This window comes from Corallococcus sp. AB038B (assembly GCF_003668955.1).
Classification (GTDB): domain Bacteria; phylum Myxococcota; class Myxococcia; order Myxococcales; family Myxococcaceae; genus Corallococcus; species Corallococcus exiguus.
Genome location: NZ_RAWO01000013.1, coordinates 1 through 57,671 on the forward strand (window position 1 = coordinate 1; position 57,671 = coordinate 57,671).

Sequence of the window (57,671 nt, forward strand, 5' to 3'; positions counted from 1 at the left end):
GCTTCCCGGTGACGTTGATGTCGCCGATGGCCTTCCTCAAGCGGCCCATGGCGTGGCTGGAGGCGGTGTCGCGCTTCGGGGGCACCATCAGCGGTGGGCCGAACTTCGCGTTCGACTTGTGCGTGCGAAAGAGCACGCCGGAGCAGCGACGGGCGTTGGACTTGAGCCGGTGGGAGGTGGCCTTCTGCGGCGCGGAGCCGATTCGGCCGGAGACGCTGGAGCGCTTCGTGGAGGCGTTCGGCCCCAGTGGCTTCCGACGAGAGGCCTTCTTCCCGTGCTACGGGCTGGCGGAAGGCACGCTCATCGTCTCCGGAGGCGAGAAGTCGGCGCCGCCGGTGTCGGTGACGATTTCAGGTGAGGGGCTGGAGCGGCACCGCGCGGAGGAAGTGGGCGCGGTGGAGCCCGGTGCGCGCACACTGGTGGGGTGTGGCCAGACGCTGGCGGAGCAGCGAATCGCCATCGTGGACCCGGAGACGCTGGAGCGGCGTGGGCCTGGGGAGGTGGGCGAAATCTGGGTGTCGGGGCCGAGCGTGGCCCAGGGGTACTGGGGCCGGGAGGACGCGACGCGCGAGACGTTCCAGGCGCGCATCGCTCGGGAGGACGGCGGACCGTACCTGCGCACGGGTGACTTGGGCTTCCTGCGGCCGGAGGGCGAGCTGTACGTCACGGGGCGGCGCAAGGACCTCATCATCCTGCGAGGGCGCAACCACTACCCGCAGGACCTGGAGGCGACGGTGGAGGGAGCGCACCCGGCGCTGAGGCCCGGGGGCGGCGCGGTGTTCTCGGTGGAGGTGGGGGGCGAGGAGCGCGCCGTCGTCGTGCAGGAAATCGACGTGCGGCGGCTGGGCGGACTGCGAGAGCAACTCGCGGCGGCGGACGCGGCGGTGGGCACCATCCGTCAGAGGCTGGCGGAGTCGCACGAGGTGCAGGCGCACGCGGTAGTGCTCATCGAGCCGGGCAGTCTGCCCAAGACGTCCAGCGGCAAGGTGCAGCGGCACGCGTGCCGAGCAGCCTTCCTCGCCGAGACGTTGCAGGAGGTGACGGCGTGGCGGGCGGAGCCGCCGGGTGGCGCGCGTTCGTCGTCCGAAGCTCCCCTCCCCGCTTCATCCGCATCCATTCCAGGCTTTGACGGGGCCGGATCCATCAAGGCGCCGGGCGTCGGTGCATCCGGACCGTTGGCGTTGGCTGGAGCCTCCGGTTCCGGAGCCTCTGCCGTCCCGGGCTCCGGTGTGGCTGGGGCCAACAGGCCTTTGGCTTCGTCCGGGCCGTCATCGAGTCATGAGGGCGGAGCCATCAGTCCGGTCGCTCCTGGCGCGGGTTCTGGCGCACACGAAGCGGCGCCCGGCTCCGAGGGCCTGCCCGCGAATGCGGACGAGGCAGCGCTGGTGGCATGGCTGCACGACGTCGTGGCCCGGCACATGCGCATGCGCCGTGAGGACATCGACGTCGATGCTCCGGTGACTCGCTACGGGCTGGACTCATTGGGCGCGATGGAGCTGGCGCACGAAATGGGTATCGGCACGATGCGCGTGACGGTGCCCATGGAGTGGTTGCTCCAGGGCCCGAGCATCACGGCCCTTGCACGGCAGTTGATCTCGGCCCGCACGGCGGCGCCCGCCCCTGCATCGAGCACGCTGCGTCGCCGCGAAGTAACAGGCGACCGGGCGGCGTCCTTCGCGCAGGCACGGCTGTGGTTCCTGGACCGGTACGCACCGGGCGACGTGACCTACAACCTTCCCGCCGCCGTGCGACTGGAAGGCGAGCTGGACGTGGCCACGCTGGAGAACAGCCTCCTCGTGCTCGCCGCGCGCCATGACGCGCTGAGGACTTCCTTCCGGGAACAGGACGGAAGGCCGCTGCAGGTCATCGCGAGCGTCGCATCCCTGCCGCTGGCCCGCGTGTCACTGGAGTCCCTGCCCGCGGACACCCGCGAGGCCGAAGCCTCCCGTTTCGCCCATGAGGAGGCCCGCCGCCCGTTCGTCCTGACGCAGGGACCGCTCGTGCGCGCCACGCTGCTGACACTGGATGCGCGGACTCATGTGCTGGTGCTCGTCATGCACCACGCCGTGTCGGACGGCACATCCATGGCCGTTCTGGTGCGCGAGATGTCCGCCGTCTACGCGGCGCTGCTCGAAGGCGGCCCGTCGCCGCTGCGCGCGCTGAAGGTGGCTTACTCTGACTACGCGGAATGGCAGCGGGATTCGCTGGACGGAGCCGCGCTCGCACCACACCTGGACTACTGGCGGCAGCAGCTCTCAGGCGCGCCCCGCTTGCTGGAGCTGGCGACAGACCGGCCGCGTCCCCCCGAGCGTGGAACGCAGGGCGCCCGGGTGCCGGTGGTGCTCGACTCACGGCTCGCCGAAGCAGTGCGCGCGTTGGCCATCAGCGAGGGCGTCACCCCGTTCATGGTCCTGCTCGCGGCCTTCCAGGCGGTGCTCGCGCGCCGCTCGGGACAGGGCGACGTCAGCGTGGGCACGGCCATCGCGGGCCGTGAACGCGCGGAGTTGCAGGGCCTGGTGGGCTTCTTCGTCAACACGCTGGTGATGCGCACGCGGCTGTCCGGCGCGCCCACCTTCCGTGAGCTGCTGGGCCGGGTGCGCGCGACGGCGATGGGTGCGTACGCGCACCAGGACGTGCCCTTCGAGAAGCTGGTGGAAGCGCTCCAGCCCACGCGCGAGCGCGGGCACACGCCCCTCTTCCAGGTGATGTTCATCCTCCAGGGCGCGCAGGTGGGCGCCCCCGTGCTGCCGGGCCTCCAGTCGCGCTTGCTCGACGTGCATTCGGGCACGGCGATGTTCGACCTGACGCTCTCGCTCTCCGAATCCGCGAGGGGCTTCGAGGGCTGGCTGGAGTACGCCACCGACCTCTTCGACGCGGACACCGTGGCCCGCATCGCTGGCCACCTGCGCGTGTTGCTGGAGGCCGCCGTCGCGGACCCTTCGCGCCAGGTGGATGCACTGCCGTGGCTCAGCGCCGACGAGTCAGAGCACCTGCTCGCGCTGTCGCGTGGACCCGACATCGAGTTCCCCTCGGATGCCACCCTCTCCTCGCGCTTCGCGGCGCAGGTGGCCCGCACGCCGGATGCCGTGGCGCTCGTCGCAGGGGACGGCCGGCTGACGTACCGGGAGCTGCGTGCTCGGGCCCGGGCCGTGGCGCACACGCTGAGGCAGCGTGGCGTGGGGCCGGAGTCGGTGGTGGGGCTGTGCGTGGACCGCTCGGTGGAACTGGCGGTGGGGATGCTCGGCATCCTGGAGGCGGGGGCGGCCTACCTGCCGTTGGATCCGGCGTACCCGGCGCAGCGGCTCGCGGCGATGTGGGAGGACTCGGGGGCGAAGATCCTCGTGGGGCCTCGTCGCCTGGAGGATGTCATCGGGGTGCCGGCCGAGCGCCGGCTCTTCCTCGATGACGTGGCCCCTTCGGTGGGAGCGGACTTCGTACGGTCCGCGGGTGACGCGCGGACGCTCGCGTACGTGCTCTACACGTCGGGTTCGACGGGGCGGCCCAAGGGCGTGGGCGTGCCGCACCGGACGGTGATGAACTTCTTCCGCGCGATGGATGCGCACGTCTCGCCGTGCCCCGGCACGTGGCTGGCGATGACGAGCATCTCCTTCGACATCTCCGTGCTGGAGCTGCTCTGGGCCTGGACGCGCGGCTTCCAGGTGGTGCTCGCGCCCACGGGCCTGGAGCCCGCGGCGTTCGCGGACCTGCTGGAGCGCCACGCCGTCACCCACTTCCAGTGCACGCCGTCGTACGCGCGTGCGCTCGTGGAAGAGCCCCGGGCGCTGCATGCGCTGGGCGGGCTGCGCCAGATGCTCGTGGGCGGCGAAGCGCTTCCGGGGAGCCTCGCCTCGAAGCTGCGGGAGCATGTCCCTGCCCTGCTCAACATGTACGGTCCCACCGAGACGACGGTGTGGTCGTCCATGCATCGCGTGGAGACGGACACGGCCGGCACGGTGTCGTTGGGACGACCGCTCGCGAACACCGGGCTGCACGTCCTGGATGACCTGCTGAGGCCGGTGCCGGTCGGTGTCCCCGGTGAGTTGTTCATCGGGGGTGAAGGCGTGGTGCGCGGCTACCTGGGCCGGCCAGACCTGACGGCCGAGCGCTTCGTGCCGGACGCGCTTCGCGAAGCGCCGGGCACGCGGATGTACCGCACGGGCGACCGGGTGCGCTGGCTCGCGGACGGGACGTTGGAGTTCCTGGGCCGCATCGACCACCAGGTGAAGCTGCGCGGCTTCCGCATCGAGCCGGGCGAAATCGAAGCCGCGCTCCGCACGCACCCCGAGGTCCGCGAGGCCGTGGTCGACGTGCGCGAACAGCGGCTCGTGGCCTACGTCGTCCCGGCCTTCGGGGATGCCGGCGTTCTGCGTGAGCACCTGCGCTCCCGTCTCCCTGCGTACATGGTGCCTTCGGCCTTCGTGGGTCTGGACGCCCTGCCCCTCACGCCCAACGGCAAGGTGGATCGCGGAGCCCTGCCCGCCCCCGCGGCCCCCGTCGCCACCGAGGACTCGGGCCCGCTGACGCCGCTCCAGGAGAACCTGGCCGCGCTGTTCCAGGACCTGCTGCACGTGGAGCGCGTGGGCGCGCACGATGACTTCTTCGCGCTCGGTGGGCATTCGCTGCTGGCCACCCAGCTCGTCACCCGAGTGAGCGCCCGCTTCGGCGTGGACCTGCCCGTGCGCGCGCTGTTCGACGCACCCACCGTGGCAAGGCTCGCGGAGCGCATCGAAGCGCTCCCCTCCCGATACCCCGCCGCCCCCATCCCCACGGTGTCCCGGGATGAAGCGCTGCCGCTGTCGTTCGCGCAGCAGCGCATGTGGTTCCTGGATCGGATGGAGCCCGGCCAGGCCCTCTACAACATCCCCCTGGCCCTGCGGCTCTCCGGCCCCCTGGACGTGGAGGTGCTGCGCCGCACGTTCGCGGAGATCGTCCGCCGGCACGAACCGCTGCGCACCACGTTCGAGGAACGTGAAGGCCAGCCGCTCCAGCGCATCCACGCGCCGCCCTCGGACTGGTCCCTGCCGGTGGAGTCCCTTCCCGAAGGCGCCGAGCGCGACGCCACCCTGCGACAGCGCATGCGGGAGGACGCGACCCGGCCGTTCAATCTGGGCACCGGCCCGTTGCTGCGCACGAGGCTGCTCCGGCTGTCCCCGGACGAACACGTACTGCTCCTGTGCATGCACCACATCGTCACGGATGGCTGGTCCATGGGCGTGCTCGTGCACGAAGTGGCCAGCCTCTACCCGGCGCTGGCAGCGGGACGTCCGTCGCCACTTCCGGTGTTGGAGGTGCAGGCCGCGGACTTCGCCGCATGGCAGCGCCAGCAGGACGACTCCGAGACGGCACAGGCCCGGCTGGACACGCTCAAGGAGTCCTTGAAGGACGTGCCCGTGCTCACCCTGCCCGCCGAGCAGGGACAGCCCGGGACCCGGTCGACGCGTGGGGACAGCCATGTCTTCACGCTGCCCGCGTCCCTGGTGCATTCGCTGGAACAGGTGGGCCGCGACCGCGACGCCACGCTGTTCATGGTGCTGATGGCCGGGTACCAGGCCGTGCTGTCGCGCTACTCCGGGCAGGACGACTTCGCCGTGGGCACGCCGGTGGCCCACCGGACCCGGCCGGAGTTGGAGCCCCTCATCGGCGTGTTCCTCAACACGCTGGTGCTGCGCGCCCAACTGGACGGAGCGCCCCGCTTCTCCGAACTGCTGGGCCGCGTGCGCGAGTCCTCCCTGGCCGCGTACGCGCACCAGGACGTGCCCTACGAGCGGCTCGTGGAGGCCGTGGCCCAGGCGCGCGGCGGTGATCGCACCTCGCTGTTCCAGGTGATGTTCGTTCTCCAGAACGCGCCGCTGTCCACGCCGGCCCTGCCCGGCGTCCGCGTGGAGCGGCTGCACACCTCGACGGAGACCGCGCGCTTCGATCTCCTGCTGTCGCTCACCGCGAACGACGGCGGCCTGGAGGGAACGCTCGAATACAGCCGGGACCTCTTCTCCGAGGACGCGGCGGCGCGGTTCGCCACCCACTTCCAGGTGCTGCTGGAGGCCGTGGCCCGCGATGCGGCGACGCCCGTAGATCTGCTACCGCTGATGGACGACGCGGAGCAGCGGCGGCTGCTGGTGGATTGGAATGCCACCGCGCGCGACTACCCGCTGGAGGGCACGCTGCACGGGCTGGTGGAGGCGCAGGTGGCGCGCACGCCGGACGCCATCGCGGCTGACTTCGAGGGCGCGCGGCTCACGTACCGCGAGCTGGACGGCCGGGCCAATCAGCTCGCACGTGCGCTGCGGGCGCGCGGCGTGGGACCAGAAGTGCGCGTGGGCATCTGCGCGGAGCGGTCGCTGGAGTTGGTGATCGCGCTGCTGGGTGTGCTCAAGGCGGGCGGCGCGTACGTGCCCATCGATCCGTCCTCGCCGGCGGACCGGCGGACGTACCTGGTGGAGGACTCCACGGTCGCGGTGTTGCTGACGCAGCAGCACCTGCGGCCGTTGCTGTCGGTGGGGAGCACGCCGGTGCTCTGCCTGGATTCGGACTGGCCCCAGGTGGCGACCTTGTCGCCGGAGCCCGTGGAGTCGGGCGTGGGCGCCGAGCACCTGGCGTACGTCATCTACACGTCGGGCAGCACGGGGCGTCCGAAGGGCGCGATGAACACCCACGCGGGCATCCGCAACCGGCTGCTCTGGGGGCAGGACGCCTACGGGTTGGAGCCCCGCGACGTCGTGTTGCAGAAGACGCCCTTCAGCTTCGATGTCTCGGTGTGGGAGTTCTTCTGGCCGCTGATGACGGGCGCGCGGCTGGTCGTGGCGAAGCCGGGTGGGCATCAGGACGCCGCATACCTGGTGGACCTGATGGCTCGCGAGGGCATCACGACGGCGCACTTCGTGCCGTCCATGCTCCAGGTGTTCCTGGAGGAGCCGGGGCTGGAGCGCTGCACGGCGCTTCGCCGGGTCGTGTGCAGCGGAGAAGCGCTGCCGCTGGAGCTGACGGACCGCTGCCTGGAGCGGCTGGGCGTCCCCCTCCACAACCTCTACGGCCCCACGGAGGCCGCGGTGGAAGTGACGGCCTGGACCTGCGAGCGCCATGACGGACGGCGCTCCGTGCCCATTGGCAGGCCGGTGGCGAACACGCGGATCCACGTCCTGGATGCATCGTTGCAGCCGGTGCCGGTGGGCATCGCGGGAGAGCTCCACATCGGCGGCGTGCAGGTGGGCCGGGGGTACCTGGGCCGTCCCGCGCTGACGGCGGAGCGGTTCATCCCGGATCCGTTCGGCCCTCCGGGAGCGAGGCTCTACCGGACGGGAGACCGGGCCCGCGTCCTCGCGGACGGCACCATCGAGTACCTGGGCCGCCTGGACTTCCAGGTGAAGCTGCGCGGGTTCCGCATCGAGCCCGGCGAAGTGGAGACGGCGCTGCGCCAGTGCGAAGGCGTGCGCGAAGCCGTGGTGGTGGTGCGCGAGGACGCGCCCGGCGACAAGCGCCTGGTGGCCTACGTGGTGGGCCAGGGCGTGACGGTGGAAGCCCTGCGCGAGGCGCTGAAGGCGAAGCTGCCGGAGTACATGGTGCCCACGGCCTTCGTGGCGCTGAACGCGCTGCCGCTGTCCCCCAACGGCAAGGTGGACCGCAAGGCCCTGCCTGTTCCGGACGCGCGTCCGGCAGCCCTGGCACCGTCGAAGCCCCAGCGGATGACGCCCTTCCAACAGCGGATCGCGGACCTGTTCCGAGACGTGCTGCGGGTGCCGAAGGTGGGCGTGCACGATGACTTCTTCGCCCTGGGTGGACACTCGCTGCTGGCCACGCGGCTGCTCTCCCGCGTGCGCTCCACGTTCCAGGTGGAGCTGCCCCTGCGCGGCCTCTTCGACGGGGCCACCGTCGCCGAGGTCACCGAACAGGTGGAGGCCCAGCTCCTCACGCGCACCGGCCTCCCACGCGTGCCGGCGATCCGCAAGGTGCCTCGCGACGGCGAACGGGTCCTGTCCTTCGCGCAGCAGCGGCTGTGGGTGATGGAACAGCTGCAACCCGGTGCCACTCCCTACGTGCTGCTGGGCGCCGTGCGGCTGGACGGCGCACTGGACGTGGAGGCCCTGCGCCGCGCGCTGGAACTCCTCGTCGATCGCCACGAAGCCCTGCGCACCACGCTCGCGCTGAAGGGCCGCGACCCTGTCCAGACCCTCCAGCCGACACCGGTCTGGGCGCTGCCCGTGACGGACCTGGGCGACCTGCCGGACCCCGAATCGGCGGTCCAGCAAGTGGCACGCGACGAGGCGGGCCGGCCCTTCGATCTGGGCACCGGGCCGATGCTGCGCACGCGCCTGCTGCGGCTGACGTCCACGCAGCACGTGCTGCTCCTGGGCATGCACCACGTCGTCGCCGACGGCTGGTCCCTGAGCGTGATGGTGCGAGAGGTGGCCACGGCCTACGCGGCCTTCGCTTCCGGTTCGGCCCCGGTGCTGCCGGAGCTGCCCGTGCAGTACGCCGACTTCGCCGCGTGGCAGCGCGGTTGGCTCCAGGGCGACGTGCTCGCGGACGAAGTGGCGTGGTGGAAGGAGCAGCTCGCGGGTGCGCCTCGGGTCCTGGAGTTGCCCACGGACAAGCCTCGGCCCACGACGCGTTCACCTCACGGCGCGCTGATGCCCGTGCACGTGCCTCGCGACCTGACGGACCGGTTCGCGGGGCTCGCCCGACGCGAAGGCGCCACGCCGTTCATGGCGCTGCTGGCCGCGTGGCAGGTGCTGCTGTCCCGCTACAGCCGGCAGGAGGATCTGCTCGTCGGCGCTCCCATCGCGGGCCGCACCCACGGTGACGTGGAGGGGCTGGTCGGCTTCTTCGTCAACACGCTGGTGCTGCGTGCACGCGTCCGTCCGGAGACGTCCTTCCGAGCGTTGCTGGGACAGGTGCGGGACACGACGCTCGCGGCCTACGAGCACCAGGACCTCCCGTTCGAGAAGCTGGTGGAGGAGCTCCAGGTGCCTCGCGACCTGGGCCGCACGCCGCTGGTGCAGGCGGTCTTCGCGCTCCAGAACGCTCCGGCCGAGGCGTTCAATGCGCCAGGGCTGAGGATGGAACCACTGGAGCTGGACGCGGGCACGGCGCACTTCGACCTGAGCCTGCTGCTCACGGAGACGCCGGACGGACTGCGCGGCTCCATCGAGTACAGCACCGACCTCTTCGAACGCGACACCGTGGCCCGGCTCGCCGGGCATCTGCTCGTGCTGCTGGAGGCCGCGGTCGCCGGGCCGGACGTGCCCCTCTCACGGCTGCCGTGGCTCACGCCGGAGGAGCGCCAGCAGGTGCTCGTCGCGTGGAACGACACCGCCCTGCCCTATCCCTCCGACAGCACGCTCGCGGAGCGCTTCGCGCTGCAGGCCTCGCTGCGCCCGGACGCCGTCGCGGTGGAGGACGGGGATGAACGGCTGACGTACGCGCAGTTGGATGCGCGGGCCAATCAGCTCGCGCATGTCTTGCGAGCCCAGGGCGTGGGACCGGATGTGCTGGTGGCGCTGTGCCTGGAGCGCTCCGTGGGCTTCGTCGTCACGGTGCTCGGCATCGTGAAGGCCGGCGGCGCGTACGTGCCGCTGGATGCGTCGTATCCCGCGCAGCGGCTGAGCTTCATGCTGGAGGATGCCCGGCCGCACCTGCTCGTCACCACGCGCGAGCTGCGTGGCCGGCTGCACCTGCCCGACGCGTCCCTGCCGTGCCTGTTCCTGGAGGAACTGGAGCTGGCCGATCAGCCCGTCACCGCGCCGGAGACGGGCGTGGGGCCGCGCAACCTGGCCTACGTCATCTTCACCTCGGGCAGCGGCGGACGGCCCAAGGGCGTGGGTGTCGAGCATCGCGGCCTGCTGCGCGTGCTGCACGCCGCGCCGTACATGCACTACGGGATGCGCGACACGGTGCTGCTCTTCGCGCCCGTGTCCTTCGACGGCTCCGTGCTGGAGCTGTGGATGCCGTTGATGCACGGCAGCCGGCTCGTCATCTTCCCGGGCCACGTGCCCGCGGGCGACATGGACACGCTGGCCCGGGTGGTGGAGCGCCACGGCGTCACCTTCATCCACATGCCCTCCGGCCTCTTCTCGCAGTTGGTGGAGCACCGGCCAGACATCCTCGGGCGGCTGCGGGAGCTGCACACAGGCGGCGACATCGTCTCCGCGCCGCACGTTCGCCGCGTGGTGGAGTCTCTGGGCATTCCGTTCACCAACGGCTACGGGCCCTCCGAGGGCTCCATTGTCGCCACCGCCTTCACGGTGGAGCGGCCGGAGCAGGTCGGCACGACGGTGTCCATTGGAGCACCGCTCGCCAACACGTCCGTGTACGTGCTGGACGCAAGCCTGAACCCGGTGCCCGTGGGCGTACCGGGCGAACTGTTCCTCGGCGGTGACGGCGTGGGCCGGGGCTACGTGTCGCGGCCGGACCTCACGGCGGAGCGCTTCGTGCCGGATGCCTACGGCGCGACACCGGGCGCACGGCTGTACCGCACGGGGGACATGGGCCGCTGGCGTCCGGACGGCACGCTGGAGTTCCTGGGCCGCATCGACACGCAGGTGAAGGTGCGCGGCTTCCGCATCGAGTTGGCGGAGGTGGAGGCCGCCCTGCGCGACCTGCCCGCGGTGCAGGACGCAGCGGTGGTGGTGCGCGAGGACGTGCACGGAGACAAGCGGCTCGTGGCCTACGCGATGCCTGGCCCGGGGCAGGTGCTGGACGCGTCCGCACTGCGAGCGGCGCTGCGGCAGAGGCTGCCGGAGTACATGGTGCCGTCGGTGTTCGTGATGCTGGACACCCTGCCCCTGAACCCCAGCGGCAAGGTGGACCGCAAGGCTCTGCCCGCGCCGGACGCCGCGTCCACCGGACGTCAGGGCCGCTTCGTGGAGCCCACACACCCGCTGGAGCAGCGCCTGGCGCCCGTCTTCGCCCGCGAGCTGAGCACGGACCGCGTGAGCGCGCAGGACCACTTCTTCGAGGACCTGGGCGCCACGTCGTTGACCGTGGTGCGGCTGGCCGCGCGCCTGCGCGAGGAGCTCCAGCGCGAGGTGCCCGTGGTGTGGCTGTTCGAACACCCCACGCTCGAAGGGTTCGTCCAGCGTCTGGAGCGTGAGTCCCAGCAGGGCCCGGGCACCGTACCGCAGCCCGTATCCCAGGCTCCCGGTCACCGTCCGCGCGAGGCGCCGAAGGCCGGCGAGTCCGGCTCCATCGCCATCATCGGCATGGCGGGCCGCTTCCCCGGCGCGATGACGGTGGCGGAGTTCTGGAGCAATCTGCGCGGAGGCGTGGAGTCCATCACGCGCTTCGCCCCGGAGGAACTGGAGCACCTGTCCGTCCTGCCAGAGGGGCTGGAGTTGTGGCACCAGCCAGCCTTCGTCCCGGCCGCGGGAGTCATCGACGGCGCGGACCGGTTCGACCACGCGTTCTTCGACATGTCGATGCGCGAGGCGCAGTTCACGGATCCGCAGCAGCGGCTCTTCCTCCAGACGGCGTGGGCCGCACTGGAGGACGCGGGCATCGACCCGGAGCGCTTCCCCGGCGCCATCTCGCTGTACGCGGGGGCCACGGGCTCCGGGTACACGGACGCCGTGCGGCAGGCGATGCCGCTGGACGCGGCGTCGTTCATGGAGCTGCACGGCACCGCCACGCACGAGAGCCTGGCGACGAAGGCATCCTTCAAGCTGGGGCTCACGGGCGAAAGCGTGCTGCTGTACACCGCGTGCTCCACGGGCCTGGTGGCGGTGCACCTGGCCTGTCAGAGCCTGCGCACGGGCCAGTCCGACGTGGCGCTCGCGGGCGCGATGCGGCTGTCGCTGCCGCAGCGCACGGGCTACGTGCACGAGGAGGGGCTCATCTTCTCCCCGGATGGCCACTGCCGCGCGTTCGACGCGAAGGCGGGGGGCACGTTGTCCGGCAACGGCGTGGGCACGGTGGTGCTCAAGCGCCTGGAGGACGCGCTGCGAGATGGGGACTCCATCTACGCCGTCATCCGGGGCTCGGCGCTGAACAACGACGGCCGGAACAAGTCCGGCTTCACCGCGCCCAGTGTGCAGGGACAAGCAGCGGTCGTGTCCCAGGCGCTGACCAATGCGGGCGTGGCACCGGAGGCCGTGGGCTACGTGGAGACCCACGGCACCGCGACGCTGCTGGGGGATCCGATTGAAGTGGCGGCGCTGACGCGCGCGTACGGCCTGGGCGCGGAGCACCGGGGAAGCATCGCGCTGGCGTCGCTGAAGACGAACGTGGGCCACCTGGACACGGTCGCGGGTCTCGCGGGCCTGATGAAGGCCGCGCTGTCGCTGCACCACGGGGAGATTCCCCCCAGCCTCCACTTCGAGAAGGCCAACCCGCAGATCGACTTCGACGCGGGACCGTTCTTCGTCAACACCATGTTGCGGCCGTGGCCTCGGGGTGAGACGCCCCGCTTCGCCGCGGTCAGCTCCTTCGGCATTGGCGGCACCAACGCGCACGCGGTCCTAGAAGAAGCCCCCCTGCGGCGGAGCGGTCCCACCTCGCGGTCCCATCAACTGGTCCTGCTGTCCGCGCGCTCGCTGGAGGCATTGCAGGCCGCGGTACGGCAGCTGGATGTGCACGTGGCGGAGGGCGTGGATGCGCAGGCGTTGGCGGACCTGGCATTCACGCACGCCGTGGGTCGCAAGGCGTTCGAACACCGTCACGCGCTGGTGGTGAAGGACGCGGCGGACCTGGTGCGCCAGCTGCGCAAGCCGGTGGTCGCGGTGAAGACCGAGAAGCGCGCGCCTCGCGTGGCGTTCGTGTTCTCTGGCCAAGGAGCGCAGCGGGTCTCGATGGGGCGCGAGCTGGCGGAGGCGTCGCCCCGGTTCCGAGAGCTCCTGGACGCGTGCCTCGCGTTGTTGGAAGCGCCGCTGCGGGACCGCGTGTCGAGACTGCTGTCCCCCGAGGCCGGTGCGGAGGCGGAGTCCACGGAGGCCCTGGCGGACACGCGCGTGGCGCTGCCCGCGCTGTTCAGCGTGCAGGTGTCCCTGGCGCGGCTGTGGCAGGACCTGGGCGTGAAGCCGTACGCGGTGCTGGGGCACAGCTTCGGCGAGTACGCGGCGGCGTGCGTCGCGGGGGCGTTGTCCCTGGAAGACGCGATGCGCCTCGCGGTGGCGCGCGGTGAGCTGATGCATCGCATGCCGCCGGGCGCGATGCTCGCGGTGGCGCTGCCCGCGGCTCGGGTCCAGGCGCTGCTGTCGGGCCGGCTGGAGTTGGCGGCGGTGAACTCGCCGGACCGCTGCGTGGTGTCCGGACCGGTGGAGGAAGTGGAGCGCCTGGAGGCCGCGCTCAAGGCCCAGAAGGTCGGAGCGGTGCGCATGCCGGCGCCGCACGCGTTCCACTCGGTGGACGTGGAGCCGTTGATGCCGGAGCTGGCGCGCGTGGTGGGCACGCTGAGCTGGACAGAGCCGGCGGTGCGGTACGTGTCCAGCCTCACGGGGACGGTGGCACAGCCCGGACAGCTGGCGGATCCGCGCTACTGGACCGAGCAGATGCGCAAGCCCGTGCGCTTCACCCGCGCGGTGGAGACGCTGCAGGAGGAAGGCTGCGCGGTGATGTTGGAGGTGGGCCCCGGTCAGGACGTGACGCCGCTGGTGCGCGCGAACCTGATGGCGGTGGAGAACGGCGCGCCTCGCGTCCGAGGCCTGCCGTCGCTGCGTCTGAGCAGAACGACGACGGAGCAGATGAGCTGGCTCCAGGCCGTGGGAGAGCTGTGGACCGCGGGCGTGCCCGTGGCCTGGAGCGCGTTCTACGCGCACGAGCAGCGCCTGCGGCTGCACCTGCCTACGTACGTCTTCCAGGAGAAGACCGTCTGGGTGGAGCAGAAGGCGCAAGGCCGCATCACTGTGGCGGCGCCGTCTCCGGTGGAGGTGTCCACGCAGGCCGTGGAGGCCGTTGCCCTCCCCGCTTCGATCGCGAGTCCTGCCCCTGTCCAGGCATCGGCCCCCCTGCCCTCGCAGCCCACGCGTGACGATGCCCCTCGTGGCGATGTGGAGGAACGCGTGGCCGCGCTGTGGCGCGCGCGACTGGGCATGGAGTTCGTCGGCCGCAACGACGACTTCCTGGAGATTGGCGGCAACTCGCTGACGGCCGCGCAGCTGCTCAACCAGGTGCGTGACGCGTTCGGCGTGAACCTGCCGCTCGCCGCCCTCTTCGAGGCCCCCACGGTCGCGGGCATCGCGGAGCGACTGGTGCCCCTGCTGCGTCAGTCGCCGCAGGCCCCCGTCTCCGTGGAGCTGCCGCTCGTGCCGCTCGCGCGCACTGGCGAGCTGCCGCTGTCCTTCGTGCAGGAGCGTGTCTGGCGCCTGGAGCAGCACCTGCCCGGTCAGTCCGCGTACAACATCCCGTTCGTCCTGCGGCTCGAAGGCGACCTGGACGCGGACGTGATGGAGCGCGGCATTCAGGAAATCGTCCAGCGCCACGAAGCGCTGCGCACGACCTACGACGCCGTGGACGGCCGCCCCGTACAGCGCTTCCACGCGCACATGCGAGTCCCGCTCACCCGCGTAGAGCTGCTCGGCCCCGTGGAGACCCGCGAACCCGAGGCCCTCCGGCTCGCCCGCGAGGACGCCGCGAAGCCGTACGACCTGGTCCACGGCCCCGTGTTGCGCACGACGCTCGTGCGCGTGGACACGCGGCTGCACCTGCTCCTTTGCGGCATCCACCACATCGTCAGCGACACGCTGTCCATCGCCCTCTTCGTCCAGGAGCTGGGCCAGCTCTACGACGCCTTCCTCCAGGGGCGCCCGTCCCCCCTGCCCCCGCTGCCCGTGCAGTACGCGGACTTCGGCGCATGGCAGCGCAACAGCATCGCGGGTGGCCGGCTGCCCGAACAGGACCAGGGCTGGCGGCAGCGGCTGGCCGGCATGCCGCGCAAGCTGGACCTGCCCACCGACCGCCCGCGCCCCACCGAGAGCCCGCTCACCTCCGAGCGCATGACGGTCGAGTTCCCGCCCGCGCTCGCCCGCGAGCTGGTGGCCTTCGCGCGCCGTGAGGGCTTCACCGGCTACATGACGGTGCTCGCCGCATGGCAGACGCTGCTGCACCGCTACAGTGGCCAGACGGACGTCATCGTCGGAACGCCCATCGCCAATCGCACGAGGCCGGAGCTGCTGCCGCTCATCGGCTACGTGGCGCACTCGGCGGCGTTCCGGACGCGCTTCACCGAAGGCCTCACGTTCCGCGAGCTGCTGACCCAGGTGCGTGACGAGGTCGCCGACGCACAGACGCGTCCGGACGTGCCCTTCGAGTACCTGGTGGAAGCCCTCATCCCGGGCCATGACATCGGCCGAGGAAGGCTGACGGACTCCGTGTTCGTCTACCACACGGGTGCGGCCGCGGGCGCCGGGACGCTGAGCCTGACGGGCCTGCGCGGCTCGCTGGTGGAGGTGCCCGGCACGCCCGTGCAATGGGGCGCCACCCTGGCGGACCTCACGCTCCTGCTCTCCGAAGCGCCCGGCCGCGTCCACGGCGTCCTGGAGTACGCGACGGAGCTGTTCGACGCCGCCACCGTGGAGCGGCTGATGGAGCACTTCCGGGTGTTGCTCGGAGCGGCGCTCGCCCGGCCTGAGACGCCTGTCGCTCAGTTGCCCCTGACCACGGAGGCCGAGCGCCGCGCCTGGCCCGCGCCCCGTGCCTCACCGGGCATCACCTCCGTGCCGGCCCTCCTGGCGGACCGGCGTGCACGCCACGCGGACGCCACCGCCGTCTCGCGTGGGGATGCGCACTGGACCTGGGCCGAACTGGGCGCCCGGGCGGATGCCCTGGCCGCGCGGCTGAAGGCCCTGGGCGTGACGTCCGGGACACCGGTGGCCGTGTGTCTGCGCTCGTCGCCGGAGAAGCTGGCCGCGCTGTGGGGCGTGCTGGCCGCGGGTGGCGCGGGCATCGCGCTGGGTCCGGCGGACCTGACGCAGTTGCCCGTCTACGCGCCGGAAGGCACCCGCGTGCCGGTGCTCGTCACCACGCGCGCGCTGGTGGCCTCCGTGCGGGTGGAGGCATCACGAGTCATCTACGTGGAGGACGTGGACGCATCGGGTGCACCCCTCGGCACAGGAGTGGACGCGCACGCACTGGCGTGGCTGTTGCCCACGGGCGCCGGACAGCCCGCCTGGGCGCTGGGCCACCGCGAGCTGTCTGAGTTCTTCACCGGCCTGGACGCGCGGCTGTCTCCACCGGACGGCGGCGCCTGGCTGTCCGCGAGCGAGGCGTCCGCGGACCGTCCGGAGCTGGAGGCCCTGTGGGCGCTCACGAGAGGCCTGCGCGTGGTGTACCCGCCGGAGCGCATCACCGCGCGGCTGGTGAGTCTGGGCGGCGGCGGGCCTCGCGCGAAGGCGATGGACCTGAGCCTCATCTACTTCGCCAACGACGAGGACGCGCTCCAGGGCCCCAAGTACGAACTGCTGATGGAGGGCGCGAAGTTCGCCGACGCGAACGGCTTCTCCGCGGTGTGGACGCCGGAGCGGCACTTCCATTCGTTCGGAGGCTTGTACCCGCAGCCCGCGGTGATCTCCGCCGCGGTCGCGGCCGTCACGAAGCACCTGCACGTGCGCTCCGGCAGCGTGGTGCTGCCGCTGCATGATCCGCTCATCATCGCGGAGCAGTGGTCCGTGGTGGACAACGTGTCGCAGGGCCGAGTGGGCCTCTCCGTGGCCACGGGCTGGCACACGCAGGACTTCACCTTCGCGCCGGCCAACTTCGAGAAGCGCCGCGACATCCTGCTGGAGAAGCTGTCCACACTGCGCTCGTTGTGGCGCGGTGAGCGCTTCAAGCGCCCCGGCGGCGCGGGCACCCTGGTGGAGGGAGCGCTGCGGCCGAAGCCCGTGCAGAAGGAGCTGCCGGTGTGGCTCACCGCCACGTCCAACCCGGAGACCTTCCGCATGGCGGGCGAGCTGGGCGCGGGCGTGCTCACGGGCCTGCTGTCGCACTCGCTGGAGGAGTTGAAGCCGAAGGTGGCGTTGTACCGCGAGGCCTGGCGCCGCAACGGCCACCCCGGCCGAGGCCACATCACCTGCATGCTGCACACGTACCTGGGCGACGACGACCAGGAGGTGTTGCGCCTCGTGCGCAAGCCGCTGCTCGCGTACTTCCGCAGCTCGGTGGACATCGTCACGTCGCTGCTGCTCACCCAGGGCTACCAGGGCGACATCCAGAAGCTGTCCCCGGAGGACATCGACGCGCTGCTGGAGCACACCTTCGAGAACCACGCCAAGACGACGGGCCTCGTGGGGACGGTGGACGGCGCCGTGAAGCGTCTGCGCGACGTGCGCGCGGCGGACGTGGATGAAGTGGCGGCGCTCATCGACTTCGGTCTGGACACCCCGGTGGTGCTGGACGGTCTGCGCCGCCTGGCCGTGGTGCGCGAGCGCATGGCCGCCGAGGCCTCCGCCCGCCAGGAACAGGTGCTGGTGGAGGCCGAGGCGGGCGTGGAAGGACTGCTGGAGCTGGCGCGTCAGTCCGGCGCGGTGCTGGTGCATACGTCGGCCCGGCTCGCGCGTTCACTCAGCGAACTGCCCGGAGCGCGAGAGTCCCTGGCTCATATTGGCGCGCTGGTGTTGGAAGGCGCGTCGGCGGAGTTGGGCTCGGCGCTGCACAGGGCCGCGGGCGTGGAGGTGTGGCTGTCGGGTGACGCCCAGGAAGGCGCGCTGTTGCCGCGCACGCTGGGAGAACGCATCCCCGCGAACCTCCAGGCGTGGGTGTTGGACGCGGCCGGTCAGCCCGTGCCCGCGGGCGTGGTGGGCGAACTGGCCCTCGCGGGCGCGGGGCTTCCCACTGCGCTGTGGCGCGCGGGCGACGAGGACCGCCGCCTGGTGCCGCACCCCCGAGAGGCCGCGGCGAAGCTGTACCGCACCGGCCGCCATGCCCGGTTGCGCGCGGATGGCCGCGTGGAGCCCGTGGCGTCACCGACCCACCTCCCCCCTCCGCCCGTGGCGCGTCCCGCCGTCGTGGAAGCGCCGCGTCCCGCCGTGGCGCCCGTCGCCGCGCGCCCCTCGACTCCAGTCGTGAACGAGGGCCCGCCGCCCATTCCGCGCGTGGGCCGCGACCGGCCGTTGCCGCTGTCCTTCGCGCAGCATCGCCTCTGGTACCTCCAGCAGATGTCGCCCGGCAGCGGCGCGTACAACAACCCGTCGCTCTTCCGCCTCGTCGGGGAGCTGGACGTGGACGCGCTCCAGGCCACGCTGGACGCGCTGGTGGCGCGGCATGAAGTGCTGCGCACCACGTATGAACTGGAGGGCGACCGCGCGGTGCAGAACATCCACCCGCCGCGCGGCCTGCCGCTCCCGCGCCGCGACGTGGAGGGTGACACGCCCGAAGCCCGCGAAGCGGAGATGCAGCGCTTCTGCAGGGCCTACGCGCTGTTGCCCTTCGACCTGGATCAGGCCGTGCTGCGCGCGACGCTGCTGCGCCTGGAGCCCCAGGTGCACGTGCTGGCGATCGTCTTCCATCACGCCGTGTCCGACGCGTGGTGCAACATGGTCGTCGCGCACGAGCTGACGGCGAACTACGCCGCGTTCCACGCGGGCCAGCCGTCGCCCCTGACGGAGCTGCCGGTGCAGTACGCGGACTACGCCGTGTGGCAGCGCGCCTGGCTGGAAGGCGGCGTGATGGAGGCGCAGCTCGCCTGGTGGAAGCAGCAGCTGGCCGGGGCGCCCACGCTGGAGTTGCCCACGGACCGGCCGCGCCCCGCGCTCCAGTCCTTCGCGGGCGCGCGATACCGCTTCGCGTTCCCAGCCGAAGTGTCCGCGCCGCTGCTGGCGCTGGGCCGCAAGCAAGGCGCCACGTCGTTCATGGTGCTGATGGCCCTCTTCCAGACGGTGCTGTCGCGCTACTCGGGACAGGACGACTTCGTGGTGGGCACGCCCATCGCGGGCCGCACGCGCCCGGAGGTCGAGTGGCTGATGGGGTGCTTCATCAACACCCTGCCCTTCCGCTCGAGGCTGTCCGGCCAGCCGTCCTTCGTGGAGCTGCTGGGCCGCGTGCGCACCCAGGCCCTGGAGGCCTACGCGCGCCAGGACGCTCCGTTCGAGCGCGTCCTGGAGACACTCGAACTCCCCCGGGACCTGAGCCGCACGCCGGTCTTCCAGGCCGTCCTCAACGTGATCAACACGCCGGAGGCTCGGGGCCAGCTGCCCTCGCTGGCACTGAGCCAGGTGGAGGTCCCCAACGACACGGCCAAGTTCGACCTGTCCCTGGAGGTGCTGGAGAGCCGCACGGGCATCGCCTGCCACCTGGAGTACGCGACCGCCCTCTTCGACGCAGCCACCATCGAGCGCATTGCGGAGCACCTGGTGGTGCTCGCGAGGGAGATCATCGCGACTCCGGAGGCTCCGCTCGCGACGTTGTCACTGCTCACGCCGACCGCCCGCGAACAGGTGCTGCGCGGCTGGAACGACACGCGCGTGGACTTCCCCGCTGGGGCCACGCTGCACCACCTCTTCGAGTCCCAGGCCGAACGCACGCCGGAGACCATCGCGCTCCAGTTCGAGGACCAGCGCCTCACGTACGCGCAGCTCGAAGCCCGGGCCAACCAGCTCGCGCATCACCTGCGTGCGCGCGGCGCGGGTCCGGAGACCCTGGTGGGCGTCTGCATGGAGCGCTCGCTGGAGATGGTCGTCGCACTCCTGGGCGTCCTGAAGGCCGGAGCCGCCTACGTGCCGCTGGATCCGGCCACGCCCACGGAACGGCTCGCTGGGATGTTGGAGGACACCGCCGCGCCCGTGCTCCTCGTGCAAGAGCGCATCTGCGCCGCGCTGCCTCCGAATGCCGCGCACGTCATCGCGGTGGATGCGCAGGCGGACCTGCTCGCGAATGAGTCCACGGCCCGTCCCGTGCCGTTGGCTGGGGATGACTCCCTCGCCTACGTCATCTTCACGTCTGGAAGCACGGGCCGTCCCAAGGGCGCGATGAACGCGCATGCGGGCGTCGTCAACCGCCTGCGCTGGATGCAGGGCCGCTACGGCCTGACGCCGTCGGACACGGTGCTCCAGAAGACGCCGTTCAGCTTCGACGTGTCCGTCTGGGAGTTCTTCTGGCCGCTGATGACGGGCGCGCGGTTGGTGCTCGCGAGGCCCGGAGGCCACCAGGAACCGGACTACCTCGTGGCGCTGATGGCGCGCGAGGGCGTGACGACCACGCACTTCGTGCCCTCCATGCTGCGAGCCTTCGTTGAAGAGCCCGGCCTGGAGTCCCTGTCGCGCTTGCGCCAGCTGATGTGCAGCGGCGAAGCCCTGCCCGCGGACCTGGTGCTCCGTGCCCAGGCGCGACTGCCGCACACCACGCTGCACAACCTCTACGGCCCCACCGAGGCCGCCGTGGACGTGACGTCCTGGGAGTGCCCGCGCGACGAAGCCCTGCGAGTCGTGCCCATCGGCCGGCCCGTGGCCAACACGCGCATGCACGTGCTGGATGCCCGCGGCGAACCGGTGCCCGTGGGCATCCCAGGAGAGCTGTTCATCGGCGGCGTACAGGTCGGCCGAGGCTACTGGCGCCGCCCCTCGCTCACCGCCGAGCGCTTCATCCCCGACGCCTTCAGCGACACGCCCGGCGCGCGCCTGTACAGCACGGGCGACATCGCCCGGTGGCGCGCCGACGGCACGCTGGAGTACCTGGGCCGCGCGGACTTCCAGGTGAAGCTGCGAGGCTTCCGCATCGAGTTGGGCGACATCGAAGCAGCGTTGCTCACGCACCCGGATGTTCGGGAGGCCGTGGCCGTGGTGCGCGAGGACGCGCCCGGTGCGCGGCGGCTGGTCGCCTATTTCGTCTCGGGCGCGGACCTGGATCTGGGCGCTCTGCGGACCCTCCTGTCGCGGCGGCTGCCCGAGTACATGGTGCCCGCGATCTTCATCCCGTTGCCGGCGCTGCCGTTGACCTCCAGTGGCAAGGTGGACCGCAAGGCCCTGCCCACGCCGGAGGTCCAGCGCGCCGCGACGCGCGAGTACATCGCGCCCCGCACGGAGATGGAGCGGAAGCTCGCGGAGGTCCTGGCGCAGGTGCTGCGCGTCGAACGCGTGGGGCTCGATGACAACTTCTTCGAACTGGGCGGCGACTCCATCATCAGCCTCCAGGCCGTCGCGAGGGCCCGGCAGGCCGGCATCCAGCTGTTCGTCCGCGACCTGTTCCAACATCCGACGCTGGCGGCCCTGGCCTCCGTGGCTCGCGTCAGCGGAGGCCGCCTCGCGGAACAGGGACCGGTGGTGGGCGAGGTACCGCTCACGCCCATCCAGCGCCAGTTGCTGGAGCGCGAACCCACGCATGCCCATCAGGTGCTGCTGCTCCAGGCGCGCCAGCCGTTGAATGCGGCGTGGGTGGAAGAGGCGCTCCAAGCACTGGTGGTCCACCACGACGCCCTGCGCATGCGCTTCATGCGTGAGGACGGCGGAGCCTGGCGCCAGCAGGACGTCGCGCCCGATGAGGCCCAGGTTTCCCTGCTCCAGTTCGACCTGTCCGAACTGCCCGCGGAGATGCGCGCGGCGCGGCTGGAGCAGGAAGCCGAGCGCCTCCAGGCTTCGTTCGACCTGGCCCGGCCGCCCCTGCTGCGCGCCGCCCTCTTCCACTTCGGCGCCGGACAAGAGCAGCGCCTGCTGCTGATCTTCCACCACCTGGTGGTGGACGCCTTGTCCCAGCGGGTGCTTGTCGAGGACCTTGAGACCACCTACCTGCGCTTGCGCGCGGGCCAGTCTCCCGCGCTTCCCACGAAGACGACCTCGTTCCTGGCCTGGGCCCGCAGGCTGGAAGTCCACGCCCTGTCCGACGCGCTGCATGCGCAGACGTCCCTCTGGCTCGACGAGGCCCGGCGGGACGTAGCGCCGTTGCCCACCGACGGCTCCGGGCCCGGCACCGCGGCATCGCACCGCACCGTGTCCGTGCGGCTGGAAGCGGAGGAGACCCGGCTGTTGCTCCAGGAGACGCCGGGGGCCTGGCGGGCGCGGATCAACGAGATCCTGCTGACGGCCCTGGCCCAGTCCCTGCGCGAGTGGACGGGCCAGTCGCGTCTGCTCATCGACCTGGAGGGCCACGGTCGTGAGGAGCTCTTCGCGGACGCGGACGTGTCCCGCACCGTGGGGCGTTTCACGTCACTGACGCCGGCCCTGCTCCAGTTGCCGGAGGGTGGCTCGACTGGAGACTGCCTGCGCGCGGTGCGCGACTCGCTGTCCACATGGTCCGACCGAGGCATCGGCCAGGGCCTGCTGAGGTTCATGGGTCCCGAGGAGCTCCGCCATCGGCTCGCGGCCCTGCCGTCCGCGCAGGTGGTCTTCAACGAGTTGAGGCAGCTGGACGGTTCCACCGGCGCCAGCACCCTCTTCGCCCCAGGCACCGAGCCCACCGGCATGACGGTGGCTCCCAGGTCCCATCGCGCTCACGCGCTGTCCATCGACTGCTTCGTCGCGGACGGACAGCTGCGGATGGACTTCGGCTTCAGCCATGAGTGGCATCACACCGCCACCATCGAAGCCCTGGCCCAAGGCTTCACGCGCGCGCTGCGCGAGCTCATCGCCCGACGCAACTCGGAGGACGCGAGCAGGAGGACGCCGAGCGACTTCCCGCTGGCGCGCCTGTCCCAGGCCTCACTGGACGCGGTGCTCGCGGCGCAGGGGCACACGGTAGAGGACCTGTTCCCGCTCTCCGCGCTTCAGGAGGGCATGCTCTTCCACGCGCTGAATGATCCGGAGTCGGGCTTCTACTTCGAGCAGGTCGCGTGGTCGGTCCACTCGGATGTGGACCTCGCGCTGTTCCAGCGGACGTGGCAGACGGCGGTGGACCGCAACCCCATCTTGCGCACGGCCTTCGTGTGGAAGGACCTGGAGACGCCGCTGCAGGCGGTACATTCGCGCGCGGTGATGCCGTTCGAAGCGCATGACTGGCGCCACCTGCCGGAGCCGGAGCAGCAGGCGGGACTGGACCGGCTACTCGCCGAGGATCGCGCGCGCGGCTTCGACGTGTCGCATGCGCCCTTGTCGCGCATGACGGCGGTGCGGCTGGGGGACGCGCGGTGGCGCTTCGTCTGGAGCCACCACCACCTGCTCTTCGACGGCTGGAGCCTGGGCCTGTTCTTCCAGGAGGTCTTCGCCATCTACGACGCGCTGACCGCCGGGACGCCACTGCCCGCCGCCGCACGTCCGCCGTTCCGGGACTACATCGCGTGGCTGACCCAGCGCGACGTCGCCGAGGACGAACGCTTCTGGCGCAGCCAGCTGAGAGGCCTGTCGTCGCCCACGCCCCTGCCGGCCGTGCGCCCCGCGTCCGCGATCCCGTCCGGTACGGTGAATCAGCCCAACCGGATGCTGACCCTGCCGGAGGCCCGCACCGCTGCGCTGGAAGGCTTCGCCCGGCAGCACAGGCTCACGGTCAACACGTTGACGCAGGCGGCGTGGGCCCTGGTGCTCGCGCGCCACGCGGACACGCGCGATGTGCTCTTCGGCACCACGCTCGCGGGCCGGCCGCCGGAACTCGCGGGCTCGGAGGCCATGCTGGGCCTGCTCATCAGCACGCTGCCGGTCCGCGTCGCGCTCCCCGAAGAGGACGCGCCCGTGCTGCCGTGGCTCCAGTCCCTCCAGGCGAAGCTGCTGGACATCCAGCAGCATCAGCACACGCCGCTGGTCGCCGCGCACGGTTGGAGCGACATCCCCCGAGGCCTGCCACTCTTCCAGTCGCTGCTCGTCTTCGAGAACGCGCCCCTCGACGAATCGGTGCTGCGCCGCTCCACCGCGTTGGATCTGCGCGACCTGGAGATGGGCGAGAGCACGAACTACCCGCTGTCGGCCACGGTGCACCCGGGCCATGAGCTCCAACTGCACCTGTCCTACGACGAGAACCGCTTCGACACGGCCTCCGTGCAGCGCGTGCTGGGCCAGTGGAGTCAGGCGCTGGAATCCCTCATCCAGCCCGGGGCCCGGCTGACAGACGTGTCCCTCCTCCCGTCCGAGGACCGCGCATGGCTGCTGCGCACCGGCACCGGCGACGTCGTGGACTTCGAGCGCGACACCACCGTGCATGGGCACTTCGAACGGCAAGCCGCCGAGACGCCGGATGCGGACGCCGTGGTGTTCGAGGAAACGACGCTGTCCTTCCAGCAGCTCAACGCGCGGGCCAACCAACTCGCCTGGCACCTGCGGTCGCTGGGAGTGGGCCCGGAGGTGACGGTGGGCCTGTGCCTGGAGCGGTCGGCGGAGGCCATCGTGGCACTGCTGGCGGTGCTCAAGGCCGGAGGCGCCTTCGTGCCACTGGACCCCAAGGCTCCGGCCGCGCGCAAGTCGTTCGTCCTCAAAGACAGTGGTGCGTCCGTCCTGGTGACGACGCAGGCACTGCAAGAAGCGTGGAACCCAGAGGTGCCCCACCTGGTGCGGCTGGACGCAAAACCTGTCGGACAGTCGGACAGGTTTGCGGAGAACCCGCCGCCGGTGGCGGGCGCGGGGAACCTCGCCTACGTCATCTACACGTCCGGCTCCACGGGCACGCCGAAGGGCGTGATGGTGCAGCACCGCTCGGTGATCCACCTGCACCTGGCGATGACGCGGAGCATCTACGAAGAGCTGCCGCCCGCTCAGCGCATCACCGTGAACGCGCCGCTGTACTTCGACGCGTCCATCGAACAGGTGATCCAGCTGCTGGGCGGCCACTGCCTGGTCATCGTCCCGGAGGACGTGCGCCTGGATCCAGAGGCCCTGCTCGGGTGGATGGATCGTCAGCGCATCGACGTATTCGACTGCACGCCGTCGCAGCTCAAGCTCCTGCTGTCCGCGGGAATGCTGGAGCGTGCCCACCTCCCCGGGCGCTTCACCATCGGCGGCGAGGCGATGGACGAGGTGACGTGGCGGCAGCTCGCCGCGACGAAGCGTACGCGTGTCTACAACGGCTATGGCCCCACGGAGGTCACCGTGGACGCGACGACCATCGCCGTCCAGGGCGCGCCCCAGCCGTTGCCCGTCATCGGCCGGCCGATAACCAACCTGCGCGCGTACGTGCTCGACGCGAACCAGCGTCTGGCACCCATCGGGACGCCGGGAGAGCTGTGCCTCTCTGGTGAAGGCGTCACGCGAGGCTACCTGGGCCAGCCCGCGCTCACGGCCGAACGCTTCCTGCCGGACCCCTTCAGCACGGAACCCGGTGCGCGACTGTACCGCACGGGCGACAAGGCCCGCTGGCGCGAGGACGGCACGCTCGACTTCATGGGCCGCCTGGACTTCCAGGTGAAGCTGCGCGGCAACCGCATCGAGCTGGGTGAGATTGAATCCACGCTGCGCGCGCACCCGGGCATCCGGGACGCGGTGGTGCAGGTGCACGACGACCGGCTCGTGGCGTACGTCGCGCCCCAGGTGGACACGTCGCCCCTGCGCGAGCACCTGCTCCGTCACCTGCCGGAGTACATGGTGCCCGCAGTGTTCATCACGCTGGACGCCCTGCCGCTGACGTCCAACGGCAAGGTGGATCGCAAGGCGCTGCCGGCACCGGAAGCCGCGCCCGCCACGGAGCGCGTCATCGAACCGCCCGCGACGCCCACCGAGGCGGCGCTGATTCCACTGTGGATCGAGGTGCTGCGCGTCCCCGCCGTGGGACGCAACGATGGCTTCTTCGAACTGGGCGGTCACTCGCTGCTGGCCACGCAACTGGTGTCGCGCGTGCGCAAGCACTTCGGAGTGGAGCTGCCCCTGCGCGCCCTGCTGGAAGGGCCCACGGTCGCGGCGCTGGCCGAGCGCATCGACGCCCTCCGGCAGCCCGTCTCCGAGGCCCTGTCAATCCCCGAGTCCGCCCTGCCCGCGCTGATCCGCGCGGAGCGACCGGACGTGCTGCCTCTGTCATTCGCGCAGCATCGGCTCTGGTTCATCGAGCAGCTCGGCACGGCGGGCAACGCCTACAGCCTCCCGAGCATGCTGGAGCTGGACGGCACGCTGGACATCATCGTGATGCTGGCCGCGTTCGACGAACTGGTGCGCCGCCACGAAGCGCTGCGCACGACCTTCAGCTCGCACGAGGGCACGCCGTCGCAGATCATCCATCCGCCCTTCCCCATGCCCCTGCGGCACGAGGACCTGTCCGCACTGCCGACAGCGGAGGCGCGCGAGGCGGAGGCGTCTCGGCTGACGCTGGAGGAGGCCCGCGCCCCGTTCGACCTGGAGCAGGGCCCGCTGTTCCGGGGGCTCCTGATGAAGCTGGGGCCCACGAAGCACCGGCTGCTGCTCAACACGCATCACATCATCTCCGACGGCTGGTCCACGGGAGTGCTGGTGCGGGAGATGGGCGCGCTCTACGCGGCGTTCTCCGAGGAGCAGCCGTCGCCGTTGCCGGAGCTGCCGGTGCAGGCCGCCGACCACGCCCTCTGGCAGCGCGGCTGGCTCCAGGGCGACGTGCTGGAATCGCAGGTGGCGTACTGGCGCGGACAGCTGGACGGCGCCGCGCCCTACCTGGAGCTGCCCACGGACCACCCGCGTCCTACGCGCCAGTCCTTCCGGGCCGGCGTGCAGCCCATGACCCTGCCGCGCGAACTGAGCGAGGCGCTGGAGTCACTGGCGAAGCAGACCTCCACCACACCCTTCATGGTGCTGCTCGCGGCCTTCCAGTTGCTGCTGCACCGGTACGCGGGCCAGGAGGACGTGCTCGTGGGATCGCCCATCGCGGGCCGCCGTCACGCGGAGTCCGAGGACCTCATCGGCTACTTCGCGAACACGGTCGTGCTACGCACGCGGGTCCGCGACACGCTCCGCTTCCGTGAGTTGCTGGAGCAGGTGCGCGCCACCACGCTGGGTGCGTACGAGCACCAGGACCTGCCGTTCGAGAAGCTGGTGGAGGCGCTCCACCCGGAGCGAGACCTGGGCCGCACGCCGCTGTTCCAGGTGACCTTCACGCTCCAGAACGCGCCCCTGCCGGAGCTGTCCCTGCCGGGGCTGACACTGCGCCCACTGGAGTCCACCCCGGAGGTCATCCTCTTCGACCTTCAGTGGCTGATGATGCGCACGCCGGACGGCTTCGACGGCGGGATCGTCTTCAACCAGGACCTCTTCGAACCGGCCACCGCGGCCGGGATGGCGGAACACCTCCGAGTGCTGCTGGAGGCCGTCGTCCGAGCGCCGGACACGCAGCTGGGACAGCTGCCATGGCTCACGAACGCGGAACGCCAGCGGTTGCTCATCGGGTGGAACGACACCGCCCGGGACTACCCGCGCGACGCGTCCGTGGGCGCCCTCTTCGCGGAACAGGCCGCGCGCACGCCAGACGCCATCGCGCTGAAGTCCGGCGGGGAGACGCTCACGTACGCGGCGCTGGAGCGAGCGTCGAACCAGCTCGCGCACCACCTGCGACGCCAGGGCGTACGGCCCGGTCACCGGGTGGGCCTGTGTCTGGAGCGTTCGTTCGACCTCGTCACCGGGCTGCTGGGCATCCTCAAGGCCGGCGCAGCCTACGTTCCGGTGGACACGAAGACCCCCGCGGAGCGCATCACCTGGATGCTCCAGGCGGCCAGCGTGAGCGTGCTCGTCACGCAGGAGGCGCTGGCGGATGAGCTGCCCCAGGTGACGGACCTCCAGGTCCTGCTGGACGCGGATGACGCCCAGATCGCGCGGCAGCCGGAGACGCCACTCGACCTGAATGTTTCCGCCGAGGCCCTGGCCTACGTGATGTTCACGTCGGGAAGCACCGGCCGGCCCAAGGGCGTCAGCGTCCCGCACCGGGGCATCACGCGGTTGGTGCGCGGCGCGGACTTCATCCACTTCGGTCCGGAGGAGGTCATCCTCCAGCTCGCGCCCATCGCGTTCGACGCGTCCACGCTGGAGGTCTGGGGCGCACTGCTGAACGGCGCGACGCTGGTGCTCGCTCCGCCCAAGGCCTTGTCACTGGAGGAGACGGGAGCGCTCCTGCGGCGCGAGGGCATCACCACGCTGTGGCTCACCGCCGCCCTCTTCGAACAGATGGTGCTGCACCAGGGAGACGCGCTGGCCCGGGTGAAGCAGGTGCTGGCCGGCGGTGACGTGCTGCCCGTGGAGCGCGTGCGTGAACACCTGAAGCGGCTGCCCCCGGGCGCCGTGCTGGTCAACGGCTACGGCCCCACGGAGAACACCACGTTCTCCGCCACGTACATGCTGCGCGCCGGGGACACCGTGGGCCGCTCGGTGCCCATTGGCCGTCCGCTGTCGAACTCCACGGCGTGGGTGCTGAACGGGGCACTCCAGCCCGTGCCGCCGGGCGTACCGGGCACGCTGTACGTGGGCGGAGACGGCCTGGCCTGGGGCTACCTCCAGCGCCCGGACCTCACCGCCGAACGCTTCATCCCCCACCCCTTCGCTGCTGAACCCGGAGCACGCCTCTACGACACGGGCGACCGCGTGCGCTGGCAGCGCGATGGGACATTGGAGTTCCTGGGCCGCGCCGACTTCCAGGTGAAGCTGCGCGGCTACCGCGTGGAGCCGGGCGAAATCGAAGCCGTGCTGCGCCAGTCGCCAGAGGTCGAGGAGGCGGTGGTCGTGGTGCGCGAGGACGTGCCCGGCGACAAGCGCCTCGTGGCCTACGTGGTGAGCGGTGAAGCGGAAGGCCTGGACACGGGAGCGCTGCGAGCGTCCGTGCAGAAGCAGCTGCCGGACTACATGGTGCCGTCCGCCATCGTGGTGATGCCGAAGCTGCCCCTGAGCGCCAACGGCAAGGTGGACCGCAAAGCCCTACCCGCGCCCCAGACCCGTGTCACGGACGGCGCCATCGCCGCGCCCCGGAGCGAGCTGGAGAAGGCGCTCGCGGGCATCTGGGCAGAGGTGCTGCATCTGGACACCGTGGACATCCACGGTGACTTCTTCGAGCTGGGTGGGCATTCGCTGCTGGCCACGCAGGTGGTCTCGCGCATCCGGTCGACACTGGGCGTGGAGCTGCCGCTGGGCGAACTGTTCCATGCGCCCACGGTGGCATCGCTGGCGGAGCGGCTGGTGAACGCGCGCCGCACCCAGGCGCCGCCGCTGGTCCGTGCCGAGAGGACGTCCGCGCCGCCGTTGTCCTTCGCGCAGCAGCGGCTGTGGTTCATCGACCAGTTGGAGCCGGGCAGCCCGCTCTACAACATGCCGCTGGCGCTGAGCCTCGCCGGTGACCTGGACGTGAACGCATTGAGAGGAAGCCTGGACGCGCTGATGGCGCGGCATGAATCCCTGCGCACCACGTTCCGCATGGAGATGGGCAAGCCCGTGCAGGACATCCACCCGGAGGGCCGCGTCCCCCTGGAGCTGGTCGACCTGACGGGCGTGGGCAGCCGCGCCGCGAAGCAGGCCGAAGCCCAGCGCCAGGGCCACGCGGAGACGCTGCGGCCGTTCGACCTGACGCGCGGGCCGGTGATTCGTGCACTGCTCATGAAGCTGGATGAACGGGAGCACGTGCTGGTGCTGCACCTGCACCACATCGTGTCCGACGGCTGGTCCCTGGGCATCCTCGTGCAGGAGCTCACGGCCCTCTACGAGGCCCGGCGCGCGGGCCGTTCCGCCGCCCTGCCGGAGCTGCCGGTGCAGTACGCGGACTTCGCGGTCTGGCAGCGCGGCTGGCTCCAGGGCGGCGTGCTGCAAGCGCAGGTCGAGTGGTGGAAGAACCAGTTGTCTGGAGCGCCCTTCGTGCTGGACGTACCCACGGACCGGCCCAGGACCGCCACCTCCACGCAGCGAGGCGGCCTGGTCCGGGTGACGCTGCCGCGAGTCCTGAGCGAGCGCGTGGATGCGCTGGCCCAGGCCGAAGGCGCCACGCCCTTCATGGCGCTGCTGGCGGCGTTCCAGGCCGTGCTGTCGCGCATGTCCGGACAGGAGGACGTGCTGGTGGGCTCGCCCATCGCGAACCGCAGGCACGCGGAGACGGAGGGCCTCATCGGCTTCTTCGTGAACATGCTGGTGCTGCGCGGCCGCTTCAGCGCGAAGACGACCTTCCGCGAGCTGCTGGCCCAGGTGCGCGCCACCACGCTGGGCGCATACGAGCACCAGGACATCCCGTTCGAACACCTGGTGGAAGCGCTCCAGCCCGAGCGCGACCTGGGCCGCACGCCGCTGTTCCAGGCGATGTTCGCGCTCCAGAACGCGCCCGTGCCGGAGCTCGCGGTACCCGGCCTCACCGTGGGGCCGGCCTCCTTCGACGGAGGCACACCGACGCAGTTCGAGTTGGCGCTGGACTTGAACCGGAACCGCGACGGCTACGAGGGCCGCTTCCACTACGCCGCGGAGTGGTACGACGCGGGCACCATCGAGCGGTTCGCCGCGCACCTGCGCCGCCTGCTGGAGGCCGTGTGCGACGCGCCGGACCTGCCGCTGGCGGACGTGTCGCTCGTGTCGCCGGAGGAGCTGGTGCGGCTGGTCCGCATGGGTGGCGGTGAGTTGCTCGACTTCGAGCGCGACGCCACGCTGCACGGCCTCATCGATCGGCAGGTGGCGCGCTCGCCGGATGCCCCGGCCGTGGTGTTTGAGGGGACGGCGTTGACGTACCGGCAGCTCGAAACGCGGGCGAACCAGCTCGCGTGGCGGCTGCGCTCCATGGGGGTGGGCCCGGAGGTGCGGGTGGCGCTGTGCCTGGAGCGCTCGGTGGAGTCCATCGTCGCGCTCCTCGCGGTGCTCAAGGCCGGTAGCGCCTTCGTCCCGCTGGACCCCGGAGCCCCGCCAGCGCGCAGGGACTTCGTGCTGAAGGACAGCGCTGCGGCCGTGCTCGTCACGACGGAGACCGCGTGCGGAGACTGGAATCCCTACGGCGTCCAGGAGGTCTGGCTGGACTTGGAGCAGCCCGGACTGGGCGCCCTCTCCCACGAACCCCTGCCCGCGCTGACGGGCCCGGAGCATCTGGCGTACGTGCTGTACACGTCCGGCTCCACGGGCACGCCCAAGGGCGTGATGGTGCAGCACCGCTCCGTGCTCAACATGCACCGGGCCATGGGCCGAGCGTTCTACGCGGGCCAGCCGCGTGGACAGCGCATCAGCGTCAACGCGCCGCTGTACTTCGACGCGGTGATTGAGCGCGTGGTCCACCTCATCGACGGGCACTGCCTCCACGTCGTCCCGGACGCGCTGCGCCTGGATCCGGAGGCGATGCTCAGCTGGCTGGAGCAGCACCGCATCGACGCGCTGGACTGCACTCCCGCGCAGCTCAAGCCGCTCCTGGCGGCCGGGCTGCTGGAGCGGGCCTGGGTGCCGCCGGTCATCGTGACGGGCGGCGACGCGCTGGACGTGGAGACGTGGCGGCGGCTCGCGGCGACGGACCGCACGCGCGCCTTCAACGGCTACGGCCCCACGGAGTGCACGGTCGGCACCACGGGCGCCTCCATCCAGGGCAGTCCCCGGACGGAGCCCGTCATCGGGAGGCCGCTGGCGAACCTGAACGCGTACGTGCTCGACGCACGGCAGCGGCTGGTGCCCTTCGGCATGCCGGGCGAGCTGTGCTTCTCCGGCGAAAGCGTCACCCGCGGCTACCTGGGCCGCCCGGACCTGACGGCCGAGCGCTTCGTCCCGGATCCCTTCAGCGCGGAGCCCGGAGCCCGCCTCTACCGTACGGGCGACAAGGGCCGCTGGGGGCCAGACGGCACGCTGGAGTTCATGGGCCGCCTGGACTTCCAGGTGAAGCTGCGCGGCTACCGCATCGAGCTGGGCGAAATCGAAGCCACGCTGCGCACGCATGCCGGAGTCCGGGACGCGGTGGCCCTGGTTCGGGAAGACACGCCGGGCGATGCGCGGCTCGTGGCCTACGTGGTGACGGACGGCGACACGGAGGTGCTGCGCGAGCACCTGCGCAAACACCTGCCGGAGTACATGGTGCCGTCGGCCTTCGTCACCCTGCCCGTCCTGCCGCTGACACCCAACGGCAAGGTGGACCGCAAGGCCTTGCCGTCGCCGGAAGCGCAGTGGCGCGCCGCGCGCTCGTACGAGGCTCCGGCGACGCCCGCGGAGGTGGCCCTGGCCTCGCTGTGGGAGGAACTGTTGAACGTGCCCGTCGTGGGCCGCAACGACCACTTCTTCGAACTGGGCGGACACTCGCTGCTGGCCACACAGCTGGTCTCCCGAATCCGCGCCCGCTTCGGCGTGGACGTGGGCGTCCGCGCGCTGTTCGAGTCCCCCACCGTGGCGGCTCTCGCCCAGCGGCTGCCGGATGCACCGGAGGCCAACGCCCTGCCCTCGCTGCGCCCCGCGGCGAGCCCCGGTCCGCATCCGCTGTCGTTCGCGCAGCAGCGGCTGTGGTTCATCGATCAGCTCGACCCGGGCAGCGCGCTCTACAACATGCCCACGGCGCTGCGCCTCTCCGGTTCGGTGGACGTGTCCGCGCTCCAGCAGGCCTTCGATGCGCTGGTCGAACGCCACGAAGCACTGCGCACCACGTTCGAATCCCACGACGGTGAACCCCGCCAGCACGTGCACCCAGCCCCCACCGGAGTCCTGTCGGTGGTGGACCTGACGGGCCTGCCCGACGATGAGAGAGAAGCGGAGGCAGTGCGGCTCGCGAGCGAGGACGCGCTGCAGCCCTTCGACCTCGCCACGGGGCCGCTCACGCGGCTCACGCTGTTGAAGCTGGGCGAGCAGGAACACGTGCTGCTCCTGTGCATGCACCACGCCATCGGCGACGGCTGGTCCATGGGCATCCTGGTGCGCGAAGTCACCGCGCTCTACGAGTCCTTCCGGCAGGGTCAGCCCTCGCCGCTGGCCCCGTTGCCGGTGCAGTACCCGGACTTCGCCGTCTGGCAGCGAGGCTGGCTCCAGGGCGAAGTGCTGGACGCGCAGCTCGCCTGGTGGACGCAGCAGTTGGCCGGAGCCCCGCAGGCCCTGGCCCTGCCCACGGACAAGCCGCGTCCGCCCCAGCGTTCCGCTCGGGGCGCGACGTTCCCGGTGCGCCTGCCACAGTCGTTGAGCGAAGCGGTGGAAGCGCTGGCCCAGGCGGAAGGCGCCACGCCCTTCATGGTGCTGCTCGCAGCCTTCCAGACGCTGCTGCACCGGTACTCCGGGCAGGAGGACCTGCTGGTGGGCACGTCCATCGCGGGCCGCCGTCACGCGGAGACGGAGGGCCTCATTGGCTTCTTCGTGAACACGCTGGTGCTGCGCGCCAGGTTCGACGGTCGCCCGTCGTTCCGGAAGCTGCTCTCGCAGGTGCGCACCACCACGCTGGGCGCGTACGAACACCAGGACATCCCCTTCGAGCGCCTGGTGGAAGCCGTGCAGCCCACTCGAGACCTGTCGCGCACGCCGCTCATCCAGGCCCTCTTCGCGCTCCAGAACATGCCGGAAGCGGAGGTGCGCCTGCCGGAGCTGACGCTGCGTCCGGTGGAGGTGGATCTGCCCACGACGAAGTTCGACCTGGACCTGACGCTGAGCCGCACGGAGCGAGGCTTCGAGGGCGATCTCTCCTACGCCACGGACCTCTTCGAGTCCGCCACGGCCCGCAGGCTGTCCGAGCACCTGGTCCAACTGCTGGAAGGCGCGGTCGCGAAGCCCGACGCCGCGCTGGACACCCTGCCCCTGCTGACGGCGGAGGAGCGCCAATGGGTGCTGGAGGAGTGGAGCGGCGAGAGGATCCGCTTCGAGTCCGACCTACCCTTCCACGCACGCTTCGAACAGCAGGTGACGCGCACGCCGAAGGCACCCGCCGTGGTGATGGGCGACACGACGGTGTCGTTCCACCAGCTCAACGTGCGCGCGAACCAACTGGCGCACTACCTGCGCTCGCTGGGAGTGGGCCCGGATGTGCCGGTGGCCTTCTGCCTGGAGCGTTCGCCAGAGGCCATCGTCGCGCTACTGGGCATCCTCAAGGCGGGCGGCGCGTACGTGCCGCTCGACCCCGCGGCCCCTGAAGCGCGAAGGGCCTTCATCCTGGAGAACAGCGGCGCGGCCGTGCTGCTGACCACCCAGGCCCAGGTGGAATCATGGCAGCCGGCGGTGCGGCACGTGGTGCGACTGGACGTGGACGCGCGGCGCATCGAAGCGTCCTCGCCGGGCAACCCGCGCACGGCGACACGGCCAGAGCACCTGGCCTACGTCATCTACACGTCGGGCTCCACGGGCATGCCCAAGGGCGTGATGATCCAGCACCGCTCGCTGGCGCACCTGCACCGGTCGCTGACGGAGGCCTGCTACACGCAGGCGCCCAAGGCGATGCGGGTGAGCCTCAACGGGCCACTCTACTTCGACGCGTCCGTGACGCAGCTGCTGTTGATGGCGGACGGCCACTGCCTGTGCATCGTCCCGGAGGCCGTGCGGCAGGATCCGGAGGCGATGCTCACGTGGGTGGAGCAGCGACGCATCGACGCGCTGGACTGCACGCCGTCGCTGTTCAAGCTGCTGCTGGAGGCAGGCTTCCTGGATCAATCCCACGTGCCGGGCATCTGCTTCATCGGCGGTGAGGCGATGGACGAGGTGACGTGGCGCACGCTCGCGGCCACGAATCACACGAAGGCCTACAACGCCTACGGCCCCACCGAGGGCACCGTGGCGTCTACCATCGAGTGCATCCAGGGCACGGCGCAGCCCACGCCCGTCATCGGCCGGCCCATGCTCAACGTGGGCGTGTATGTGCTGGACGCGAACCTGAACCCCGTGTCCGTGGGCGTGCCGGGCGAGCTGTTCATCTCGGGCGAAGGCCTGGCGCGTGGTTACCGCAACAGGCCGGACCTCACGGCGGAGCGCTTCCTCCCCCACCCGTTCAGCACGGAGCGCGGAGCCCGCCTGTACCGCACGGGCGACCGGGTCCGCTGGAAGCAGGACGGCACGCTGGACTTCATGGGGCGCGTGGACTTCCAGGTGAAGCTGCGCGGCTACCGCATCGAGCCGGGCGAAATCGAAGCCGCGCTGCGCACGCACCCGGGCATCCGCGACGCGATGGTGCTGGTGCGCGAGGACGTGCCGGGCGTGCAGCGACTGGTGGCGTACGTGGCGCCGGAGGTGGACACCGCTCCGCTCCGAAGCCACCTCCAGCGCTCGCTGCCGGACTACATGGTCCCGGCGGCCTACGTCGCCCTGCCCGTCCTGCCGCTGACACCCAACGGAAAGGTGGACCGAGCGGCACTGCCGGCACCGGTGGACCAGACCACGAACCCCGAAGCGAGGGTCGGCCCCAGGGACGATCAGGAAGCGATGCTTGAGCGTCTGTGGGCCGAAGCCCTGGGCGTGGCCGCGGTGGACGTGCGCTCCAGCTTCTTCGAGCTGGGTGGGCACTCGTTGCTCGCGGTGCGGCTGATGGCGGCAGTGCACCGGGAGACGGCCCGGAAGCTCCCGCTGTCCGCCCTCTTCCAGGCCCCCAGCGTGGAGCGGTTCGCGGTCCTGCTGGCGGAGGCCGAGCCGGAGGAGCCGAAGCCCTTCACGCCGTTGGTGCCCTTCACGAAGGAAGGCCCGGGCACCGCACCGCCGTTCTTCTGCGTGCACCCGGTGGGAGGCAACGTGCTGGCCTACGCGGAGCTCGCGCGGAGGCTGGGACCGGATCAGCCCTTCTACGGCATCCAGGCCCGAGGCCTCGACGGCATGAATCAACCGCTGGACACCGTGGAGGCCCTGGCCGCCAGCTACGTGCGCGTGGTGCGAGGCGTCCAACCCCACGGCCCGTACCGCCTCGGCGGATGGTCCCTGGGCGGCGTCATCGCCTACGAGATGGCGTACCAGCTCCGCGAGGCAGGTGAAGCGGTGGAGCTGGTGGCGATGATCGACTCGTACGTGCCGGAGACGGTGCCGGACTCGGAGCCGGACCTGGACCGCACGCTGGCGGTAGCCCTGTTCGCACAGGACCTGATGGGCGTGTCGCTGGCGGACCTGGATGTGGACACGGTGCTGGAGTCCGCGGCCCTGGCCGGAGCACTGCCGCCCGGAATGGACGCCACGGCCCTCTTCCAGGTCTTCGAGGCGAACCTCGAGGCGGCCCGGCGCTACCACCCGCCCGCGATGGATCAGCGAGTGCTGCGCATCCACGCGGAGGAGCGGGACGAAACCCGCACGCCCGACGGCGGCTGGGCGGCGCTGGTGGGCGAGCAGCTCGAATCGCACGAACTGCCGGGCACCCACCACACGCTGCTGCGCGAGCCCACCGTGCAGTCCGTGGCGGAGCTGCTGACGAAGGCGCTCCACGACGAGAGCTAGAAGGAACGAAGAACCCCGCTCCCTCCTTCGAGGGGGCGGGGTCCGTGAATCACGTCACCGCTGCACGGTGGCTACTTGTGCGCGTTCAGGTCCGGCTCGGACGCGGGCGCCTTGTCGGCGGGCACGTCGAAGAAGGCGTTGGGGCTGGCCGCGCGCGTCGGCGCCATGCTGTTCTCCAGCGTCTCCGGTACGGGCGGCAGGGCCACCGGCGTCAGCTGCTCCTTGGCGGCGGCCTCGGCCTTGAGCTTCGCGTTCTTGCGGCGGCGGTAGATGAAGTAGCCCACCGCCAGCACCGCCAGCGATCCCATCACCACGACCTGGCCGTCCTTCAGCTTGCGGATGACCATGTCCAGCTCGCCACCGAAGTGGAACCCGAGCCACACGAACACCGGCGCGGACAGCAGCGCCGCCAGTCCGTCCCAGAAGATGAAGCGCCAGTAGGACATGTGCACGGAGCCTGCGGTGAAGTACGTCACCGCGCGCACGCCCGGCATGAAGCGGGCAATCATCACGATCTTCTGGCCGTGCGTGACGAAGAGCGACTCCACCTTCGCGCGCTTCTCCGGCGTGACGATCTTGGAGAAGAACCCCCCGCCCTTCGCCCCCGGGTCGCGCCCCAGCCTCGTGCCCAGCCGGCGCCCCGCCAGGTAGATGAGGCTGTCACCCACCAGGATGCCGAAGAACCCCACCGCCATCATCACCGGCAGGTGGGCCGCGCCCTTGTGCGCCAGGAACCCACCGAGGATGAGCGAGATGTCCTCGGGCAGCGGCACGCCCAGACCGCACGCCACCAGGATGGCGAACACGGACAAGTAGGCGAAGAGGCCCTGGGAGCTACCGAGCAGGTTGGTGAGCAGTTCTTCCACGCGTCGTTCCGTCCAATCACTTCCCGAAGGGCCGCTCGGCAACCACCCGGGCCGGCCCGTCCATCACCCAGCCATCAACCGGGTGCGGCAGTTGAAAACTCCGGTCGCCCAGCTTCCCACCTCAAGCGTCCGTGCCACATCACGAAAGCCGCCGGCCGAATGTCTACCCACACCCACGGTGTGCGACAGCCTGGGAGCCTGGCGGGGCTCCTGGCGAGCACAGTAACCACCTCGGGAGCGGGTGGCAGGACCGTTCGCCTTTCCGGCCTCCCGGCACGAGCCCGGCGCCACCCGTCCGACAGCCGTTCAGGTCCCCGGGGCCCGCGCCACCAGCGTGCGCAGCATGTCCCGGTTGTCCCGGGCCTTCGCGCCGAAGTGGCTGACGATGCCCATCAGCAGCTTGATGCAGGCCTGCGGCTTCTGCGCGAGCAGCTTCTGGAAGTCCGCGGAACGGATCTCCAGCGCCATCACGTCCGTCTGGGCCGTGGCCGAGCACAGCCGCTCGCCCTTCTGCACGAGCGCCAGCTCCCCCAGGGGTTCGCCGGTGGTCACCTCGCCCAGGGGCACGTCCTCGCCCGAGGGGCTCCGGGCGCTCAGCCGAACCGTGCCCTCACCGACGATCAGCAGCGAATCCCCCGCCTTGCCCTCGGTGAACAGGGCCGTCCCCTTGGGGAAGGCGCGCGACACGGCCGCCGCCGCGAAGATGGAGATGCCGGTGTCGGTGAAGCCCTTGAAGAGCGGACAGGCCTTCAGGGTCGTCTCGGGGGCGAGCGCCATGGGGTGTTCCTAACACGCACAACGCGGCCGCGTCAGCGGCTGGCGCGGTGTTCGGCGGCGGTGTGCACGTAGTGGAGGGCGGACTGCACCAGGAACTCACGTTCGCCGTCGTGGATGGGGCGCTTCACCTTGCCGGGCGAGCCCACCACCAGCGACCCCGGGGGAATCTTCGTCCCGGGCGTCAGCAGCGTACCGGCGCCGATGATGCAGTCGTCCCCCACCTCCACGCCGTCCATCAGGATGGCGCCCATGCCCACCAGCACCCGGTGGCCCACGACGCACCCGTGGAGGATGACCCGGTGGCCCACCGTGCAGTCGTCGCCCACCGTCGTCGAGTCACCCTGGCTGGTGACGTGGATCATGGTGAGGTCCTGGATGTTGGTGCGCTTGCCGATGCGGATGGAGTTCACGTCCCCGCGCAGCACGGAGTTGAACCAGATGGACGAGTCCTCGCCCAGCTCCACATCGCCCACCACCTGGGCGGAGTCCTCGATGAAGCAGCTCGGATGGACGCGGGGGGACACCCCGCGAAACGGCTTCAACGGCATGGGGCTACCTCCGACGGCGGGACAGCGGCGGAAGCGTCAGGCCTCCGCCGGGACATGCAGCGGCACGGGCAGCTCCACGGCGGGCGGCGCCACGGTGGGGGCCTGGAGCACCACCAACTGCTTGCCCCCGAGCTGGTTGGGCGTGGCGCGCTCCACGTGCACCTTCACGATGGAGCCCGCGGGGGCATCGCCCTCGAAGTTCACCGTGCGGTTCTCCGGCGTGCGGCCGAAGCGCTTGGTGGCGTCGTAGCGCGAGCGCCCTTCCACCAGCACCTCCACGTCCAGGCCCACCTGCGCCTGGGTGTACTCGCCGCTGATGCGCCGCTGCAGCTTCTGCAGCCGCTCCAGCCGGGCCACCTTCACCTCGTGCGGGATGGGGCCCCAGTCCTTCTCGCGCAGCGCGGCGCCCGTCTTAGGGCGCGGGCTGTACACGAAGGAGAACTGGTTGTCGTACTTCACCCGTTCGGTGAGCTGCATCGTCATCTCGAACTCTTCCTCGGTCTCACCGGGGAAGCCCACGATGATGTCCGTGGTGATGGCGATGCCGGGACGCGCGGCGCGCAGCTTCTCCAGCCGCTCCATGTACTGCTCGACGGTGTAGTCGCGGCGCATCATCTTCAGGATGCGGTCGCTGCCACACTGCACGGGCAGGTGGAAGTGCGGGGCAATCTTGGGCTGCACCCGGAACGCTTCGATCAGCTCGTCCGACAGGTCATGCGGATGGCTCGTCGTGAAGCGCACGCGCTCGATGCCCGGCACCTCCGCGGTGCGCAGGAGCAGCTGCGCGAAGCTGATGCCGCCCAGGTACGAGTTGACGTTCTGGCCAATGAGCGTGACTTCGCGAAGGCCCACGCCGGCCAGGTCCGCCACCTCGTTGAGCACCTCCGGGAAGTTGCGGCTCACCTCGCGGCCACGGGTGTGCGGGACGATGCAGAAGGAGCAGACGTTGTCGCAGCCCTTCATCACGGTGACGAACTCGGTCACCTTGCCGCGGGACGTCTCCGCGTCGGCGCGCGGGAAGACGTACTCCTCGGAGTCCACGAAGGCCGTCTCCACCACGCGCTCGCGGGCGTCCTGCACGCGGGCGATGACTTCCGGCAGCTTCGCGATGTTGTCCGGGCCGAAGACGAAGTCCAGGTACGGGACCTTCTTGAGCAGCTTGTCCTTCTCCTGCTGGGCCACGCAGCCGCCCACGCCCAGGATGGCGCCCCGGCTGGCCTTCACTGCGCGGTAGCGCCCCAGCGCGGACAGCATCTTGTCCTCGGCCTTCTCCCGGATGGAGCAGGTGTTGAGGATGATGAGGTCCGCGTTGTCCGGCTCCGGCGTGGGGACGTAGGACATCTTCGACAACGCTTCGCTCATGCGGAGCGAGTCGTTGACGTTCATCTGGCAGCCGAAGGTGTGGATGAAGTAGCGCTTCATGGGTGGGCCTTGAAGGAAAACGGGCCGTTATGGAACGCCCGGACGCGGAATGCAACCGGGCGGACACGCCGGGTCATCCCCGGCTGAGCACCTTCGTGAGCCGGGTGTGCAGGGCCACCAGCTCCGCCTCGCGCTCCCGGAGCAGGGCCACCGTCTCCACGCCGTACCGCCGGCCCAGGGCGTCCGTCTCCCGCTCCTGCTTCACCAGCTCGCCCTGGACGCGCTTCTTCACCTCGTCCACCTCCGGCCCGGAGCGGGACTCCAGCTCCGTCAGCTTCGAGCGCAGCCGCTGCACGGTCCACCGCCGGCCGCCAAAGGCCCGGAGGACGGCACTCCCCCACTCCGCCGCCTTCACGTCCAGGCCGCTGGTCTCCAGCGCCGCCTTCGCCGCGCCGGCCATGGCCTCCGGACCGGCGTCCACCTCCACGTGCGACAGGAAGGTCTCCTGGTAGCGGACCAGCTGGTCGAGCAGCGCCTTGTCCACCGGCCGGGACGCCATGCGCAGCGTGCGGTCGTCGGCGGCGTCGAAGTCCGGACCGGTCTCCACGTTGGGGACGTCCTGGTAGTCGTCGAAGAAGGACGGGGCCATGGGGGCGCTCCTCGGGTGCGAAAGGGTTTTCAGACGGGGACGAGCTGTTCGGCGATGCGGGCCAGGTCCGACACAGAGGTGACGACCACGGCCTGGGTGCAGTGCTTCTCGTAGGTGAGCATCTCGCTGTCGCCGATGCCCCAGTTGCCCCGGTCCTCGGGGCAGATCCACAGCACGCGCTTGGCCTTGCGCTTCAGGTCCTTGAGGGCCCAGGCGTTGCTCGCGTTGTAGTTGTTGCGGCCGTCGCCAATGATCATCACGGTGGTGCGGCGCGTGATGCTGCCCAGGTGGTCGCGCGTGAAGTCCGCCAGCGCACGGCCGTAGTTGGAGTTGGAGCTCATGGACACGGTGCGCCCTGCGGTCGCCGCGTCGATGGCCTCGCTCACGTCCAGGTCCTTGAAGAACTGGGTGACTTCGCCCACGTCGGACACGAAGACGAACGAGCGCACGCGCACGAACAGCGACTGCATCGTGTGCATGAACAGCAGCATCATCCGGGACGCATTGCGCACGGAGTCGGACACGTCGCAGAGCACCACCAACTCCGGGCGCTCCGGCCTGCGGGTGCGGAACACGGGCACCATGGGGATGCCGTCCCACGGCATGTTCCGGCGCAGCGTGCGCTGGGCGTGCAGCGACCCGCGCCGGTGCGAGCGCTGCTTGCGGATCATCCGGCTCTTGAGCTTCTCCGCCATCGTGCGGACGGCGGCCTCCATCTGGTCCACCTCCGCCTGCGTGAGCAGGTGCAGCGGCTTCTCCGTGACGTTGTCCGTGCGGCGGCGGATGCGAGCCTCGGACTGACGCTTCACCTCCGCGCGAGCGGCGTCTTCAATCTTGCGCATCGCCGCGGCCACGTGGCGCGAGACGATCTCCACGCCCTCGGCATGGAGCCCGCGAGCCTTCAGCTCGTCCTCCATCGACTTGAGGTCGGAGCGCGCCCGCTCCATGCCCGCGCCCGCGAGCATCCGCCGCGTGAAGAACCCCGTCTGCAGAGGGCTCTCCAGTTGCCCCAGGTCCAGTTGGAGCGACGCCTGACGGAAGATCTGCGCCAGCCGCGCGCGGTCGCCCGCGAGGATGGCCTGCGCGAGCGGGGACATCTCCGGCGCCAGCAGGTTCATCTGGTAGATGACCATCTTCAGCAGGTCGCCTTCCAGATAGCCCTCTTCCTCCAGCTGCTTCGCCAGCGACTTGTCGATGGCCTCGAACGTGCGGGCCGCGCCGGAGAAGTAGAAGTCGAACGCGCGGCGGAACGTCTCCACGTCCAGCTCGCGCTTCACCAGCGTGGCGCGCAGCACGGAGCGGAACAGGCTCCGGTCCTGGACGCCCACTTCCGCCGTGGCGCGCAGGGCGTCCTGCACCTCGGACGTGCTGACGCGCACGCCGTTCTGGCGGAGGACTTCGGCGAACTCGACGATGCGGGCGTCCATGGTGCGTCAGGCTCCCCGTTCGAACGACATCACCGCTTCCACGTGGTGCGTCTGCGGGAACATGTCCACCACCTGGAGCGCCACCGGCTTGTAACCGGCCTCCACCAGCCCCGCCGCGTCGCGCGCCAGCGAAGCCGGGTCGCACGCCACGTAGACGACCCGGCGCACGTTCAGCGCGCGCATCCACTTCGCCAGGCCCGGAGCCCCGGCCCGAGGCGGATCCGCGAGGCACAGGTCGAACGAACGCCCCTCCGCCACCAGCCCGTCGCACACCTTGCGCGCGTCGCCCTGGATGAAGCGCACGTTGGCCACCCCACCCTCGCGAGCACTCCGCTGCGCCAACTCCACGCCCACCGGCGACGACTCCACGCCCAGCACCGACCCGGCCGTGCCCGCCAGCGGGAACGTGAAGTTGCCGTTGCCGGAGTACAGCTCCAGCACGGAGTCCGTCTCCTTAGCCCCCAGCTCGTACAGGGCCGCCGTGACGAGCCCCACGTTGGCCTCCGCGTGCGCCTGCGCGAACGCATCCGGCCGCAGGTACACCGGCACCTCGGGGCGCAGCGGGGACAGCGAGCGCAGCACCGGCCGGCCGATGAGCCGCGCTGAGCCCTCCTTGGGCACCAGCACCGCGCCCTCCAGCCGCAGGGCACGCACAGCCGCCTCCGCCGCCTCCAGGTGCCGCGCCGTCACCTGGCCGCTGAGGTTCACCGCGAACGCGGCCTTGTCGCCCTCGGCGAGCAGCAGCACCTCCTCGGTGTCCTTGGCCAGCGGCTTGAGCAGCGGGGCCAGCTTCCCGGGCAGCGCCGTGAGCACCGGTGTCAGCGCCGGGCAGACGTCCACGGGGATGCGCTCGTGCGTGCGCCGGCCGAAGTAGCCGAGCGCCCCCTTCCCCGCCCCGTGCAGCACCGCGCGGCGGCGGTAGCCCCAGTCCCGAGGCGCCACCATCAACGGCCGCACCGTGAAGGCCGTGCGCTTCAAGCGGCCCAGGTGCTCCAGGGTGGAGAGGACGATCTCCTGCTTCGCGGACCGCTGCGCCGGGACGGACAGCTCCAGCCAGTCACAGCCGCCGCACGCCTCGGACAGGACGCAGCGCGACGACACGCGCTCCGCACCGTCCGTCAGCACCTGGCCCAACAGGCCGCGCAGGACCTTGCCCTGGACCTCCAGGCGCACCCGCACGGTGTCGCCGGGGAAGGCGCCGGGCACGAAGACGGTGCGCCCCTCCCACTGGGCCACGCCTTCGCCCAGCTGGCCCAGCCGTTCAATCGTCAGTTCAATGGGGGATTCGGGCAGCGTCGTCATCGCAGGCGCACTCGAGGGGGCCGCCTGGGTGGGGCCGCCCTACTTCCGGGTCGCACTGCCACGCTCGTCCGCCGGCAGGGCTTCCCGCAGGCGCTCCACGAACGCTTCGATGCGCGACCGCTTCTCGTCGTCAACGTCCAGGAACTCCACTGCCATCCCCGGCACCTCGGAGCCCGGCGTGCCCTGGGGGTTGGTGCGGGTCACCTTCCCGGACAGGTCCACCGGGAAGCTGGCGCCCGGCAGCGACACCAACAGGCGCACCACCGTGCCCACCGGCAGCGGTTGCGGCGTGTTGATGTAGAGCCCACCGCGCGACAGGTTCACCGCCCAGTCCGTCACGAAGCCCGCCACCGTGCGGTACGCCACGGGCAGCTCATGGTCGATGCGGTGCGCGCGAGGCGCGGGGACGGGCTTCTCCGAGGTATCAGCCATGCGGTGCTCCGTTCCCCGGGGAAAGGTGGCTTCCGTCCCACACTGGGAAACGGAAGCGCACCCTAGCACTCCACGTCAGACCTGGAACTTCATCTCGCGCAGGTCGGGCGCGATCTTCAGCTTCGGCTCGGTGAGCTGCTGCACCCGTTCCACCGTCAGTCCGGGTGCCAGCTCGCGGAGGACCAGTCCCTCCGGCGTCACGTCCATGAACGCATGGTCCGTGACGATGTGGTGCACGCACTTGAGGCCCGTCAAAGGCAGCGAGCACTTCTTCAGGATCTTGGGCTGCCCGTCCTTGTTGGCGTGCTCCATGGCCACGTAGATGCGCTTGGCACCCACGGCCAGGTCCATGGCGCCGCCCATGCCCTTCACCATCTTGCCGGGGATCATCCAGTTGGCCAGGTCACCCTCTTCGCTGACCTCCATGGCGCCCAGCACGGCCAGGTCGATGTGGCCGCCGCGGATCATCCCGAAGGACAGCGCGGAGTCGAAGAAGGCGGAGCCCTTCACTTCCGTCACCGTCTCCTTGCCCGCGTTGATGAGGTCCGGGTCCTCGCTCCCCTCCTCCGGATACGGCCCGATGCCGAGCAGGCCGTTCTCCGACTGGAGCACCACCTCCACCCCGTGCGGGATGTAGTTGGGGACGAGCGTGGGGATGCCGATGCCCAGGTTCACGTAGAAGCCGTCCTTCAGCTCCTGGGCGATGCGCTGCGCGATCTGTTCACGAGTCAGGGGCATGGCTCAGGACGCCTTCTTGCGGACGGTCCGCCGCTCGATCCACTTCTGGAGGTTCTGCGCCTGCACGATGCGGTGCACGAAGATGCTCGGGATGTGCACCATGTCCGGGTCCAGCTCGCCCGGCTGCACGATGTGCTCCGCCTCCACGATGGTGACCTTGGCGGCCATGCACATCATGGGGGTGAAGTTCCGAGCCGTCTTGTGGAACACCAGGTTGCCCCAGGTGTCCGCCTTCCAGGCATGGACGATGGCGAAGTCCGCCTTCAGCGGCGTCTCCAGCACGTGGAGCCGCCCGTCGATCATGCGCGACTCCTTGCCCTCCGCCACCTGGGTGCCCGCGCCCGTCGGCGTGAAGAAGCCGCCGATGCCGCAGCCCCCCGCGCGGATGCGCTCCGCGAGCGTGCCCTGCGGGTTCAGCTCCACCTCCAGCTCACCGGAGAGGAACTGCCGCTCGAACTCCTTGTTCTCCCCCACGTAGCTGGCGACCATCTTCTTCACCTGCTTGTTCTGCAGGAGGACGCCCAGCCCCAGCTCCGTGGTGCCGCAGTTGTTGGAGATGATGGTGAGGCCCCTCACGTTCTTCTTGTGCAGGGCCGTGATGAGGTTTTCGGGGTTGCCGCACAGCCCGAACCCACCACTCATGAGAGTGATGTTGTCCGGGATGTCGGCGACCGCTTCATCCGCGCTCGCGTAGACCTTGTTCATGCGGTCAGGTCCTCAGCGCTCGACCATCAGCGCGATGCCTTCGCCGCCGCCGATGCAGAGCGACGCCACGCCACGCTTCTTGTCCTGGTCCTTCATCGTCTGGAGCAGCGTGACGAGCACGCGAGCGCCGGACGCGCCAATCGGGTGGCCCAGCACCACCGCGCCGCCGCGCACGTTCACCTTGGCCGGATCCAGACCGAGGATGCGGTTGTTGGCGATGGCCACCACGGAGAAGGCCTCGTTGATCTCCCAGAGGTCCACGTCCTTGGCCGTCACGTTCTGCTTCGTGAGCAGCGTGTTGATGGCGTCCGCCGGCGCGATGGTGAACTCCACCGGCTTGCGGGCGGCCTGCGCGTAGCCCTTGATGCGGCCCAGGATGGTGCGGCCTTCCGCCTTCGCCTTCTCCTCGCTCATCAGCACCAGCGCCGCGGCGCCGTCGTTGATGGAGGACGCGTTGGCGGCCGTCACGGTGCCGTCCTTCTTGAACACCGGCTTCAGGCCCGGGATCTTGTCCGGCTTGGCGTTCTTGGGGCCCTCGTCCTCGGAGACGGTGGTGAACTCATCCGGCTTCTTGCCCGGAATCTGCACGGGGACGATCTCCGCCGCGAACAGGCCTTCCTTCTGGGCCTGGATGGCGCGGCGCGTGGACTCCAGCGCGAACTCGTCCTGCTGCGCGCGGCTGATGCCCTGCGAGGTGGAACACTCCTCGGCACAGTTGCCCATGTGGACGTTGCCGTACACGTCCCAGAGGCCGTCGGAGATCATCGCGTCCTTGAACTCCACGTTGCCCATGCGGGAACCGCCGCGCATCGTGTGGCTGATGTAGGGCGCGTTGGACATGGACTCCATGCCGCCCGCGACGACGACGTCCGCGTCACCCAGGGCGATGGACTGCGCCGCGGCGATGACGGCCTTGAGGCCGGAGCCACAGACCTTGTTCAGCGTGACGGCCGGGACGGTGTCCGGGAGGCCCGCGAAGATGGTGGCCTGACGCGCGGGGGCCTGGCCCACGCCCGCCTGCAGGACGCAGCCCATGATGACCTCCTGCACGGCCTCCGGCTTCACGCCCGCGCGCTCCAGCGCCGCCTTGATGGCGATGGCGCCCAGCTGGGGAGCGGTGAGCTTGGACAGCGCCCCCTGGAAGGAGCCGATGGGGGTACGAGCCGCGCCCACGATGACGACTTCACGAGCCATGGAATTGCCTCCTGGAGAGGGAACCGTCTGTAAAAGAGAAAAGCGCCGGAAAGGCACTTATCACGGGCGCTTTCCGCCGAATCAAATGGAAACGGCCGGGCTCCCACTGGGGAACCCGGCCGCTATTCACGTCAAGACGTTGGGCTGATTACTTCTTCAGCTTGGAGGCCATGACGTCGCCCAGGCGGGCCTTGGAACCCTCGGCCTGCTTGCGCAGGTACTCGCGGTAGTCCTCGCCCTCGCCGATGAGCGCCTTGATGGACAGCGCCACCTTGCGGTCCGGGGTGTTGATGTCGATGAGCTTCACCTCGACATCCTGGCCCTCGCTCACCACGTCGCGGGGGTTCTCCACGCGCTCTTCCTTCAGCTCGGAGACGTGGACGAGGCCCTCGATGCCCGGCTCGATCTCCACGAACGCGCCGAAGTCGGTGACCTTGGTGACCTTGCCCTTCACGCGGCTGCCCACGGGCAGGCGCTCGGACAGCGTCTCCCAGGGGTCCGGCTGGAGCTGCTTGATGCCCAGGCTGAAGCGCTCGTTCTCGACGTCGATGTTGAGGACCACCGCCTCGACCTCGTCGCCCTTCTTGAACATCTCGCCCGGGTGCTTGATGCGCTGGGTCCAGGAGATGTCGGACACGTGCACCAGGCCGTCCACGCCCTCCTCGACGCCGACGAACACGCCGAAGTCGGTGACGTTGCGGATCTGGCCCTTGATGACGGAGCCGATCGGGTACTTGTCCTCGAGCAGCGTCCAGGGGTTCTGCTCGATCTGCTTCATGCCCAGCGCGATGCGCTTGGCCTTCGGATCGATGTCGAGGACGACGGCCTCCACCGTCTGGCCGACCTCCAGGATCTTGGACGGGTGCTTGAGGCGCTTGGTCCAGGACATCTCGGACACGTGCACCAGGCCCTCCACGCCCTGCTCGATCTCGATGAACGCGCCGTAGTCCGTGATCGACACGACCTTGCCGGCGACGCGGGTACCGACGGGGTACTTCTCGTCGGCGCGGTGCCACGGGTCCTCCTGGATCTGCTTGAGGCCCAGGCTGACGCGCTCCTGCGCGGGGTCGAACTTGAGGACGACGACGCGCACTTCGTCACCGACGTTGAACATCTCGCTGGGGTGACCGATGCGGCCCCAGGACATGTCGGTGATGTGCAGCAGACCGTCGATGCCGCCGAGGTCGATGAAGGCGCCGTAGTCCGTGAGGTTCTTGACCACGCCCTTGAGGACCGCACCCTCCTTGAGGTTCTTGAGGGTCTCCTTCTTCATCTCCTCGCGCTGCTTCTCCAGCAGCACGCGGCGAGAGAGGACGATGTTGCCGCGCTTCTTGTTGAACTTGATGACCTTGAACTCGAATTCCTTCGAGATGTACTGGTCAAGGTTGCGCACAGGGCGGATGTCGACCTGGGAGCCGGGCAGGAACGCCTTCACGCCGATGTCGACGGAGAGGCCACCCTTCACGCGACCGACGATGGTGCCCTTGACGATCTCATCACGCTCGCAAGCGGCGGAGATCTCGTCCCAGATGCGCATCTTGTCGGCCTTCTCCTTGGAGAGGACGACCATGCCGGTGTCGTTCTCGCGGCTCTCCAGGAGGACCTCGACGGGGTCACCGGCCTTCACGGTGACTTCGCCGCGGGGGTTGGTGAACTCGGAGATCGGGACCTGACCCTCGGACTTGTAGCCGATGTCCACGATCGCGAAATCCTTCGTCACCTGCACGACCGTGCCCTTGACGATCTCGCCTTCCTTCAGGATTCCGTCGCCGCCACGCTCCTTGAGCGAGGCCTCGAACATCGCCGCGAAGTCTTCGTCACCGCCGTCGATCTGCTGGTTCACGTTCTGCTGCATGAATGGGAAGTCCTTGGAACGGTACAACTGCCCCCTGTTTGAATGGGTGCGCGGCCGCCTGCGGGGAGCGACGGGAGACCGCGGGTGTCCCCTGAATGGGAACGCAAGGCTGGTTGGAAGCCGCGCACCCTAGACACCTGGGTTTACAGGAGTCAAGCGGTGCACCGCCCCAAGTGATGATCCGTGTTCTATGAACGCCCGGCCGCGTCCGCATCTGTCCTACCCGGCCGGTGCCCCCTGCCCGCTCGCCCCAGGTGGGACAAGCGGAGCGTTACCCCTCGCGCCGGAATGTTTCCCGGGCAATGACCATCCGCTGCACCTCGCTGGTGCCCTCGTAGATGGTCTGCACGCGCGCGTCCCGGAAGTAACGCTCGACCGGGAACTCGTCGATGTAACCGTAACCACCATGCAGCTGCACGGCCTTGTCCGCGACCTTGTTGCTCATCTCGCTGGCGAAGAGCTTCGCCATGGAAGCCTCGCGAGTGAACGGCTGGCCGGCCTCCTTGAGGGCGGCGGCACGCAGGGTCAGCAGCTCGGCTGCGTCCAGCTGGGTGCGCATGTCCGCCATCATGAAGCGCGGGCCCTGGAGGTCCGCCACGGCCTGGCCAAAGGCCTTGCGGTCCTTGGTGTAGGAGACGGTCGCTTCCAGCGCCGCGCGGCCGGTGCCGCACGCCTGCGCCGCGATGCCAATGCGCCCGCCGTCCAGCGCCATCATGGCCAGACGGAACCCGTCGCCCTCCTTGCCCAGGAGGTTCTCTGCGGGGACTTCGCAATCCTCGAAGGTGAGACCCACGGTGTTGGACGCGCGCAGGCCCATCTTGTCCTCGTGCTTGCCCACGTGGAGGCCCTTCGCGCCGCCCTCCACGATGAAGCAGGACAGCCCCTTGTTGCCGGACTGACCCGTGCGGGCCCACACGACGATGACGCCCGCGTAGGCGCCGGAGGTGATCCACTGCTTGCTGCCGTTGAGCACGTACACGTCGCCGCGCTTCGTGGCGGTGGTGAGCATGGCGCCGGGGTCGGAGCCCGCGTGCGGCTCGCTCAGCGCGAACGCGCCCACGACGGCCTCACCGGAGGTGATGCGCGTGACGAACTTCTCCCGCTGCGCGTCGGTGCCCACCGCGTGGATGAGCTCCCCGCACATGTTGGTGACGGCCATGGCCACGGACACGGAGGCGTCCGCGGCGGCCATCTCCATCATGGCCAGCGCGTAGGACACCACGCCGGCCTCCGCGCCGCCGTACTTGCCCGGCAGGTTCACGCCCAGCAGGCCCACTTCGGCCAGGGCCTTGAAGACTTCCGGGTCGAAGCGCTCTTCGCGGTCGGACGCGCGGGCGTGCGGGGCCACGCGCTCGCGGGCGAACTTGCGAGCGGTGTCACGGATGAGCGTCTGGGTCTCGGTGAGGTCGAAGTTCACGGGCGCGGGCGTCCTTGGGGGGCTCGGAAGCCCTACTCGATGGCCTTGAGGTTGAACGGGTACTCGATGGGGTGGTCGCGGCCGTCCGGGGGCTTGGGGAAGTCCAGGGACGACAGCACCGCCACCACGCAGTCGTTGAGGCCCGCGTCCTTCAGCGTGCTGCCGTGCTTGTCGATCTTCGCGCTGCGCACGGCGCCTTCCGCGGTGATGGTGAAGGTGGTCCGGAGCAGGCCTTCCACCTTCTTGTCCTTCTCCACCATGTGGTCCTCGTAGCACTCCTGGATCCGAGGCATGTGGTGGGCGATCACCTGGCGGATGGAGTCCGGGGTGAAGGGCAGCTTGCTGACGTCCAGCCCGTCGTCCTTCTTGGGCGCGGACGTCGTGGCCGGAGCCGGCGTGGCCGCGGCCTTCTTCTTCGAGGTGCCCTGGGCGAGCGCCAGCGGAGACGCCAGGCCCAGGGACAGGAACAGCACGGGGAGGAGCGCGCGTTTCATGGCCGGGGGACTACTCCTTCAGCAGGTTGGCGGAGATGACGATGCGCTGGATCTCGCTCGTCCCCTCGTAGATTTCGGTGATGCGCGCGTCGCGCACGTGGCGCTCGGCGTCCATCTCCTTGCTGTAGCCCATGCCGCCGTGGATCTGCAGGGCCTTGTTGGCCACGCGGCTGGCCATCTCGCTGGCGTAGAGCTTGGCCATGGCGCTCTCCGGGCTGTGACGCACGCCCTTGTCCTTCATCAGCGCCGCGCGCCACACGAGCAGGCGGGCCGCGTCGATCTCCATGGCCATGTCCGCGATCATGAACTGGATGGCCTGGTGGTCGCGGATGGGCTTGCCGAAGGTCTTGCGCTCACCGGAGTAGCGAACGGCCTCCTCGAAGGCCGCGCGCGCGATGCCCAGCGCCTGGGACGCGATGCCGATGCGGCCGCCGTCCAGCGTGGACATGGCGACCTTGAAGCCCTCGCCCTCCTTGCCCAGGCGGTACTTCTCCGGGACGCGCATGTCCTCGAAGAACATGGAGCAGGACCAGGCGGCGCTGATGCCCATCTTCTTGTCGGGCTCCGCGCGGGTGAAGCCGGGGGTGTTGGTGGGCACCATGAACGCGGTGATGCCCTTGTTGCCCGCTTCCCGGTTCGTCATCGTGATGAGGACGATGGCGTCGGCCTTGGGGCCGTTGGTGATCCAGTTCTTGGAGCCGTTGATGATGTACTCGTCGCCCCGCTTCACGGCGACGGTCTTCTGGGCGGCGGCGTCACTGCCGGCCTCGGGCTCCGTGAGGCCGAAGCAGCCGAGCTTCTCACCGCTGGCGAAGGGCTTGAGGAACTGCTCCTTCTGCTCGGGGGTGCCGAACTTGGACACCGGGTCGCAGTAGAGCGAGTTGTTCACGCTCATGATCACGCCGGTGGAGGCGCAGCCGCGCGAAATCTCCTCCATGGCGATGGCGTAGCAGACGTTGTCCAGGCCTGCGCCGCCCCACTCCTCCGGCACCGCGATGCCCAGCAGGGACAGCTCCGCCAGCTTCTTCACCGCGTCCGTGGGCCACGCGTGCTGCTCGTCCCACTTGCGGGCGTTGGGGATGAGCTCCTTGGCGGCGAACTCGCGGCACAGCCGCTGGATCTCGCGCTGGATGTCGGTCAGCTCGAAGTTCATGGTGGACCTCCCATAGTACGGGGTCCGCCCCGGGGCTACTCCGAAGACGCCCCTCCATCCTCGGGGCCGGGGATCCGGGTCCCAAAGAACATCGCCAGCGGCACCGTCACGTCGAAGGACACGTCCGTGCGAGCCCCCGAGTCCGTCCAGGTCCTGCGCACCACCACCGACACCGTCCAGGGTTGGGTGTCCCGGTGCCGTTCAATCAGGTCATAGGTGAGCCCCACTCCGGCCACCCCGCCCTTCCCGTCTCCGCCCCACACGCCCGCCCCCTCGGCCAGCACGCCGAAGCGGTACGCGTCCGGGAAGGCATACACGCGAGCCCCGGCGAGCATGCGGAACGTGGATGGCCGCAGCCTCAGCTGGGGCTCCACGAAGGGCGACAGGATGAGCGTGGGACCCAACACGCCGGGTACGTCCAACGGTGGCGTGGCCCACGGGTGGATGGGCCAGGACAGCACCCAGTGGGCGCCATCGCCCCACTCGCGGCGCAGGTCCGGGATGGCGGGCTCCAGGAAGCACAGCGTGTAGAGACACAGCGTGCGCTTCCAGGACACCAGGGCCGGGGCGTGGGGCTCCTGCTCGGAGACCTCCTCCGCCCGGGCCGGCGGCGCGGCCAGGAAGCACAGCAGGCTCCCGGCCGCGACCGCGTGCTTCACGTCACTTGCCCTGGAAGTTGGCCGGACGCTTGGCCAGGAACGCGGCCATGCCCTCGCGCTGATCCTCCGAACCGAAGAGGACCGCGAAGCCCTGGCGCTCCAGTTCGTTGGCGGCGCGCAGGTCCTGATCCGCGCCGTACTCCACCACGCGCTTGGCCTGGGCCACCGCGAGCGGGCCGTTCTTGAGGATCTTCGCGGCCACCGCCTTGCAGTGCTCCATCAGCTTGTCCGCGGGCAGCACCTCCAGGACCAGGCCGATCTCCTTCGCCTTCGCCGCGTCGATGCGGTCCGCGGTGAAGAGCAGCTCCTTCGCGCGGGCACGTCCCAGCAGGCGCGTGAGGCGCTGGGTGCCGCCGAAGCCCGGGATGACGCCCAGGGTGACTTCGGGCACGCCCAGCTTCGCCTTCTCCGACGCGTAGATGAGGTCGCAGCCCAGGGCCAGCTCCAGGCCGCCGCCCAGCGCGAAGCCGTTCACGGCCGCGATGGTGGGGATGGACAGGTTCTCCAGGGACGCGAAGACGTGGTGCCCCAGCGCGGAGAACTCACGGGCTTGCGCGGCGCTGATGGTGGACATCTCCGCGATGTCCGCGCCCGCGACGAAGGACTTGTCCCCGCCGCCGGTGACGATGAGCGCGCGCGTGTCGTCCTTCAGCGAGCGCAGCGCGTGGTCCATCTCGTGGAACGTGGCGCTGTTGAGCGCGTTGAGCGCCTTGGGCCGGTCCACGGTGAGGATGGCGAGCGCGCCGTCCTTCTCGAACTTGATGTTCTGGTAGTCCATGTGCGTGTGGCTCCTGAAGAGGGCTAGTACTTGTAGAAGCCGCGGCCGGACTTCTTGCCGTACCAGCCGGCGTCCACGTACTGACGCAGCAGCGGGCACGGGCGGTACTTGGAGTCACCCAGGCCCTTGTGCAGCACCTCGGCGATGTAGAGCACCGTGTCCAGGCCGATGAAGTCCGCCAGCTGCAGCGGGCCCATGGGCTGGTTGGTGCCCAGCTTCATCGCGGTGTCGATGTCCTCCGCGGTGCCCAGGCCCTCCATCAGCGCGAAGCAGGCCTCGTTGAGCATGGGGATGAGGATGCGGTTGACGATGAAGCCCGGGTAGTCCTTGGAGACCACCGTCGTCTTGCCCATGCGCTCGGCCATCGTGCGGATGGTGGCGTAGGTCTCGTCGCTGGTCGCGGCGCCGCGGATCAGCTCCACCAGCTGCATCACCGGCACCGGGTTCATGAAGTGCATCCCGATGACGGACTCGGGGCGCTTCGTGGCCGCGGCGATGCGGGTGATGGGGATGGAGGACGTGTTGGTGGCGAGGATGCCGCCCGGGCGGACGACCTCGTCCAGCTCCAGGAAGATGCGGCGCTTGAGGTCCTCGTTCTCCGTGACGGCCTCGATGGCGACGTCCACGTCCTTCGCGTCGCGCGCGCTGGTGAAGATGGCCAGGTTGGCTTCCGCAGCCTGCTGCTTCGCCGCGTCCAGCTTGCCCTTCTCCACCAGCTTCTTCAGGCCGGCCTTGATGCGGTCCGCGCCCTTGGCGAGTCCGTCCTTGTTGACGTCCACCAGCGACACGCGCAGGCCCGCCTGGAGCGCAACCTGCGCGATGCCCGCGCCCATCTGCCCTGCACCGACGACGACGATGTGTTCCGTTGCCATGGCGTCTTCTCTCCTGTGCCGGCGGCCATAACGCACGCCCCCAGGAGGGTCAACGCCGGTCAACGACTGGCGGCGGGGAGGCGCAGCTGGCGGACGATGGCCTCACCCTCGCCCACCGTGAGCCGCTCCTCCAGACGCACGCGCGGCTCGCGTCCCTCCACCTTCACGAACAGGAGCGCGCGGACGGTGCCCTCTGGCAGGCGCATCTTGAACGTCACCTCCGGGGGCGGGCCGTTCGCGAAGAACAGCTCCTCGCGCTTGAGGATGTGCTCCTCGTCGTCCACCACCTGGAGGTCCACGGCGCGCACGCTGCTCCAGCCGTCGCCGGTGAACTGGAAGATGAGCTGACGCTCCGGCAGGTCCGTGGCCTTCCACAGCCACAGCCCCACCGCCACGATGGCGATGAGCGCCAGCCGCTTGGGCAGCGGGTGCGTGCGCCAGCCAGGACGCGGCTTTTCAGGCGCGGGCGACGCGGTGACTTCCTCCGCCACGTCCCTACTCCCGCTTCGAGCGCTTGGAGGCCGGCCGGCGCGCGTTCACGTCCGTGATGACCACGCGCGCGGTGGGCGCCTCCGCGGCCTTCTTGCTGGCCTTGGGGGGATGCTCCGGCGCGGGCGCCTCTTCCGCCTTCTCTGACGGCACCAGGCGGATCTGCGCCTTGACCTCCACCGTCATGCCGGAGAGCAGCTTGAGGAATTCGTCGCGCAGCTTCTCCGACTGCATGAAGCGGCGCAGTTCCTCCGTGACGACGCGGCTGATGTCGTCCTTGGTCTTCTCCGCCTGGGAGAGGAGAAAGCCCAGCGCCTCCTTGGGCAGCTTGAGCTGGCCGGCGAGGGCACGGATGCCCTCTTCGCCCATGAAGACCGCGCCCATGCCGGCCACCGCCATGCGCCGCACGAAGTCCGGCACGAAGCCGCCCGAGCGGTTCTCCCGTCCGGACTGCTGCTCCGAGTCGTCATCGAACAGCGGATCAGGCGGGAGGTCGTCGTTGCCGGCCGGGGCCATGCGGTCTCCTTACACTTCGGTTGAGCCCTACCGGGCCTGCATCACCGGCAGGGGCACGCTCTTCATGGACTGCGCGGACACGCGGCCCGCGATTGCGCGAGCGACGTCCTGGAAGGCCTTCGCCTCCGGGCTGTCCTTGTGCCCCACCACCACCGGCACGCCGGAGTCTCCCGCCTCACGCACCTTGAGGTCGAGCGGGATCTCCCCGAGGAATGGGATGCCGAACATCTCCGCCGCCTTCTGCCCGCCGCCATGGTTGAAGATGGGCGTGCTCTTGTTGCAGTGCGGGCAGATGAACTGGCTCATGTTCTCCACGATGCCCAGCACGGGGATGTGGACCTTGTCGAACATCTGCTTGGCGCGCACCACGTCCGCCAGCGCCACGTCCTGCGGCGTCGTCACCAGCACCGCGCCCGCGGCCCGCACGGACTGGGACAGCGTCAGCGCCACGTCGCCCGTGCCCGGGGGCAGGTCCAGGATGAGGTAGTCCAGCTCACCCCAGTTCACGTCGCGCACCAGCTGCATGAGGGCGCCGTGGAGCATGGGGCCGCGCCAGATGAGGGCCTGATCCGCCTCCACCAGGAAGCCGATGGACATGATCTTCATGCCGTGGGCGACCAGCGGATCCAGCGTCTTGCCGTTGGGGCTGACCGGGCGCTTGTCCGCGGTGCCCGTCATCAGCGGCACCGAGGGGCCGTAGAAGTCCGCGTCCAGCAGGCCCACCTTGGCGCCGTGCTGCGCGAGCGACGTGGCCAGGTTCACCGCCACCGTGCTCTTGCCCACGCCGCCCTTGCCGGCGCCCACGAGCAGGATGTTCTTCACGCCCGGCAGCAGCGCCCCGCCGCCAGAGCCCCCGGCGACGCCGCGCACCTGGGCGCCCCACTCGATGTCGAAGGACTTCAGGCCCGGCACCGCCTTGAGCGCGGCTTCCGCGTCCGCCTGGATCTTCCCCTTCATGGGACACGCGGGCGTGGTCAGCTCGATCTTCAACTTCACCGTGTCACCGGTGACGCGCACGTCCTTCACCATCCCGGCCTTCACCAGGTCGACGTGCAGCTCGGGGTCGATCACCTTCGACATGGCCGTCATCACATCGGCCTGGGACACGCTCATCGGAACACCTGAAACCTTTTGAAAACGGGCGCTTGCACGCTCGAAGGGGGGCGGAGATTGCCAGCACTCCGGGGGCTGTCAACGTCGTTTAACGCACATGCCCGGAGGCCGCCCGGCCTTCCTCCGGCTCCGGATCGCGCCCGGCTTCTGGGCCTCATTCGATGGCTGCCACCCGGTACTCGCCATCCTCCAGCACCAGCCGCACCGCGCGCTCGCCCCCCAGGGGGAACAGCGCTTCACCCGCCGCCACGCGCACGTGGGTGTTGAGGGCCAGCCGGGCGCGCCGCAGGCGCTCCCTGGCCAGGGGCTCGCGCTCGAAGTCCTCTTTCAGGCGCTCCGGCGTGTAGCGGGCCCTCAGCGGCGAGGCGAGCAGGCCCCAAGCGCCCTTCCAGTCGCGGGACTCCACCTGGTCCAGGAACTTCTTCAGCGCCGCCCGGGGCACGTCCGCGGGGCGGGACTCCACCACGCGCCAGTCCTCCCCCTGGCGGGCCAGCGTGACGGACGGGGCCCGGGCCTCCAGCATGCCCGAGCCTGCCCGGACGGCGGCGGCACGCTCCTTCCGGGCGGCCTCGACGGAGTACTCGTCCAGGAAGGCCCCCTCGCCCTCCGGGGTGCCGGTCGTCAGGCGGTAGGCGTCCGACAGCCGGTTTTCTACCAATGCCTTCGCGTACGCCTCCGCGACCGAGGCCGGTTCACGGGACATGGTGGCACAGGCGGTGCCCAGCAACAGGAGGCTCAGGGGGGCAAGACGGGTCATCACTGGCGCGGCAGGGTAGACGCCGGCTCCGGGGCCGGCAATGCCCGGACGTCCGCCCCATCGGTGCTCCCGCGGACGAACGGTCAGCGGCGCAGCAGCCGGAATAGCCAGACGACGATGTCCGCCAGGTCGACGCCGTCCGACGTGTTTTCCAGGTTCGGGTAGTTGGACGGGTCCCGGTCCCTGGGAAGGCTGTTGCCCGACACGGCGCCCTTCGGGCGGTGCTCGCGGCAGTAGAGGTCACCGTTGAACGCGAACGCCTGGGGCACGGAGACCGGGATGCCGCAATGGACGCAGGCCAGAGGGGAGAGCACGCCCAGTCCGCCCGTGGGCGAGTCCGACGGCGGCAACGCGGCCGTGGAGCCTGGACCCTTCCATGGGTCCGCGCCCCCATCCGTCGCCGCGGCGACCTCCCAGCCCTTGGACGTCGCGGGCGTGGGCTTGGGGGCCGTCACCTCGGCCTTCTCCAGGGCCTCGAACTTGCCCGCGTCCAGCCAGGTGCCACCGCAGTGCGTGCACAGGTCCACGTTGCACACGCGCGCGTTGACCATCGCCAGCCGCGCGCCGCAGCCGGGACAGCCCAGGGGCGCGCCGGAGCAGGTGGCACAGACGGACATGGCGCGTGGGACGAGGTGCCCGCCGGTGCGGCAGCGCGATGCGGCCTGCCTCGCCGCGGTCAGCAGCGGCTTGAGTGACGGCCGGTCCGGAAAGCGCTCCAGCTCTCCCCGGTCGAAGTACAGGCCGTGGCAGCGCGGACAGACGTCCACCTCCACGTCGGAGGCCTGGACGACGTTCATGGGCTGGCTGGGGCAGACCGGGCAGGAGCGGGCCATGCCGCGCATGCTAAAGGGCTGACTCTCCCGGTGAAAGGGCGCGACTCAACGCTCCTGAGGGCGCTTCGCGCGGAGCTTCGAGGGCAGCACGCCGAAGCGCTCGTGGAAGCGGGTCGCGAACCGAGAGGCCGAGGTGTACCCCGCCTCGATGGCGACGTGGCCCACCGGCAGGTCGGTCGTCCAGAGCAGCGAGACGGCGTGGTCCATCCGGACCTCCGTCAGGAGCTTGCTGAACGTCGTCGCTTCGCCCGTCAGCCTCCGGTGGAGCGTGTCCTCGCTCATGGCGAGTTTCCTGGCGACCTCCGTGAGGGTCCACGCCCGCGATGGATCCCGGGACACGAGGCGCTTCATGCCGAGGCGCGCGCTCGATGACGCGCTCACGTCGACGTGGAGATCCCGGAGCCAGGCGATGAGCTCGAGCACCCGTGCACGCACGACTCCTTCCGGGAACTTCCCCGTGAGCGCCTCGATGCATCGGTGGTGCGCGTCGACGAGCCGGGGAACCTCGTCGGCGCGCAGCCGCTGGACACGCGCGGAGCCCGGTGTCGCCTTCGGATCCGCCTGAAGGAGGAGCTCCGGGGCGATGAGCATGCCCTCGGCCTGGTACTCCCCTCCTTCGTCCGGAACGTTGCGCACTTCGAGGCGGGTCCCCGGTGAGATCCACACGAACTCACCGGCCCGGACGTGAACCGGCTCATCGCCCTGGCGCAGCACCTTC

At 70.2% G+C, this 57,671-nt stretch carries 25 protein-coding genes (1 of these 25 running past the window's edge); 1 reads left to right on the forward strand and 24 read right to left on the reverse strand.

Annotation, left to right across the window (positions count from 1 at the left end):
• A partial coding sequence (locus D7Y04_RS34515) for a non-ribosomal peptide synthase/polyketide synthase (RefSeq protein WP_121762076.1) occupies positions 1-36,017 on the forward strand: 36,017 nt, incomplete at its 5' end.
• Between the two features lie 71 nt (positions 36,018-36,088).
• Here the strand turns inward: D7Y04_RS34515 and D7Y04_RS34520 are convergent.
• The 24 genes from D7Y04_RS34520 to D7Y04_RS34635 form a co-directional block, all read right to left on the reverse strand.
• Positions 36,089-36,883 (reverse strand): DedA family protein, encoded by a 795-nt coding sequence (locus D7Y04_RS34520; RefSeq protein ID WP_121762077.1) that lies wholly within the window; start codon positions 36,881-36,883, stop codon positions 36,089-36,091.
• Between the two features lie 306 nt (positions 36,884-37,189).
• A complete protein-coding gene (locus tag D7Y04_RS34525) occupies positions 37,190-37,660 on the reverse strand; it encodes a cyclic nucleotide-binding domain-containing protein (RefSeq protein ID WP_120596113.1) in 471 nt (156 codons plus the stop codon).
• Between the two features lie 32 nt (positions 37,661-37,692).
• Positions 37,693-38,208 (reverse strand): gamma carbonic anhydrase family protein, encoded by a 516-nt coding sequence (locus tag D7Y04_RS34530; protein ID WP_120563250.1) that lies wholly within the window; start codon positions 38,206-38,208, stop codon positions 37,693-37,695.
• Positions 38,209-38,244: 36 nt separating this feature from the next.
• Entirely contained in the window at positions 38,245-39,630 is a 1,386-nt protein-coding gene (gene miaB, locus D7Y04_RS34535) for a tRNA (N6-isopentenyl adenosine(37)-C2)-methylthiotransferase MiaB (protein WP_120577618.1), read from the reverse strand.
• Between the two features lie 73 nt (positions 39,631-39,703).
• The gene (locus tag D7Y04_RS34540; RefSeq protein WP_120596114.1) at positions 39,704-40,219 is read right to left on the reverse strand and encodes a hypothetical protein; all 516 of its coding nucleotides are present in this window, start codon (positions 40,217-40,219) and stop codon (positions 39,704-39,706) included.
• 29 nt (positions 40,220-40,248) lie between these two features.
• The gene (locus D7Y04_RS34545; protein WP_120596115.1) at positions 40,249-41,646 is read right to left on the reverse strand and encodes a VWA domain-containing protein; all 1,398 of its coding nucleotides are present in this window, start codon (positions 41,644-41,646) and stop codon (positions 40,249-40,251) included.
• 6 nt (positions 41,647-41,652) lie between these two features.
• Positions 41,653-42,948, reverse strand: coding sequence for a class I SAM-dependent RNA methyltransferase (locus D7Y04_RS34550; RefSeq protein WP_121762078.1), 1,296 nt, complete (start codon positions 42,946-42,948; stop codon positions 41,653-41,655).
• A 39-nt stretch (positions 42,949-42,987) separates the two neighbouring features.
• Entirely contained in the window at positions 42,988-43,380 is a 393-nt protein-coding gene (locus tag D7Y04_RS34555; RefSeq protein WP_120563245.1) for a TIGR02266 family protein, read from the reverse strand.
• 75 nt (positions 43,381-43,455) lie between these two features.
• Positions 43,456-44,118 carry a CoA transferase subunit B gene (locus D7Y04_RS34560; RefSeq protein WP_121762079.1) on the reverse strand — a complete coding sequence of 221 codons (663 nt, stop codon included), beginning with the start codon at positions 44,116-44,118 and terminating at the stop codon, positions 43,456-43,458.
• A 3-nt stretch (positions 44,119-44,121) separates the two neighbouring features.
• Positions 44,122-44,823, reverse strand: a complete 702-nt coding sequence (locus tag D7Y04_RS34565; protein ID WP_121762080.1) for a CoA transferase subunit A — start codon at positions 44,821-44,823, stop codon at positions 44,122-44,124.
• A gap of 12 nt (positions 44,824-44,835) precedes the next feature.
• Positions 44,836-46,017 carry a thiolase family protein gene (locus tag D7Y04_RS34570; RefSeq protein ID WP_121753108.1) on the reverse strand — a complete coding sequence of 394 codons (1,182 nt, stop codon included), beginning with the start codon at positions 46,015-46,017 and terminating at the stop codon, positions 44,836-44,838.
• Positions 46,018-46,165: 148 nt separating this feature from the next.
• Positions 46,166-47,872, reverse strand: a complete 1,707-nt coding sequence (locus tag D7Y04_RS34575; RefSeq protein ID WP_120563302.1) for a 30S ribosomal protein S1 — start codon at positions 47,870-47,872, stop codon at positions 46,166-46,168.
• Between the two features lie 271 nt (positions 47,873-48,143).
• The gene (locus D7Y04_RS34580) at positions 48,144-49,289 is read right to left on the reverse strand and encodes an acyl-CoA dehydrogenase family protein (RefSeq protein WP_120596117.1); all 1,146 of its coding nucleotides are present in this window, start codon (positions 49,287-49,289) and stop codon (positions 48,144-48,146) included.
• Positions 49,290-49,321: 32 nt separating this feature from the next.
• A complete protein-coding gene (locus tag D7Y04_RS34585; RefSeq protein ID WP_121753110.1) occupies positions 49,322-49,783 on the reverse strand; it encodes an AgmX/PglI C-terminal domain-containing protein in 462 nt (153 codons plus the stop codon).
• Between the two features lie 10 nt (positions 49,784-49,793).
• Positions 49,794-50,936, reverse strand: coding sequence for an acyl-CoA dehydrogenase (locus tag D7Y04_RS34590; RefSeq protein ID WP_121762081.1), 1,143 nt, complete (start codon positions 50,934-50,936; stop codon positions 49,794-49,796).
• 35 nt (positions 50,937-50,971) lie between these two features.
• Positions 50,972-51,595, reverse strand: a complete 624-nt coding sequence (locus D7Y04_RS34595) for a hypothetical protein (protein WP_121762082.1) — start codon at positions 51,593-51,595, stop codon at positions 50,972-50,974.
• Between the two features lies 1 nt (position 51,596).
• On the reverse strand, positions 51,597-52,373 hold the full coding sequence (locus tag D7Y04_RS34600) for an enoyl-CoA hydratase-related protein (RefSeq protein ID WP_120579923.1): 777 nt from the start codon (positions 52,371-52,373) through the stop codon (positions 51,597-51,599).
• Positions 52,374-52,396: 23 nt separating this feature from the next.
• Entirely contained in the window at positions 52,397-53,245 is an 849-nt protein-coding gene (locus D7Y04_RS34605; protein ID WP_121762083.1) for a 3-hydroxyacyl-CoA dehydrogenase family protein, read from the reverse strand.
• 59 nt (positions 53,246-53,304) lie between these two features.
• Positions 53,305-53,736 carry a hypothetical protein gene (locus D7Y04_RS34610; protein WP_121762084.1) on the reverse strand — a complete coding sequence of 144 codons (432 nt, stop codon included), beginning with the start codon at positions 53,734-53,736 and terminating at the stop codon, positions 53,305-53,307.
• Positions 53,737-53,740: 4 nt separating this feature from the next.
• Positions 53,741-54,250 carry a hypothetical protein gene (locus D7Y04_RS34615; protein ID WP_121753391.1) on the reverse strand — a complete coding sequence of 170 codons (510 nt, stop codon included), beginning with the start codon at positions 54,248-54,250 and terminating at the stop codon, positions 53,741-53,743.
• A 27-nt stretch (positions 54,251-54,277) separates the two neighbouring features.
• On the reverse strand, positions 54,278-55,363 hold the full coding sequence (gene apbC / locus D7Y04_RS34620) for an iron-sulfur cluster carrier protein ApbC (protein WP_121762085.1): 1,086 nt from the start codon (positions 55,361-55,363) through the stop codon (positions 54,278-54,280).
• A 154-nt stretch (positions 55,364-55,517) separates the two neighbouring features.
• A complete protein-coding gene (locus D7Y04_RS34625; protein WP_147477258.1) occupies positions 55,518-56,120 on the reverse strand; it encodes a hypothetical protein in 603 nt (200 codons plus the stop codon).
• An 83-nt stretch (positions 56,121-56,203) separates the two neighbouring features.
• Positions 56,204-56,953 (reverse strand): zf-TFIIB domain-containing protein, encoded by a 750-nt coding sequence (locus D7Y04_RS34630; RefSeq protein ID WP_158627636.1) that lies wholly within the window; start codon positions 56,951-56,953, stop codon positions 56,204-56,206.
• A 45-nt stretch (positions 56,954-56,998) separates the two neighbouring features.
• Positions 56,999-57,671 carry the 3' portion of an AraC family transcriptional regulator gene (locus D7Y04_RS34635; protein WP_121762088.1) on the reverse strand. It continues 149 nt past the right edge of the window, so 673 of the gene's 822 nt are visible here — the last part of the coding sequence; its start codon lies beyond the right edge, outside the window; the stop codon is at positions 56,999-57,001.

Excerpts from the sequence above, each read along its gene's own strand:
- D7Y04_RS34525 (WP_120596113.1), bottom strand. The coding sequence starts at position 37,660 with ATGGCGCTCGCCCCCGAGACGACCCTGAAGGCCTGTCCGCTCTTCAAG.
- D7Y04_RS34530 (WP_120563250.1), bottom strand. The coding sequence starts at position 38,208 with ATGCCGTTGAAGCCGTTTCGCGGGGTGTCCCCCCGCGTCCATCCGAGC.
- miaB (WP_120577618.1), bottom strand. The coding sequence starts at position 39,630 with ATGAAGCGCTACTTCATCCACACCTTCGGCTGCCAGATGAACGTCAAC.
- D7Y04_RS34540 (WP_120596114.1), bottom strand. The coding sequence starts at position 40,219 with ATGGCCCCGTCCTTCTTCGACGACTACCAGGACGTCCCCAACGTGGAG.
- D7Y04_RS34545 (WP_120596115.1), bottom strand. The coding sequence starts at position 41,646 with ATGGACGCCCGCATCGTCGAGTTCGCCGAAGTCCTCCGCCAGAACGGC.
- D7Y04_RS34550 (WP_121762078.1), bottom strand. The coding sequence starts at position 42,948 with ATGACGACGCTGCCCGAATCCCCCATTGAACTGACGATTGAACGGCTG.
- D7Y04_RS34555 (WP_120563245.1), bottom strand. The coding sequence starts at position 43,380 with ATGGCTGATACCTCGGAGAAGCCCGTCCCCGCGCCTCGCGCGCACCGC.
- D7Y04_RS34560 (WP_121762079.1), bottom strand. The coding sequence starts at position 44,118 with ATGCCCCTGACTCGTGAACAGATCGCGCAGCGCATCGCCCAGGAGCTG.
- D7Y04_RS34565 (WP_121762080.1), bottom strand. The coding sequence starts at position 44,823 with ATGAACAAGGTCTACGCGAGCGCGGATGAAGCGGTCGCCGACATCCCG.
- D7Y04_RS34570 (WP_121753108.1), bottom strand. The coding sequence starts at position 46,017 with ATGGCTCGTGAAGTCGTCATCGTGGGCGCGGCTCGTACCCCCATCGGC.
- D7Y04_RS34575 (WP_120563302.1), bottom strand. The coding sequence starts at position 47,872 with ATGCAGCAGAACGTGAACCAGCAGATCGACGGCGGTGACGAAGACTTC.
- D7Y04_RS34585 (WP_121753110.1), bottom strand. The coding sequence starts at position 49,783 with ATGAAACGCGCGCTCCTCCCCGTGCTGTTCCTGTCCCTGGGCCTGGCG.
- D7Y04_RS34590 (WP_121762081.1), bottom strand. The coding sequence starts at position 50,936 with ATGAACTTCGAGCTGACCGACATCCAGCGCGAGATCCAGCGGCTGTGC.
- D7Y04_RS34600 (WP_120579923.1), bottom strand. The coding sequence starts at position 52,373 with ATGGACTACCAGAACATCAAGTTCGAGAAGGACGGCGCGCTCGCCATC.
- D7Y04_RS34605 (WP_121762083.1), bottom strand. The coding sequence starts at position 53,245 with ATGGCAACGGAACACATCGTCGTCGTCGGTGCAGGGCAGATGGGCGCG.
- D7Y04_RS34615 (WP_121753391.1), bottom strand. The coding sequence starts at position 54,250 with ATGGCCCCGGCCGGCAACGACGACCTCCCGCCTGATCCGCTGTTCGAT.
- apbC (WP_121762085.1), bottom strand. The coding sequence starts at position 55,363 with ATGAGCGTGTCCCAGGCCGATGTGATGACGGCCATGTCGAAGGTGATC.
- D7Y04_RS34625 (WP_147477258.1), bottom strand. The coding sequence starts at position 56,120 with ATGACCCGTCTTGCCCCCCTGAGCCTCCTGTTGCTGGGCACCGCCTGT.
- D7Y04_RS34630 (WP_158627636.1), bottom strand. The coding sequence starts at position 56,953 with ATGGCCCGCTCCTGCCCGGTCTGCCCCAGCCAGCCCATGAACGTCGTC.